The following is a 54393-nucleotide window of genomic DNA, read 5'->3' as shown; positions in this document are numbered from 1 at the left end:
ATTGACGAAGCTTGCGCTTCATTCGTTTTTGTATTCCGTAGAATACGATTTTTGCCTCATCGTTCAGTTTTCAAAGTCCAATATGTCATTTGACGACTTTTAAATCTTACAGTAAAGTAATGTGTGATGTCAATTACTTTTTTGAAGTTTTTTTCGTCTGTGACGTTCGCGTTTGGCGTGTGCCTCAGCGACATGTATTAATATATCAACTCTTGTTTTTTTCGTCAACTGTTTTTCTAAAAAAACTTTAGAAAAAAGATAGACCCGCTTGAACCGGTAAAACACTACCCGTTCGCGGGTCTTTTTCATTACGCCTGTTTTTGCGATTGTCCTTGAGAAGCAGGCTTTTCTTGTAAACGATGCAGCATTAGAATCTGATACGCATTACAGACTAAAAGTGTCGCAAGCGCCGCCCACAACATCCGTTTATCTTGTGTCGCCTGCAACGCAGGTACCCATTCGATCAACGTGATGACTGTCATGAGGAACAATGTCGGAATGAACGCTGTAAAGTTCGTTTCCCGTGCTTTCGTCCGCGCGACTAGGAAAGCAACGAATAATAAGACGACCATCTCACCAATATAAAGACCCGTCTTATCAAACCCATAGGCTAGTCCGCGTAGATAGACACCATCAAATAGTGCAAATGCGATCAAAACGATTTGGACACGATTCCAAAGTTTTGCACCTCGGAATAAGTCGAGTCCGACACGATGTAAGATCAAGTACGAGAAGAACCCCATCAAACTGATGGCTGTCCACGTACTGCTGTAGGAAAGAGCTGTCACATATCCGCTGATCGATTGATTTCGGATATACCCAGGTTCCGCTACCAAGTTAAACACGAAGCCGGCGAGCGTTCCAATCAGGAGCGTCATCCAAAACAGCTTCAAAAATCCTCTAATCTTCATTCTTATCCCTCTACTTTTTCGATGACACGCGTGGCGAGTTCATTATAGTATGTCTCAAATGGATGATCATCGCGATAGATCGATGGGGCGAAGTCCGCATCATTCGCATATGGTTGTCCAAGTGGAATCTTAGCTAGAATATCGGTTTTTAACGCTTCTGACAACCTCTCTCCGCCACCACTACCGAAGACATATTCTTTTTCCCCCGTCACTTTACTTTCAAAGTATGCCATGTTCTCGACGATTCCGAGTAAGCGGTGGTTCGTCTTGATTGCCATTGCCCCTGCCCGTGCTGCGACGAATGCCGCTGTTGCGTGAGGCGTCGTGACGATGACTTCCTGACAGCTCGGGAGCATCGAATGAATATCGAGTGCGACATCCCCTGTACCTGGCGGAAGATCAAGCAACAGGTAATCAAGGTCGCCCCACTCGACGTCCGCGAAGAAGTTGTTGAGCATCTTTCCGAGCATTGGTCCGCGCCAGATGACGGGTGCATTGTCCTCGACAAAGAAGCCCATCGAGATGACCTTGACGCCAAAACGCTCTGGTGGAACGATCCGGTCGTTGACGACGGTCGGACGTGTTTCAATCCCCATCATGTCAGGCACACTGAAACCATAGATATCCGCATCAATCAATCCGACCTTCTTCCCTGCCCGTGCGAGGGCGACTGCTAAGTTAACGGAAACCGTCGATTTTCCGACGCCACCTTTCCCAGAAGCAATCGCGATGAATGTCGTACCGGATTCTGGTTTAAGGATTGATGGTGTCGTCGCTGCTTGAATCCCGTGATCCCCGAGTGCCTCGAAGCGGAGTCCCACCGTCTTGAATCCTTTTTCTTTTAATTCCTTGACGATTTGCTGTTGGAGCACGAGTTGCTCCCCAGAACCGGATTGTGCTAAAGCGATTTTCAAGCTGACATAATCACCTTTAATCCGGACGTCACGGATGCCGTTCGTATCTGCAAGCGGGCGGTCAATCGTCGGATCGACGAGCGTTCCGACTACCTCGCGAATTTCTTGTTCATTCAACATAGTGCCTTCCCCCTGAAAACGTTCGATTTAATCCTTATTAGTATAACAAAAATAAGAGAGCGCTTGCACATTTCGACACCGGAAAGGATGACTTTTCCATGTCCGATGTCGGTTTTCATCGTTTTGCTCGATCATCCGCTCGTTTTAGAACATCCGGTTCCATGTCGTTGGACCCACGACACCATCGACATCGAGTCCTTGACGTGTTTGATAGGCACGGACTTTTTGAGTCGTCTCCATGTCAAAACGCCGGGTCACGGTCGCTTTGACTGCCCGCTGGATGCGTTCAATGTCCCGCGGGTTCATCTTGGCGGCACCTTGATACAGTGGACGTCCCGGATACGGAACGATCGCACGAGCGTAATTCGTCGCTTCTTCAGACGCTCCCAGTAATTCAAAGTGTGGATAATCCTTAAAGCTCGTCCAGTCCCCGCCCCAGGAAAAACCACGTCGCTTCATCGCAGCAACGATTGTTTGAAAGCTTTGATCATTTCGAAACAGTGCCTGTGCCCCGTCACTGGAATATTGGAAGAGGTCGACGGCAATCCCGCGATTATGATTCGATTGTCCTCCGCGTGCATTCGTCACAATCGGTCCCGGAGTCGTCCGTCCCTGTGCATATAACCGATTCTGCTCCGCGATGGAACGGTATCCTTGCGCGACACCGACGTAAATGCCTTGCGTATGCATCTCCCGGATGACCTTACGTGTCCGTCTCGCGACTTCCGGTGAAAGTCCTGAAACATTCAACTTCCGATTCGCTCGCTCGAGTAACCAGCTGATCGATAATGCCATGTCTGCTCACTCCCCTTTGTCTTCTGTTCCCAAAAACAAAATCCGCTATACTTATGGAATGTAGAGCAATCCTAATTAACGTTAAAAGGAGCATCATATGAAAAAACGCATCATTTGGACACTTAGCGTCACCTGTCTCTTACACCTTGGCTTCGTCCTATATCTGACGCTGCAACCAACTCTAGCTACCCAGACGGAGTTGCCGGACAATGCAACCGTCTTGAGTGAGGAAACCTCTTTTACGGGACATGTCGGTCAAACGACGGTACACACCCCTATCGCATTCATACAATCCCTATTTCTGTGGAGCATCCCGCTGACGATTGTCATCCTTTACCTGCTTCTGTCCTTGCTATACCGCTTACGCATAACTAAGTCGACCTAACTTCAACCGCTCTTCTGACACTGTGTCAGGAGAGCGGTTTTTCGATATACACAAAAAAACCTCCCACCACAAGGGTGAGAGGGATTCGAAAAGAATTAACGTTTCGAGAATTGTGGTGCACGACGAGCTGCTTTAAGACCGTATTTTTTACGCTCTTTCATACGAGCGTCACGAGTCAAGAAGCCTTTCGCTTTAAGTGCGCCGCGGAATTCTGGATCCGCTTGAAGAAGAGCACGTGAGATACCGTGACGGATAGCGCCTGCTTGACCAGTGAAGCCGCCGCCTTTGACCGTTACGATTACATCGTACTTGCCTTCTGTTTCTGTGATTACGAGTGGTTCTTTTGCAGTCATGATCAATGTCTCATAACCGAAGTATTCGCTGATATCGCGACCGTTAACTGTGACTTTACCGTCTCCAGCAACGAGGAAAACGCGCGCTGCCGCGTGTTTCCGGCGACCAGTGCCGTAGTAACGTACATCTGCCATCGTGTAGTTCCTCCTAAATTCGTATTAACCGCGAAGTTCGTAAACTTCTGGTTGTTGTGCTTCGTGCTTGTGTGCAGCTCCAGCATAGACGTGGAGTTTGTTGAACATTTGACGACCGAGGCTACCTTTTGGAAGCATCCCTTTGATCGCGAGTTCAAGCATGCGCTCAGGTTTGTTAGCAAGCATATCGCGTGCAACAGTCTGCTTTAAGCCGCCTGGATGACCAGAGTGACGGTAGTAGACTTTTTTGTCGAGTTTGTTACCAGTTAAAACGATTTTCTCAACGTTGATGAGGATAACGTTATCCCCACAGTCAACGTGTGGTGTGAACGTAGGCTTGTGCTTACCACGGAGAAGTGATGAAACTTCGCTCGCAAGGCGACCGAGTGTTTTACCTTCAGCGTCGATAAGGAGCCATTTGCGTTCTACATCAGTAGCTTTCGCCATGAAAGTTGTGCGCATGTAAAATACCTCCTAAGGAATTAAAAGTTCTGTTTTTGATTTTTCATTTATTCACTAGGTGAATCTATCATAATCTTAGGTGTACGGGGCTAAGATTGTGGTTTCATAATAAATGAAATGCCAATAAACATTGTATGTTTTTTAATAGCCAATGTCAATTGCCTTTTTTCACTCCGGATAGAAAACTTCCCATAGATAGAGTCCATGAGGAGGCGCCGTCACGCCTGCGACGTTTCGGTCCTTTGCCAGCAACATGTTTTTAATGTCCTCTGGTGCAAAACGACCGCGTCCGACGTCAAGTAACGTCCCGACCATGATCCGGATTTGATTATAGAGAAACCCACTGCCCTGGAACCGAAAGACGAGTTCGTCACCGACTGTCATCAACTCTGCCTCGTAAATCGTCCGGACCCGGTTATCCGTTTCCGTCTTCGCAACACAGAATGAACTGAAGTCGTGCGTCCCGACGAGATGTGCCATTCCTTGACGGATTCGCTCAAGATCAAGCGGATACGGGACATGAACCGACAGATTTCGACGAAATGCATTTTCTTCGCGGCGGACGAAATAGCGGTATTCCTTCCCTACGACATCGTAACGCGCTTCAAAGGTCGGTTTGACCTCCTCGCAGCTCCGGACACGGATATCCGCAGGTAAAAGCGTATTCAGTGCCTTGACGACGTTCTCCGGAGGAATCGCCAGTTCCGTATCAAAGTGAATGACTTGCCCGTAAGCATGGACTCTTGCATCCGTCCGTCCCGATCCGATGATCTTGACAGGATGTTTGTGCATCCGCGCAAGCGTCGTTTCGATCACTTCTTGAATCGTTAATCCGTTTGGTTGCACCTGATACCCGGCGTAGCCGGTCCCGTCATATTGAATCGTACATTTTAAACGACGCATCAGCCGATCCCCCGCAATCCTACTAAACTGACTGCCAGGAGAACGAGCAAGATCATCAAGCCAGTATCGCGCATCGTCCACTTGGATTCACGTAGACGTGTCCGACCTTCTCCTCCACGATAGCCCCTTGCTTCCATCGCTGTCGCAAGGTCCTCTGCCCGCTTGAAGGCGGAGATGAACAAGGGAATCAACAAGGGAATGATCGCCCGTAACCGTTCCTTGATTGGACCTGCCGCTAAATCAACACCACGTGCTTGCTGTGCCTTCATGATTTTCTCTGTCTCCTCCGCTAAGGTCGGCAGGAATCGAAGCGAAATCGATAACATAAGCGCAATCTCATGCGTCGGGACACGGACGACCTTGAACGGTTTCAATAACAATTCAATCGCATCCGTCAGTTCAATCGGTGACGTCGTCAAGGTGACGAGTGTCGTGATCGAGACGAGATAAAAGAAGCGTAACGAGACGATGATCGCGAGTCGGAGTCCTTCTTCATAAATCCGCAACCAGCCGAGTTCAAAAATCACAGCCCCTTCGCGCGTGAAGAACAGCTGGATGACGAACGTAAAGACGATCAGGAACAGGATCGGCCGCAGCCCTTTTAGAACGTAACGGAGCGGTAAGCGACTGCTCATGAGTGCGAGAAACGTAAAGACAAGTAAAAAAATGTTCGTCGCTGCATTGTTCGCAAGAAAGACGAGCGGAATGAAGCAGAAGGCAAAGATGATCTTGGCAAGTGCTGACGAGCGGTGCAAGTACGACTGACCGGGAATATGTTGTCCAACGATCATTCGCTCACCCCCTTCGTCATCAACCAATCGATCAATTCAGTCTCCGTCCGGATATCCGGACGCTCCACTCCACGCTGATCAGCGACTTGCCAAGCAAGCGATAAGACGTGCGGGAGATCGAGATGGAACTGTTCGAGTAACGTCTCTTCTCGGAATAGGTCAAGCGGTAGTCCGTCAAACGCCACCTGGGCGTCTTCCATGACGATGACACGCTCGGCATACTCAAGCACCTGATCCATGTCATGCGTGATCAGAAGCAACGTCATGCCGGTTTCCGCATGGAGCCGGGCAAACAGACTCAGCATATGCTTACGTCCTTGCGGATCAAGTCCTGCCGTCGGCTCATCGACGATCAACACGTCTGGTTGACTAGCGAGTACGCCGGCAATTGCAACACGCCTCATTTGCCCACCAGACAGGTCAAACGGCGAACGACTCCAAAAGACTTCATCGAGTCCGACAGTCCGTAATGCCTCTTTTGCTAATTGCTCAGCCGTCGCAGCGTCATGACCAAAGTTCATCGGACCGAACATGACATCCTTTAAGACGGTCTCTTCGAACAATTGATATTCCGGATATTGAAAAACAAGCCCGACGCAACGTCTTAACGGCTTGAGGTCCTGTTTTTTCTTCGGTTCGACGATGATGTCATCGACTTGTACCTTCCCCGCTGTCGGCTTGAGCAGCCCATTGATATGCTGTACGAGCGTCGATTTCCCGGATCCGGTGTGCCCTACAAACGCAACAAGCGCCCCTGATGGAATCTCAAGATTCACATCACGCAGCGCGACTCGTTCGAACGGACTATTGAGTTGATACGTATAATTTAATTCCTGGATTAAGATTGGCATAAACGGTTCACCAATTCTCTTTCATCTAGTATCGTCTCCTCAAGTGAGAGACCTTGCGCCCGTAAACGTTCCTGTACCCGAACCACGAATGGGACATCGAGTCCGATGTCTTCTAAGAACGATGCATGACGAAAGACTTCCTGAGGGGATCCTTCTAATACGATTTTCCCGGCATCCATGACGATGACACGACTAGCCCGTAGTACTTCGTCTAATTCGTGTGTAATCGCGATGACTGCCATCGGGTGGGTCGCATGGAGTTCCTGAACGGTCGACATGACCTCTTGTCGTGCTAATGGATCAAGCATCGATGTAGCTTCATCAAGCACGAGAACATCAGGGCGCATCGCAAGCGCCGAAGCGATTGCGACACGCTGCTTCTGTCCGCCGGATAGTTGATGGGGTTCCCGATCAACAAAATCCGTAAGGCCAACGCGCGCTAGACTGTCGTCGATACGACGAACCATTTCCTCGCGTGGCACACCCCAGTTTTCTAGAGCAAATGCCACGTCGTCGCGCACGGTCGTGCCAACGAATTGATTATCTGGATTTTGGAAGACGATGCCGATCGCTCGACGCATCTCCCACAGCTGTTCCGGATTCGCACTTGAAAAGCGCTCAGCTACCGTAACGGTCCCTGTCTCCGGTAACAACAATCCATTAAACAATTTCGTCAGCGTTGATTTTCCAGAGCCGTTGTGACCAACGATGGCGACCCATTCACCTGAACGAATCGTCAGAGAGACCTCGTGTAAGGCTGCTTGTTCCTGTTCCGGATACCGATAGGTGACCTGCTCCAGTTCAATCAGCTTGTCCATGATCTCTCCTCCTTCATCAAATCAATACTTTCATTTTGTAGCAAAAGGGCAGAAGCGGGATACGCACTGCCCTTTTATGGCGAATCATTTAATGAGGATTAAACGAGTTCGATGATGACCATTTCTGCGCCGTCACCACGACGTGGTCCCATTTTCATGATGCGTGTGTAACCACCTTGACGCTCAGCAAAACGTGGAGCCACATCAGCGAATAATTTTTGGATCGCGTCTTGTGCTTTGCCCTCTGCGTTTTGACCAGCAGCTTCACGGCGAACGAACGATGCAACTTGACGACGAGCGTGGAGATCACCGCGTTTACCTAAAGTGATGAGTTTCTCTACGACTGGACGAAGTTCCTTCGCTTTTTGTTCTGTAGTTTGGATACGCTCATTGATGATGAGATCAGTCGCAAGGTCACGCAAAAGTGCCTTACGTTGTGAGCTTGTACGGCCTAATTTCGAGTATGCCATGGATGGATTCCCTCCTTCGTGCAATTAATAGTATTAGTCTTCTTTGCGCAAGCCTAGTCCGAGTTCGTCGAGCTTCGCTTGAACTTCCTCGAGTGATTTACGTCCAAGGTTACGGACTTTCATCATCTCGTCTTCGCTCTTGTTCGCGAGTTCTTGAACCGTGTTGATACCAGCGCGTTTCAAACAGTTGTACGAACGAACTGAAAGATCGAGTTCTTCGATCGTCATTTCGAGTACTTTTTCTTTTTGATCTTCTTCCTTTTCGACCATGATTTCAGCATGGAGCGCTTCGTCCGTAAGACCAACAAAGATGTTTAAGTGTTCTGTCATGATTTTTGCACCGAGTGACACTGCTTCTTCAGGGCGGATTGAACCGTCCGTCCAAACATCAAGCGTCAACTTATCGAAGCTCGCATCCTGACCGACACGTGTTTTTTCGACTTGGTAATTTACACGTTGAATTGGCGTGTAAATCGAGTCAATTGGGATGACACCGATTGGCATATCGTCCCGTTTGTTATCTTCAGCCTGAACATACCCACGACCACGGCGTGCTGTCAGACGCATATGAAGTGATGCACCTTCTGCAAGCGTTGCGATGTGAAGTTCTGGGTTGAGGATTTCGACGTCGCTGTCATGCGTAATGTTCGCAGCAGTGACAACACCAGCGCCTTGAATATCGATCTCAAGCGTTTTCTCTTCTTCCGAGTACACTTTGAGGGCGAGTTTCTTAAGGTTCAAGATGATTTGGGTAACGTCTTCTACAACGCCATCAATCGTCGAGAACTCATGAAGAACGCCATCGATTTGGACTGCAGTGACTGCAGCACCCGGAAGTGAAGACAATAGGATACGACGCAATGAGTTACCAAGCGTTGTACCGAATCCACGCTCAAGCGGCTCAACTACGAATTTACCAAACGTAGCATTCTCGCTTAACTCGATCGTTTCAATCTTCGGTTTTTCGATTTCGATCATCTGAACCCCTCCTTGAATATCGTCATGTTGGCCATCGCGTTCAATCGCCAACCGCCTTGTGTACGTTTCTACTGCCTTGCTTGGTCAAACGATCAACAAAAGTCTACTCGATTCCCCGCTCTGCAGTACAAGACGGGTTACACGCGACGACGTTTTGGAGGGCGGCAACCGTTGTGTGGTACTGGAGTAACGTCACGGATTGCAGTGACTTCGAGACCGATTGCTTGAAGAGCACGGATAGCTGCTTCACGACCTGCACCAGGACCTTTAACGTTAACTTCTACAGTACGCATACCGTTATCCATTGCTGTTTTAGCAGCTGTTTCAGATGCCATTTGTGCAGCGAAAGGAGTCGATTTACGTGAGCCTTTGAAGCCCATGTTACCTGCAGTTGCCCAAGAGATTGCATTCCCTTGCATATCAGTGATCGTAACGATCGTGTTGTTGAATGTTGAACGGATATGCACGATACCAGATTCAATATTCTTTTTGACTTTACGTTTACTACGAACGTTCTGTTTGCGTTTTGCCATCTTAGTTTACCCTCCCTTACTTCTTCTTGTTCGCTACTGTACGGCGTGGGCCTTTACGAGTACGCGAGTTGTTTTTAGTGTTTTGACCACGAACTGGAAGACCACGACGGTGACGAACACCACGGTAGCAACCGATTTCGATCAAACGTTTGATGTTGAGTGAGATTTCACGACGAAGGTCACCCTCAACTTTGATTTTGTCTAAACCATCACGAAGTTGGTTCAATTGTTCCTCAGTCAAGTCACGAGTACGAGTATCTTCAGAGATACCAGTTTCTTTCAAGACTTTTTGAGCAGTCGTTTTACCAACACCATAGATGTAAGTGAGTGAGATGACGATGCGTTTCTCACGTGGAATATCTACACCAGCAATACGTGCCATGTGTGCACCTCCTTGTTTAATTACCCTTGTTTTTGTTTATGCTTAGGGTTTTCGCAAATAACCATTACTTTGCCTTTACGGCGGATAACTTTACATTTTTCACAGATCGGTTTAACCGAAGGTCTTACTTTCATTGTGAATACCTCCTCCTGAAAAAATCGGAGTTTTTATTTGAAACGGTATGTGATCCGTCCGCGAGTCAAGTCGTATGGTGACAACTCAACCGTTACTTTATCTCCTGGCAAGATTCGAATGAAGTGCATCCGAATTTTTCCTGAGACGTGCGCGAGGACCGTGTGGCCGTTTTCTAACTCCACCTTAAACATCGCGTTTGGAAGCGGCTCGATAACCGTACCTTCCACTTCGATTACATCTTGTTTCGCCATCAATTATACCCCTTTCTCTATAAAGTTGATTGGGAGCCCAGACGATTTGTAGCGCTAGGGGCTTTCTACAGGAGCCATTGAGAGATCATCGGTCACAAACACGAGTGGATACTGGCTTATAGAAAGGTGACACCAATAACGCGCACAGCTCACTCTGCATCGACCGTTAAGATCTCGTAGCCGTCGTCTGTGATGGCGATGGTGTGCTCAAAGTGGGCGCACATGCTACCGTCCACCGTCACTACCGTCCAATTGTCGGATAGTGTGCGAACATAGCGTTTCCCGACATTGACCATGGGCTCAATTGCCAGTGTCATGCCGGTTTTCAGGCGCGGCCCTTTCCCCGGTGGTCCATAATGTGGAATTTGCGGATCTTCATGCAAATTTTGTCCCACGCCGTGGCCCACATATTCGCGGACTACAGAAAAATTCGCTGCTTCCACATGTGATTGGATCGCATGCGAAATATCTGTCAGGTGCACGCCAGCTTTGGCGCGCTCCAATCCTTTATACAGAGATTCTTCAGTTACGTCAAGTAACCGCTTCGTCTCTTCAGAGATTGTACCTACCGGATATGTCCAGGCTGAATCTCCGTGATACCCATTATACTCCGCTCCGATGTCAATCGAGATGATGTCACCGTCCTGAAGTACACGTTCTCCCGGAATACCATGGACAAGCTCTTCGTTCACGGAAGCACAGATGCTTCCCGTGAAACCATTATACCCTTTAAACGATGGTGTTGCCCCTTGACTTCGAATATAGCGTTCAGCGATCGCGTCGAGTTGCCCCGTCGTGATACCTGGGCGAATATGAGCCTGCAGCTCCTTATGCGTCCGGGCGACGATTTGTCCTGCTTTACGCATGATGTCGATTTCACGCGGCGCTTTCGTGATGATCATTACTGATCACCAAGGAGTGCCTGAACATCGGAATATACATCGTTGATCGGACGATCACCGTCCAAATTACGAAGATACCCTTTTTCTGCGTAAAAGTCAATCAAAGGTTGCGCTTGAGCGACGTTGACTTCCAAGCGACGACGTACTGTCTCCTCTTGGTCATCTTCACGTTGTACAAGTGCTGATCCGTCGATATCACAGATCCCCTCCACTTTTGGTGGGTTATAGAGAACATGATACGTTGCTCCGCAAGTTGGGCAAATCCGGCGACCTGTCAAACGAGGGACAAGTTTCTCCGGGTCTACACCGATGTGGATGACGTGATCAATTTGTTTGCCCAGATCTTCAAGTAATGCTTCAAGAGCATCCGCTTGTTTCACTGTGCGTGGGAAACCGTCAAGGAGAAAACCGTTGGCACAGTCTTCTTTGGCGAGACGCTCACGTACGATGCCGATTGTAACTTCATCCGGAACGAGTTCCCCTTTATCCATGTATGATTTCGCTTCCTGCCCGAGTGGCGTCGAATCTTTGATCGCCGCGCGGAACATGTCGCCTGTCGAGATGTGGGGAATCGCATAGTCTTCGATGATTTTCGCAGCCTGCGTTCCTTTACCAGCACCCGGCAAACCCATCAATACTAGATTCATGTCGGTAGCCTCCACTTCTATAGCTCTATAGACACAACAGAAAGGAAAGGGATGGTCCCCTTCCTCCCGCCTTATCGGATAAAGCCTTTGTAGTGTCGTTTAACCAATTGACTTTCAATCTGTTTCATCGTCTCTAGTCCTACACCGATGACGATCAGTAAACTCGTTCCGCCGATCTGTACCGAGTTCGGTAAGCCAGCAAACTTAATGAAGAATGTCGGCGTCACCGCGATGACAGCGAGGAAGAGTGAACCGAAGAATGTCACACGGTAAAGAATCTTCGTGATGTACTGCTCCGTTTGCTTACCAGGACGAATACCAGGAATGTATCCGCCTTGTTTTTGAAGGTTCTCTGCCATTTGTTCCGGGTTGACCTGAACGAATGTGTAGAAGTACGAGAACGCGATGATCAGTGCCACGTAGATCGACATACCGATTGGACTCGTATAGTCGAAGATGTCACGGATTTTCGCTGCTGTTTCCGCACTCGCAAAGAAACTCGCAATCGTTGGTGGCGTCACCATGAACGACACCGCGAAGATGACTGGAATAACACCGGCAGCGTTCAATTTGATCGGCAAGTGTGCCGATTGACCGCCAACTGGTGTCCGGTTCACCGTACGCTTCGCGTACTGAATCGGAATCTTACGTGCAGCTTGCTGAACATAAATGACTCCGACGATGACCGCGATGATGATTAAAAGCAAGAGTACGATATAAAGCACGTTAACAAACAAAGCATCCCCTGCATTTTGGAGCTTCGTTTCGTAAATCTGGCGGAATGCATTCGGGAAGCCCGCGACGATCCCAGCGAAGATGATCATTGATATCCCGTTACCAATGCCCTTCTCCGTGATGAGTTCACCGAGGAACATCAAGAATGCCGTTCCTGCTGTCAATACGAGTGCAATCATAACGTATGTCCAGGTGCCGAACTGTTCGTCGACAAGACCTGGATAGATACGGTTAAATCCAAGCGCGATTCCAAACGCTTGGACTAAGCCGAGTACGATCGTTCCATAGCGCGTTACCGTTGCTAACTTCTTACGGCCCGCCTCTCCTTGTTTTGCCCATTCGGCAAACTTTGGAACAACGTCCATCTGTAAGAGTTGGACAACGATCGAGGCCGTGATATACGGCATGATTCCCATCGCAAAGAGTGAGAAATTCTTCAAAGCATTCCCACCGAATGAGTTCAAGAAGCCGAGAACACCGTTCTGGTCAATCTTGAACACTTCCGTGTTTACCATCGGTACCGGGATATGTGCTCCGATCCGGAACACGATGATCAGTGCCAAGGTAAAGAGAATGCGCCGACGAATGTCGGCTACGCGCCACATATTGGAGATCGCTTGAAACATTAGATCACCTCAACCGTACCGCCGGCAGCTTCGATTGCTTGCTTCGCAGCGTCGGAGAACTTATGAGCTTTAACTGTCAGTTTCTTTTCGATCTTACCGTTAGAAAGAATTTTCACGCCGTCTTTCATGCCTTTGACTGCACGAGTCTCGACAAGAAGTTCTGGAGTGACTTCAGTTCCTTCTTCAAAACGGTTGAGTGTGTCAAGGTTAATGACCGCGAACTCTTTACGAGTTGGGTTGTTGAAGCCGCGTTTTGGTAAACGACGGTAAAGTGGGTTTTGTCCACCTTCGAAACCTGGACGAACACCACCGCCTGAACGAGCTTTTTGACCTTTGTGACCACGGCCAGAAGTCTTACCGTTACCAGAAGACATACCGCGACCTACACGGTTGCGTTCTGAACGTGAACCAGCAGCTGGTTTCAATTCATGGAGTTTCATAGTGGGGCACCTCCTCATAAAATTATATCGAACTATTACTCTTGAATTTCTTTTACTGTCACCAAGTGTGACACGTGGTTAATCATCCCACGCATAGCAGCGTTGTCAGGTACGACAACAGTCTGGTGCATCTTACGGAGACCAAGCGTACGAGTAGTAACGCGTTGGTTCTCCGGACGACCGATCATGCTGCGTGTGAGGGTAACTGCGAGTTTCGCCATCTGTTTTCCCTCCCTTTCTTAACCGCGAAGTTCTTCGACGGTTTTACCGCGGAGTTTCGCAACTTCTTCAGCACGTTTGAGTGATGTGAGACCTTCGACAGTCGCACGAACCATGTTGATTGGAGTGCTTGATCCAAGTGATTTTGAAAGAATGTCGTTGATTCCCGCTAATTCGAGAACCGCACGAACTGGACCACCAGCGATGACTCCAGTACCTTCAGAAGCAGGCTTCAAGAAGACGTGACCTGCACCGAATACACCGTTGACTTCGTGTGGAATTGTTGTGTTAACGATTGGGACGTTAACCATGTTTTTCTTAGCATCTTCGATTGCTTTACGGATCGCTTCAGGCACTTCCTGAGCTTTACCCGTACCGAAACCTACGTGACCATTCTTGTCACCAACGACGACGAGGGCAGCAAAACGGAAGCGACGGCCACCTTTTACTACTTTCGCGACGCGGTTTACGGTAACAACGCGTTCTTCGAGTTGATCCATGTTAATTTCTAACTGGCGCATGTAGAGGTTCCCTCCTTTTCTATTAGAATTTGAGACCAGCTTCACGAGCTGCTTCAGCTACAGCTTTGATACGTCCATGATAGAGATATCCTCCACGGTCGAAAACGACTGTTTCGATACCTTTTTCAAGAGCGCGCTCAGCTGCGAGCTTACCAACTGCTGCCGCAGCGTCAGTCGTGTTGCCTTTTTCAAGGTCGAGTGATGATGCAGATGCGAGTGTTGCATGTGTTGCATCGTCAATGACTTGTACGTAAATGTTCTTGTTCGAACGGAATACGTTCATACGTGGACGTGTTGCAGTCCCGATGATTGTACGACGGACACGACCATGACGTTTTTTACGCGTAGCGTTTTTATCTGCCTTTGAGATCATTTATGCCACTCCTTTCCGGTCAATTCGCATTCGCGAATTACTTACCTGTTTTACCTTCTTTACGACGAACGACTTCATCACTGTAACGAATACCTTTACCTTTGTACGGCTCAGGTTGACGGTACGAACGGATCAATGCAGCGACGTGACCAACACGTTCTTTGCTGATTCCGCGAACGATGAGTTGCGTATTCGTAGGAACTTCGACTTCGATGCCTTGTTCCGGAGTGTACTCGATTGGGTGTGAGTAACCGAGGTTGAGTACGATTTTGTTACCTTGCTTTTGTGCACGGTAACCAACACCTTGGATATCGAGTGTCTTAGCGAAACCGTTGCTTACACCTTCGACCATGTTCGCGATAAGCGCACGAGTCGTTCCGTGGATCGTACGGTTTGCTTTCTCGTCGTTCGGACGAGTGACAGTCAATTCATTACCTTCTACGTTAATCGCCATAGCTGGGCTGAACTCGCGTGAGAGTTCCCCTTTAGGACCTTTTACCGTAACCGTGTTGTTTTCAACTGTTACTGTAACGCCTGCTGGGATGACGACTGGCTTTTTACCAATACGTGACATTTAAGACACCTCCGTTCTTTTTATGCGTGTATTACCAGATGTATGCGATCACTTCGCCGCCGACTTTTTGTTGGCGAGCTTCTTTGTCAGTCATTACACCTTTAGATGTTGAAACGATAGCGATTCCGAGACCACCGAGTACTTTCGGGATTTCATCAGCTTTCGCGTAAACGCGAAGACCTGGTTTCGAGATACGTTTGAGTCCAGTGATGACGCGCTCGTTGCTTGCGCCGTATTTAAGGAATACGCGGAGCGTACCTTGTTTGCTGTCCTCGAGATATTCAACATCGCGGATGAAACCTTCACGTTTGAGGATTTCAGCGACTTCACGTTTGATTGTAGAAGCTGGCATTTCCAACTTCTCATGGCGAACCATGTTTGCATTACGAATGCGTGTAAGCATATCTGCAATCGGATCTGTCATAACCATGCGATGTACCTCCTTTCACAACTTTAATGAATTACCAGCTTGCTTTTTTAACACCAGGGATTTGACCTTTATGAGCAAGATCACGGAACTTAATACGGCTGATACCGAATTTACCAATGTAACCGTGTGGACGGCCAGTGATACTACAACGGTTGTGTAAACGAACCGCTGAAGAGTTACGTGGGAGTTTGCTCAAGCCGATGTAGTCGCCTTGTGCTTTCAATTCTGCGCGTTTTTCAGCGTAGCGCTCAACGAGTGCTTGACGTTTTACTTCACGTGCGATCATTGATTTCTTAGCCATGTTGTCGACCTCCCTTATTTTTGGAATGGCATGCCGAGTGCAGTGAGAAGCTCACGTGACTCTTCATCCGTGTTAGCAGTAGTTACGATAACGATGTCCATACCACGGACTTTCGATACGCGATCGTAGTCGATCTCTGGGAAGATCAATTGTTCCTTCACGCCTAGCGTGTAGTTACCACGGCCATCGAAAGATTTTTTCGATACGCCACGGAAGTCACGTACACGTGGAAGTGACACGTTGATCAACTTGTCGAGGAATTCGTACATGCGCTCGCCACGAAGTGTAACCTTCGCACCGATTGGCATACCTTCACGAAGTTTGAAACCAGCGATTGATTTCTTAGCTTTCGTGATGAGTGGCTTCTGACCAGTGAGGAGCTGAAGCTCTTCGACTGCCATGTCAAGTGCCTTAGAGTTCGTAACCGCGTCACCAACACCCATGTTGATTACGATTTTATCGACTTTCGGCGCTTGCATTACAGAACTGTAGTTGAATTTCTCCATCATTACTTTGACGATTTCGTCTTGGTATTTCGCTTTTAAACGGTTCATCAGAAAGTGGACCTCCTTTCTTTAAATCTCTTATTTATCTAAAGCTTCGCCCGATTTTTTAGCGATACGTACTTTCTTGCCGTCAACCACAGTGAAACCAACGCGTGTTGGGTTACCTGTCTTAGGGTCGATGAGCATAACGTTCGATACGTGAATCGGTGCTTCTTTCTCGACAATTCCGCCTTGCGGGTTGAGTTGAGAAGGTTTTGAGTGTTTTTTGATCATGTTGACGCCTTCGACGATCACGCGATCTTTTTTAGGCATAGCTGTAAGGACAACGCCTTGTTTGCCTTTGTCTTTACCAGTCATAACCTGAACTTTATCACCTTTTTTGACATGCATCGTTAGAGCACCTCCTTGTAGGAATTCTTTGGAATTAAAGTACTTCCGGTGCCAACGAGACGATCTTCATGAAGTCTTTTTCACGAAGTTCGCGTGCGACTGGTCCGAAGATACGTGTGCCACGTGGGCTTTTGTCATCCTTGATGATGACTGCTGCGTTTTCGTCAAAACGGATGTACGAACCGTCTTTACGACGAACGCCACGTTTAGTACGAACGACTACTGCGCGTACAACTTCACCTTTTTTGACAACGCCACCTGGTGTTGCTTGTTTTACTGTACAAACAATAACATCACCAATGTTAGCAGTTTTACGACCAGAACCACCGAGGACTTTGATCGTCAAGACTTCACGAGCTCCTGAGTTGTCTGCTACTTTTAAGCGAGATTCTTGTTGAATCATACGATTGTACCTCCCTCCGGATGTTTATTCACCCGAACTAATTAGAGTTTAGATGATTACTGCTTCTTCAATGACTTCTACGAGACGGAAACGTTTGTCCTTAGATAATGGACGTGTTTCTTGAATGCGTACAACATCACCGATTTTAGCTGTGTTGTTTTCATCATGCGCTTTGTACTTCTTAGAGTAGTTTACGCGTTTGCCGTAAAGCTTGTGCTTTACTTTTGTTTCAACTGTAACTACGATCGTTTTGTCCATTTTGTCAGAAACGACGCGTCCAGTTAACACTTTGCGGTTGTTAGTGCGTTCCATTGAGTGTTCCTCCTCTCAGAATCCGAGTGAATTATGCGTTGTTGATGCCGAGTTCGCGTTCACGAAGAACGGTTTTCGCGCGTGCAATCGACTTGCGCACTTCACGGATACGAGCAGGGTTCTCAAGCTGACCAGTCGCGAGTTGGAAACGAAGGTTGAACAACTCTTCTTTCCACGAACCGACTTTACCGTTAAGCTCTTCAGTTGTTTGCTGACGGAGATCAGTTGCTTTCATTCGTATCACCACCATTTTCTTCACGTTTTACGAACTTACATTTTACTGGAAGTTTGTGTGATGCAAGACGGAGAGCTTCGCGTGCGATCTCTTCCGATACTCCTGCGATTTCGAACATTACTTTACCCGGTTTGACGACTGCTACCCAGCCCTCCGGAGCACCTTTACCTGAACCCATTCGGACTTCAAGAGGTTTTTTAGTGTATGGCTTGTGTGGGAAGATCTTGATCCACACTTTACCACCACGTTTCATATAACGAGTCATCGCGATACGCGCTGATTCGATTTGACGGCTAGTGATCCAGCTAGCTTCTTGAGCTTGGATACCGAACTCGCCGAAGTGTACTGTAGTACCACGTTTCGCTTTACCACGCATGTTGCCGCGGTGAACACGACGATATTTTACACGTTTTGGTAACAACATGTTGTGTTGCCTCCTTCCCTAGACGGATGTGGATTATTCTTCGTTTGCTGCTGCTTTTTTCGTAGGAAGCACTTCACCGTGGTGGAGCCATACTTTTACGCCGATTTTGCCGTAAGTTGTATCAGCTTCTGCAGTACCGTAATCGATGTCTGCACGGAGTGTATGAAGTGGGACTGTTCCTTCCGAATACTTCTCAGAACGAGCGATATCAGCGCCACCAAGACGACCAGAAACTTCAGTCTTGATTCCTTTGATACCAGAACGCATTGAGCGTTGGATTGATTGCTTCATAGCACGACGGAACGATACGCGACCTTCAAGTTGGCGAGCGATGTTCTCAGCGACGAGCTTAGCAACTGCATCCGGGTTTTTCACTTCAACGACGTTAACGTGAACGCGTTTGCCTTTTGCAAGGTTAGTGATGTCTTTACGAAGTGTTTCGATTTCAGAACCGCCTTTACCGATAACCATACCAGGCTTAGCAGTGTGAAGTGAGATGTTCAAGCGGTTAGCTGCGCGCTCGATTTCTACTTTAGAGACACTAGCGTCTTTAAGACGTTTTTCGATATATTCACGAACTACGTAGTCTTCATGAAGGAGATCAGCATAGTCTTTATCTGCGAACCAACGTGATTCCCAGTCTTTGATGATACCTACGCGAAGACCAGTTGGGTTAATCTTCTGACCCACGGTAATCCCTCCTTATTTTTCAGATACCACGATGTGAACGTGGCTCGTACGTTTGTTGATGCGGCTTGCGCGACCCATTGCACGTGGGCGGAAACGTTTGAGCGTTGGACCTTCGTTTACGTAAGCCTCAGTGACTACGAGGTTTTCGATGTTCATGTCGAAGTTGTGCTCAGCGTTCGCGATTGCCGATTTCAATACTTTCTCAACGATTGGCGTTGCTGCCTTGTTCGTGTAAGCAAGAATCGAAAGTGCTTCGCCGATTTGCTTCCCGCGGATTAAGTCTACTACGAGACGTGCCTTACGAGGAGCAATGCGAACCATATTAGCCGATGCTTTTGATTGCATAATGAGTACCTCCCCTCAGATTAACGTTTCGTTTTCTTATCGTTTCCAGCATGTCCTTTGTAAGAACGTGTTGGAGCGAATTCACCAAGTTTGTGACCGACCATATCTTCTGTCACGTAAACCGGTACGTGTTTACGACCATCGTAGACAGCGATCGTGTGACCGATGAACTCTGGGAAGATTGTCGAGCGGCGTGACCAAGTTTTGATGACATGTTTGTCACCAGCTTCGTTGGCTTTATCAACCTTAGCGAGCAGATGGTGATCTGCGAATGGACCTTTTTTCAAGCTGCGACCCATAGTTGTACCTCCCTTTGGCATGATTCAGGAACGGTTCCTACGAACCGTCCAGAAATCATGTAATTATTTTTTAGAACGACGGACGATATATTTATCGCTCGCTTTGTTTTTCTTACGAGTTTTGTATCCGAGTGCCGGTTTACCCCAAGGAGTAAGTGGGCCCGAACGACCGATTGGAGCACGTCCTTCACCACCACCGTGTGGGTGATCGACTGGGTTCATGACAGAACCACGAACTGTAGGACGTTTTCCGAGCCAGCGTGAACGACCAGCTTTACCGATATTGACGAGCTCGTGCTCTTCATTACCGACAGCGCCGACTGTTGCACGGCAAGTAGCAAGGATCATACGAGTTTCGCCTGATTGAAGACGAACGATCGCGTATTTACCATCTTTACCGAGAAGCTGAGCAGAAGTACCAGCTGCGCGAACGAGCTGACCACCTTTACCTGGCTTAAGTTCGATGTTGTGGATCAACGTACCGACTGGGATGTTTGAAAGTGGAAGAGCATTACCGACTTTAATGTCAGCTTCTGGTCCAGCCATGACTTGCATGTCTACTTTCAAGCCTTTCGGTGCGAGGATGTAGCGTTTTTCACCATCGATGTAGTGGATCAATGCGATGTTAGCAGAGCGGTTTGGATCGTACTCAATTGTAGCGACACGACCAGCGATGCCATCCTTGTTCCGTTTGAAGTCGATGATACGATATTTACGTTTGTGTCCGCCACCTTGGTGACGTACTGTCAAGCGACCTTGGTTGTTACGTCCGCCCTTTTTCGAAAGCTTTTCAGTTAACGATTTTTCAGGACGTGAAGCCGTAATCTCAGCAAAGTCGAGTGCAGTCATATTACGACGACCGTTAGTGGTCGGTTTAAACTTTTTAATTCCCATCGAGAGTTCCCTCCTTTTCTACAGAGTTCCGATTAACCGAGGTAATCGAGTTCTTTGCTATCTGCAGTAAGCGTGACGACCGCTTTTTTGCGGCGTGCTGTGTAACCAGCGTGACGACCTACGCGTTTTGCTTTTGGTTTTGAGATCAATGTGTTGACTTTGTCAACTTTCACTCCGAAGATCGCTTCGACTGCATCTTTGATTTGAGTCTTAGATGCCTTCACGTCTACTTCGAATGTGTACTTTTTCTCAGCCATTTGGTTTACTGAACGTTCAGTAATGACAGGACGTTTGATAATGTCGTGTGTGTGTGCCATTATGCAAGCACCTCCTCTACTCTCGCAACAGCGTCCTTCGTAATGATGACTTTGTCATGAGCGACAAGATCAAGGACGTTTACACCTGCAGCGTCAACGACTGTGACACCTGGGATGTTGCGTGTTGAAAGAACGACTGACTCGTTGTAATCAGCAGTAACGACGAGAACTTTACGTTCGATTGAAAGAGCAGCGAATACTGCGATCATGTCCTTAGTTTTAGGAGCATCGATTGTCAATCCTTCAAGAACGATGAACTCGTTGTTAGCGACTTTCGAAGAAAGTGCTGAACGAAGTGCGAGACGACGAACCTTTTTAGGAAGTTTGTAAGCGTACGAACGTGGTGTTGGACCGAAGACTGTTCCACCGCCAACCCATTGTGGCGAACGGATCGAACCTTGGCGTGCACGACCAGTACCTTTTTGTTTCCATGGTTTACGGCCGCCACCGCGAACTTCCGAGCGACCTTTTGTATCATGTGTACCTTGGCGACGTGAAGCTTGTTGCATGACGATTGCATCGTATACGACTGCTTCATTTGGCTCGATTCCGAAAACGGCATCTGCGAGCTCGATGTCTCCAACTTGTGTACCTGTTTGGTTAAGCAAAGCTACTTTAGGCATTCGTTATTCCTCCTTTCCTTGCAAACGGATTAGTTGCCTTTAACCGCAGATTTGATGACAACTTGGCTCTTACGTGCGCCTGGGATAGCACCCTTGACGAGGAGTAAGCCGCGTTCTGCATCAACTTTTACGATTTCAAGGTTTTGAACAGTGATTTGCTCTCCACCCATGCGTCCAGGGAGCAATTTCCCTTTGAATACACGGTTAGGAGCAACAGGACCCATTGAACCTGGGCGACGGTGGTAACGCGAACCGTGAGCCATTGGACCACGTGATTGGTTGTGACGCTTGATTGCACCAGCGAAACCTTTACCTTTCGACGTACCTGTTACATCAACCATTTCGCCTGCAGCGAAAGTATCTGCTTTAATCTCTTGACCGATTTCGAAATCTGCTACTGATGTACGGATTTCTTTAATGAAGCGCTTAGGTGTCGCGTTTGCTTTCGCAGCGTGACCTTTTTGCGGTTTGTTTTGACGACCTTCTTTGATATCACCAAAGCCGAGTTGGACTGCTTCGTAACCGTCAACTTCCGTTGTTTTCAATTGAAGAACAACGTTACCTTCGACTGAAACGACAGTAACAGGGACGACTTCGCCTGACTCGTTGAAGATTTGTGTCATACCGAGTTTAGTTCCTAAGATTCCTTTAGCCATGAGATACACCTCCTAATATTGAATGATTTTGATCTTCTGGCTAGTATCAACTATCTATAGAAGAAAAATTAAAGTTTGATTTCGATGTCAACGCCCGATGGAAGTTCGAGACGCATAAGCGCATCAACTGTTTTCGGTGTTGGGTTAACGATGTCGATCAAACGTTTGTGTGTACGCATTTCGAACTGCTCACGAGCATCTTTGTACTTGTGAACGGCACGAAGTACTGTGTAGACCGCTTTCTCCGTTGGGAGTGGGATCGGACCAGATACAGTAGCACCTGAACGTTTTGCTGTGTCGACAATCTTCTCAGCCGATTGATCAAGCACGCGGTGATCGTATGCTTTCAAACGGATCCGAATTTTTTCATTTGCCATGTTATTTCCCTCCTTTTCGCCTATTTCGTAAATAGACATTCTCCGCGGAAATTTCCACACTAGCCATGGCAATGCCGCCTGGTGTGTCATAACCTCCCGCTTCATCGCGTTGTGTTTGTGACCAACATATTCTATCATACTGAATCACCAGCAAGAATGCAAGCACTAATAAAATAGAATATGTATTCAAGTCTCTCACCACTCGCACAAACACTTTCCTCAGTATATAAGATGTCAGACCATGTTGCAAGACTGTTTTCAAAGAAATGAAAAAAGGTCTTCCGCCACGGGAGACGGAAGACCTTTGTCTTAAAAATTACTCAACGATTTCTGTAACTGATCCAGCGCCTACTGTACGGCCACCTTCACGGATTGAGAAACGAGTTTCTTTTTCAAGAGCGATTGGTGCGATGAGTTCAACAGTCATTTCGATGTTGTCCCCAGGCATAACCATTTCAGTACCTTCTGGAAGTTGAACCATACCAGTTACGTCAGTTGTACGGAAGTAGAACTGTGGGCGGTAGTTCGCGAAGAATGGCGTGTGACGGCCACCCTCTTCTTTAGAAAGAACGTAAACTTGCGCTTTGAACTTTTTGTGTGGTGTGATTGTGTTTGGTTTCGCGAGAACTTGTCCACGCTCGATGTCGTCACGTGATACACCACGGAGAAGAGCACCGATGTTGTCGCCAGCTTCAGCATAGTCAAGAAGCTTACGGAACATCTCTACACCAGTACATACTGATTTTTTAGTTTCTTCGTGAAGACCAACGATTTCGATCTCGTCGTTGACTTTAAGAACTCCACGCTCAACGCGGCCAGTAGCAACTGTACCACGACCAGTGATTGAGAAGACATCCTCAACTGGCATCATGAAGTCTTTTTCAGTGTCACGAGTTGGTTCTGGGATGTACTCATCGACAGCTGCCATGAGTTCAAGAATTTTTTCTTCCCATTTAGCTTCGCCGTTAAGCGCGCCAAGAGCAGAACCTTGGATAACTGGGAGGTCATCACCTGGGAAGTCGTACTCAGAAAGAAGCTCACGGATTTCCATTTCGACGAGCTCAAGAAGCTCTTCGTCGTCAACCATGTCAACTTTGTTCATGAATACTACGATGAAAGGAACACCTACTTGACGTGAAAGCAAGATGTGCTCACGTGTTTGTGGCATTGGACCATCTGTTGCAGAAACAACGAGGATCGCGCCGTCCATTTGTGCAGCACCAGTGATCATGTTTTTAACATAGTCAGCGTGACCTGGGCAGTCAACGTGTGCATAGTGGCGTTTGTCTGTTTCGTACTCGATGTGAGCTGTTGCGATTGTGATACCGCGCTCGCGCTCTTCTGGAGCACCATCGATTTGGTCAAACTTAGTTGCAGCTTTACCTTGTGATTTTGCAAGTACAGCTGAGATAGCTGCTGTCAAAGTTGTTTTACCGTGGTCGACGTGGCCGATTGTACCAACGTTAACGTGCGGTTTAGAACGGTCGAATTTTTCCTTACCCATTCTGAATTCCTCCTCTATGTGTCTAATAATTTTTTATAACTAGGAAGGTGAGTCGTAAGATAACGTACACCTTCCTTAGCTTACACTAATCATAAAAGCGTGACAACCTGTGAAGGATTAGCCGTTCGCTTTTTTGATGATTTCTTCCGCAACTGATTTCGGTACTTCTTCGTAGTGATCGAAGTGCATCGAGTACGTTCCGCGACCTTGTGTGCGTGAACGAAGACCAGTAGCGTATCCGAACATTTCAGAAAGTGGAATCATTGAACGGACAACTTGTGCGTTACCGCGTGCTTCCATACCTTCTACGCGACCACGGCGTGATGTAACATCACCCATGATGTCTCCCATGTATTCGTCTGGGATGACGATTTCAACTTTCATCATTGGCTCAAGGATAACAGCGCCGCTCTTATCTTTAAGTTGTTTGACTGCCATTGAAGCCGCAACTTTAAATGCCATCTCGTTTGAGTCGACATCGTGGTACGATCCGAAGACGAGTGAAGCTTTTACGTCAACGACCGGGTAACCAGCAAGGATACCGTTTTGAAGTGCTTCTTCGATTCCGTTCTCAACCGCTGGGATGTATTCACGTGGAACAACACCACCGACGATTTTGTTGTTGAACTCGAAGCCAGCGCCTTCTTCGTTCGGCTCGAATTCTACGACGACGTGACCATACTGACCACGACCACCAGATTGACGAGCGAACTTCGAATCGATCTTCGCCGCTTGGCGGATCGTTTCACGGTAAGCTACTTGTGGAGCACCAACGTTTGCTTCGACTTTGAACTCGCGACGCATACGGTCAACGATGATGTCGAGGTGAAGCTCACCCATACCTGAGATGATCGTTTGACCAGTCTCTGGGTTTGTTTCAGTGCGGAACGTTGGATCCTCTTCAGCAAGCTTAGCGAGGGCTTGACCCATTTTATCTTGGTCAGCTTTCGTTTTTGGTTCGATAGCGACCGAGATAACTGGTTCTGGGAATGTCATTGATTCGAGAACGACGTTGTCTTTCTCTGCACAAAGCGTATCTCCAGTAGTCGTATCTTTCAAACCTACAGCTGCAGCGATGTCACCCGCGTATACCATCGGGATCTCTTCACGGCTGTTTGCGTGCATTTGAAGGATACGTCCAAGACGCTCACGTTTGCCTTTTGTTGAGTTTTTAACGTACGATCCTGCCGAAGCTGTACCAGAGTACACACGGAAGAACGTCAATTTACCGACGTAAGGGTCAGTCATGACTTTGAATGCGAGTGCAGAGAATGGTGCGTCGTCCGAAGACTCACGTACGATTTCTTCATCCGTATCCATGTCGATACCTGAGATCGCTTTTACGTCGATTGGTGATGGGAGGTAATCGAGAACTGCGTCAAGCATAAGCTGAACACCTTTGTTCTTGAATGCCGAACCTACGAGTACAGGATAGAAGTCAACTGTCAGAGTTGCTTTACGGATAGCCGCTTTCAACTCGTCGATTGTGATTTCTTCACCCTCGAGGTATTTCATCATCAATTCTTCTTCGTAATCTGCAACTGCTTCGATCAATGAACCGCGGAGTTCTTCAGCTTGATCAGCGAGATCAGCTGGGAAACCGTCAGTTACTTCGATGTCAGTTCCGAGATCGTTACCGTACATGTATGTTTTCTGTTCGACGAGGTCGATGATTCCTTTGAATTCATCTTCCGCACCGATTGGAAGTTGGATCGCATGTGCGTTCGCTTGAAGGCGTTCGCGGAGCGTTCCGACCGAGTACAAGAAGTCTGCACCGATTTTATCCATTTTGTTGACGAAAACGATACGTGGTACGCCGTAAGTTGTTGCTTGGCGCCATACTGTCTCAGTTTGTGGTTCAACACCAGACTGAGCGTCAAGTACTGCTACCGCACCATCAAGTACGCGAAGTGAACGTTCAACCTCAACAGTGAAGTCTACGTGTCCAGGTGTATCGATGATGTTTACGCGGTTACCTTTCCATTGAGCAGTTGTTGCTGCCGATGTAATCGTGATCCCACGCTCTTGCTCTTGCTCCATCCAGTCCATTTGTGAAGCACCTTCGTGCGTTTCACCAATCTTGTGGATACGACCCGTGTAGTACAGGATACGCTCAGTCGTTGTTGTTTTACCAGCATCGATGTGAGCCATGATCCCGATGTTACGAGTGTTCTTAAGGGAGAATTCTCTTGCCATCTTTAAACATTCTCCTTTCGCATTTTAATTTAGTGGTCGTGTGTTGCCACACGTCATGACTATACCCGAAAGCCACCCCATAATTCCATTAAAAATGGCATGCATGAGGTGGTGATTTTCGGAATTACCAGCGGTAGTGAGCAAACGCTTTGTTCGCTTCCGCCATTTTGTGCATATCTTCGCGCTTCTTAACAGAAGCACCAGTGTTGTTTGCAGCGTCCATGATTTCGTTAGCAAGGCGCGCATCCATAGTTTTTTCGTTACGGAGACGTGAGTAGTTCACGAGGTAACGAAGTGCGAGTGTCGTACGACGCTCTGGGCGAACTTCGACAGGAACTTGATAGTTCGCTCCACCTACACGGCGTGCTTTAACTTCAAGAACTGGCATGATATTGTTCATCGCTTCTTCAAAGACTTCCATTGCATCGCGACCTGAACGTTCAGCGATAGTTTCGAAAGCTTTGTATAAGATTTGTTGAGCAGTACCTTTTTTACCATCTAACATAAGACGGTTGATAAGGCGGGTAACGAGTTTAGAGTTGTAGATCGGATCAGCCATTACATCACGACGTTCTGCTTGACCTTTACGTGGCATTCCGAGTCCCTCCTTTCATATAGTGAGGTGATATCTTAAGATATCTAGATTATTTTTTAACTTTAGGACGTTTTGTACCGTATTTCGAACGGCTTTGCATACGACCGTCAACACCAGCTGTATCAAGCGCACCACGAACGATGTGGTAACGTACCCCTGGTAAGTCTTTTACACGGCCGCCGCGGATAAGAACAACACTGTGCTCTTGAAGGTTGTGGCCGATACCTGGGATGTAAGCTGTTACTTCCATTGTGTTCGTCAAACGTACACGTGCGTATTTACGAAGAGCCGAGTTCGGTTTCTTCGGAGTCATTGTACCTACACGAGTACAAACACCACGTTTTTGTGGTGAGCTGATGTCAGTACGAGCTTTAATGAAGCTGTTGTACCCTTTGTTCAGCGCTGGCGAATCTGATTTCACAACTTTTGATTGACGTCCTTTACGGACTAATTGGTTGATAGTAGGCATCTTTGAGATCCTCCCTTCCTGAATTCATGACAAATTTCAAAACCACCGAGCCGGGTGGTTCATCGAAAGTCATAATGAAACGTTTTGCGTGGCTCAGGCATTCCATCGCCACACAAAACGCATTATCAAACTTTCTTAATGGCAACAGCAGTTGCTGCGACATCGATTCCACAAGCTTTTCCAAGCTCCTGCTTGGAAGGAACATTCACGACTGGAACGTTTGCTTGTTTCGCCGCTTCGAGCAATGCTTGTTTTACGTGTTCATCTGCGTCATCCGCAATGATCACTTCCGACGCCTTGCCAGATCGCAATGCTTTGAGCGTTTGCTTTTGACCGACAAACTTCAAATCTGCGCCGACTACTTTTTTGTAAGACATGAAGATATCCTCCAAAATAACACAGCCGGTTGGCAACACTATATCATAGTAGCACCGCCATACCGGCGTGTCAAGGCGTTTTATTCTACCGGAGAATCGGCTTCTACAGGTACTTCGCCAGCTACTTCGAGATCGATCTGACGGTAACGTGACATCCCAGTACCAGCTGGAACCAACTTACCGATGATGACGTTCTCTTTCAAGCCGCGAAGGTAGTCGCTCTTCCCTTTAATCGCTGCATCCGTAAGGACACGAGTCGTTTCTTGGAACGACGCAGCCGATAGGAATGAATCTGTTTCAAGTGACGCTTTCGTGATCCCGAGAAGAACTGGTTTCGCCGAAGCGAGAGCTTTCCCGTTACGAAGCGCTTCTTTACAAGCTTCCTTGAACGTGCTGATATCGACGAGCGAACCTGGTAAGAGTGACGTCTCACCAGACTCGATGACGCGTACGCGGCGGATCATCTGACGAACCATGACCTCGACGTGTTTGTCACCGATCTCAACCCCTTGCATCCGGTATACTTTTTGAACTTCTTGGAGCAAGTAGTTCTGGACGCCGGATACACCTTTGACGTTCAAGAGTTCTTTCGGATCGATCGAACCTTCCGTGAAGACTTGACCGGCTTTGACCTCGTCTCTGAGCTGAACACGTAGACGCGAACCGAATGGGATCGTGTATGTGCGTGTTTCGCTGAGTCCTTGGACCGTCAATTCACGTTTGTCACGCGATTCCGTGAAGTCGATGACTTGACCATCGATTTCCGAAATGACCGCTTGACCTTTCGGGTTACGCGCTTCGAACAACTCTTGGATACGCGGAAGACCTTGCGTGATATCATCCCCGGCAACCCCACCTGTGTGGAAGGTACGCATCGTAAGCTGCGTTCCTGGCTCACCGATTGATTGTGCCGCGATGATCCCGACAGCTTCGCCGACTTCGACGTCGTTGCCTGTTGCCAAGTTGCGTCCGTAACATTTCTTACAGACACCATGGCTTGTGTTACATGTGAAGGCAGTACGGATCTCAACGTTATCAACACCAGCGTCCGTAATTGCACGGGCGAGGTCTTCATCGATGAGTTCGTTCGTTGAAACGAGGACTTCTCCTGTTTCTGGGTGAACGACGTTTTCGAATGCAGTACGGCCGACGAGGCGGTCGTAGAGGCTTTCGATTTCTTCCGTTCCTTCACGGAGTGCTGTGACGCGGATACCACGATCCGTTCCACAATCATCTTCACGGATGATGACGTCTTGAGCAACGTCAACGAGACGACGAGTCAGGTAACCTGAGTCAGCCGTTTTCAAGGCTGTATCGGCAAGACCTTTACGTGCACCGTGTGTTGAGATGAAGTATTCCTGTACCGTTAGACCCTCACGGAACGATGATTTGATCGGGAGCTCGATGATCCGTCCACTTGGAGCGGCCATGAGTCCACGCATACCAGCGAGCTGCGTGAAGTTCGACGCGTTACCACGGGCACCGGAGTCACTCATCATGAAGATCGGGTTCAGACGGTTGAGGGATTTCATCAGACGAGACTGAATTTCATCCTTCGCATCATTCCACGATTTAACGACGCGCTCATAGCGCTCGTCTTCTGTGATGAGACCACGACGGTACGATTTCATGACGCGGTCGACATTGTCCTGCGCCTCAACAAGAATCTCTTGTTTATCCGGAAGAACGATGATGTCCGCGATCCCTACCGTGATACCGGCACGAGTCGAGTGTTTGAATCCGAGGTTTTTCATGCGGTCGAGCATGCGGCTTGTTTCTGTCGTCTCAAACCGTTTGAAGACTTCCGCGATGACATTTCCAAGGAATCCTTTTTTGAACGGATCGATGATCGGACGATTCTTCAGTTCCGCTTCGACATCTGTTCCTTTTTCAAGGAAGTACTTGTCTGGCGTCGCTTCTTGAAGGTTCGTCATCGTTGGTTCGTTCAAGTAAGGGAACGTCGTTGGGAGGATCTCGTTAAAGATCAACTTACCGACTGTCGTAATCAATAATTTCTCGTTTTGCGCTTCTGTGAATGTCGGGTTCTTCAGAACGCCGGCCGGAATCGCAACACGTGTATGGAAGTGCACATAACCGTTTTGGTAAGCGATGAGCGCCTCATTCACTGTCGAGAAGATTTTCCCTTCGCCGACTGCGTTTTCGCGTTCGAGCGTCAGGTAGTAGTTACCGAGGACCATATCCTGCGATGGTGTAACGACAGGTTTACCGTCTTTCGGGTTCAAGATGTTTTGAGCAGCGAGCATGAGAAGACGTGCTTCTGCTTGTGCTTCTGCCGAGAGTGGTACGTGGACCGCCATTTGGTCACCATCGAAGTCGGCGTTGTATGCCGTACAAACGAGTGGGTGAAGACGAATCGCGCGACCTTCGACGAGTGTTGGTTCAAACGCCTGGATACCGAGACGGTGAAGTGTCGGTGCACGGTTCAAGAGAACCGGATGCTCACGGATGACTTCTTCGAGGACATCCCAGATTTCAGGTTGAACGCGCTCGATTTTCCGTTTCGCACTCTTAATGTTCGGTGCGATGCCACGAGAGACAAGCTCTTTCATGACGAACGGTTTGAAGAGTTCAAGTGCCATCTCTTTTGGAAGACCACACTGATACATCTTCAGGTTTGGACCAACGACGATAACCGAACGACCAGAATAGTCGACACGTTTACCGAGCAAGTTTTGACGGAAACGCCCTTGTTTCCCTTTCAACATATGCGAAAGTGATTTAAGCGGACGGTTACCTGGTCCAGTGACAGGACGACCACGACGACCGTTATCGATCAAGGCATCGACTGCCTCTTGAAGCATCCGTTTTTCATTCTGAACGATGATATTCGGAGCGCCAAGGTCAAGAAGACGCTTGAGACGGTTGTTACGGTTGATGACGCGGCGGTACAAATCGTTCAAGTCAGACGTCGCGAAACGTCCGCCATCGAGTTGAACCATCGGACGAAGTTCCGGTGGGATGACCGGAAGGACTTCGAGGACCATCCATTCTGGGTTGTTGCCTGAGTTACGGAAGGCATCGAGAACTTCAAGGCGTTTGATCGCACGTGTACGACGTTGCCCTTGAATCATACGAAGCTCTTCACGTAAAGCAGCGACTTCTTTATCGAGATCAACGTCACGGAGCAATTTACGAACTGCTTCCGCACCCATTTCAGCTGTGAATGAACGACCGAACTTTTCACGATAAGCACGGTATTCCTTCTCTGAAAGGAGTTGTTTTTTCTCAAGTGTCGATTCGCCTGGATCTGTGACGACGTACGACGCGAAGTAGATGACTTCTTCTAACGCACGCGGTGACATGTCGAGGACGAGTCCCATACGGCTAGGAATTCCTTTGAAGTACCAGATGTGCGAAACCGGTGCTGCGAGCTCGATGTGACCCATGCGCTCACGACGGACTTTCGACTTCGTGACTTCAACGCCACAGCGGTCACAAATGATGCCTTTATAGCGGATCCGTTTGTATTTACCACAGTAACATTCCCAGTCTTTCGTTGGACCAAAGATACGTTCACAGAATAAACCGTCTTTCTCTGGTTTAAGTGTACGATAGTTGATCGTTTCCGGCTTTTTCACTTCCCCGAAAGACCATGAACGGATCTTTTCGGGGGAAGCGAGGCCGATTTGCATATATTCAAATCTATTAACATCTACCAAGGGGTGGACCTCCCTTTCGCTTATTCCTCTTCAGTAACAACTGGTGCGACAGGCGCTTGAACTTCTTCGAGTGCTGGAGTCGCGTTCGGGATGTTGTCCTCGTCTTCGTCACGCATTTCGATCTCTTCATCATCAGCAGACATCATCTTGACGTCCATACCGAGGGATTGAAGCTCTTTAATGAGGACTCGGAACGATTCCGGTACGCCCGGTTGTGGTACATTCTCACCTTTGACGATTGCTTCATACGCTTTGACACGACCGATCGTATCATCCGACTTGATTGTCAGGATCTCTTGGAGCGTGTAGGCTGCGCCGTATGCTTCAAGTGCCCATACTTCCATCTCACCGAAACGCTGACCACCGAACTGGGCTTTACCACCGAGCGGTTGTTGTGTAACGAGTGAGTATGGTCCTGTCGAACGTGCGTGAAGTTTATCATCGACCATGTGAGCAAGTTTAATCATATACATGACACCGACAGAGATGCGGTTATCGAACGCTTCACCCGAACGACCGTCATAAAGGACAGTCTTCGCGTCGCGATCCATACCAGCTTCTTCAATCGTTGCCCAAACATCTTCCTCACGCGCACCATCGAATACCGGTGATGCGACTTTGATGCCAAGTTGACGTGCCGCCATCCCGAGGTGAAGCTCGAGCAACTGCCCGATGTTCATCCGTGATGGAACCCCAAGTGGGTTCAACATGATGTCAATTGGCGTACCGTCTGGCATATACGGCATGTCTTCTTCTGGAAGGATCCGTGAGATAACACCTTTGTTACCGTGACGACCCGCCATTTTGTCACCCTCGTGAATCTTACGCTTCTGAACGATGTAAGCACGGATCAACTGGTTGACACCAGGTGAAAGCTCGTCCCCATTATCGCGGTCGAAGATTTTGACGTCGAGGATGATTCCATCACCACCGTGTGGTACACGGAGAGATGTATCACGGACTTCACGTGCTTTTTCACCGAAGATCGCATGAAGAAGACGTTCTTCCGCTGTCAATTCCGTCACACCCTTCGGCGTAACTTTACCGACGAGGATATCGCCGTCCTTGACTTCCGCACCGACGCGGATGATTCCGCGGTCGTCGAGGTTTTTCAAGGCATCATCACCGACGTTCGGAATATCACGTGTGATTTCTTCCGGTCCGAGTTTCGTATCACGCGACTCACATTCGTATTCTTCGATGTGGATCGATGTGTAGACGTCGTCTTTAACAAGACGCTCACTCATGATGACAGCATCCTCATAGTTGTAACCGTCCCATGTCATGAAACCGACGAGTACGTTGCGACCAAGCGCAAGTTCCCCACCGTCCATTGATGGACCATCTGCAAGGATCTCGCCTTTATCGACAGGGTCGCCTGCTTTGATGATTGGTTTTTGGTTATAACACGTTCCTTGGTTGGAACGGATGAATTTTTGAATCTTGTAACGGTCGAGTTCACCTTCCACGATGTTGCCATCGACTTCCGTCGTACGACGGACAAGGATTTCCCGCGCCGTGACACGCTCAGCGATCCCTGCGTGCTTCGCAACAACAGCGGCTCCTGAGTCTTTCGCAGACACGTACTCCATACCTGTACCGACAATCGGAGATTCCGGGTTCAGAAGTGGGACGGCCTGACGTTGCATGTTCGCTCCCATGAGGGCACGGTTCGAGTCATCGTTCTCAAGGAACGGGATACAAGCCGTTGCGGCAGATACGACTTGCTTCGGCGAAACGTCCATATAATCGACACGTGACGGTTCGACAGACAAGTTTTGTCCACGGAAACGTGAAAGGACGTGTGAATCTTTAAACGTCTTCTCTTCCGTCAACAACATGTTTGCCTGTGCGACGACGTAGAGATCCTCTTCGTCAGCAGTCATGTAGTGGATGTCATCCGTGACGACGCCCGTTTCCGGATCGACACGACGATATGGTGCTTCGATGAAGCCGTACTCATTGACCTTCGCGTACGAAGATAACGAGTTGATCAAACCGATGTTTGGTCCCTCTGGCGTTTCGATCGGACACATACGGGAATAGTGCGAGTAGTGTACGTCACGAACTTCGAAACCAGCGCGCTCACGTGTCAAACCACCCGGTCCGAGTGCTGAAAGACGACGTTTGTGCGTCAATTCCGCAAGCGGGTTCGTTTGGTCCATGAACTGAGACAACTGCGAGCTACCGAAGAACTCTTTAATGGATGCGATAACTGGACGAATGTTGATCAATGCCTGTGGCGTGATCGCATTCTGATCCTGAATCGACATCCGTTCCTTAACGACACGTTCCATCCGTGAGAGACCGATCCGGAATTGGTTCTGGAGCAGCTCACCGACTGAACGGAGACGACGGTTACCGAGGTGGTCGATATCGTCTGTCGTACCGACTTCATGCAACAAGTTGAAGAAGTAGTTGATCGCAGCAATCATGTCAGCAGGCGTGATGTGCTTGATGTCACGATCGATGTTACCGTTACCGATGATATTGATGATGCGTTCACCTTCAGCATCGTCCGGTGCGAACACCTTGATTGACTGTAAGTTGAAAGCCTCACCCTGCGTCACGCCGCCTGTTGGCGTCGCTTCGATGTAACCAACGGATCCTTCAAGGAATGGAAGGACTTTATCGAGCATACGACGATCAAGGACCGTTCCTGCTTCCGCGATGACTTCACCTGTCTCAGGGTCAACGAGCGTTTCCGCAAGTTTCTGACCGAAAAGACGGTTCTTCAGATGAAGCTTTTTATTGATTTTATAACGACCAACGTTTGCCAAATCATAACGTTTCGGGTCAAAGAAGCGCGACACGAGTAACGCTTTTGCGTTTTCGACTGTCGGCGGCTCTCCCGGACGTAGACGCTCGTAAATCTCGATGAGGGCTTTTTCCGTTGATTCCGTATTATCTTTTTCAAGTGAATTCCGGAGGTACTCATCATCACCGAGAAGATCGATGATTTCCTGATCCGTACCGAAACCAAGAGCACGTAAAAGAACCGTTACTGGAATCTTACGCGTGCGATCAATGCGGACATAAACGATGTCTTTCGCGTCTGTCTCGAGCTCGAGCCATGCACCGCGGTTCGGGATGACTGTCGCGGAGAATCCACGCTTACCGTTCTTATCTAACTTATGGTTGTAATAAACACTTGGCGAACGAACAAGCTGCGAAACGATTACGCGCTCCGCTCCATTGATGATGAATGTTCCCGACTCCGTCATAAGCGGGAAGTCACCCATGAAGACTTCTTGTTCTTTCAATTCACCCGTCTCTTTATTTTGAAGACGGACTTTAACGCGTAGTGGTGCCGAATAGGTCACGTCGCGCTCTTTCGATTCATCGATCGAATACTTCGGCTCTCCGAGCGAGTAGTCGATGAATTCTAATACGAGATTCCCTGTGAAGTCGGAAATCGGCGAAATGTCATGAAACATCTCACGAAGACCTTCCCGCAGGAACCACTCATACGAATTCGTTTGAATCTCGATTAAGTTTGGAAGTTCCAATACTTCGCTGATACGTGCATAGCTTCTTCTCTGACGGTGACGACCGTACTGAACAAGTTGACCAGTCAACTGATTCACCTCTCAGACCCACTTCTTCTTATAGAGAAGGACGGGTGTAATATCGAACATTGAAGCCATTTTTTGATTGATAAGCGCAAAAAAGCGACGTCTTGTCTACTCAATCATCTGTAGTCGAGAACGCCAGCTGCTTTCAAACATCTTATCCAAAAATCACTCCAATGGCATTTTATAATACTATCATAGACACAACATGCGGTCAACGACAAATCCTCCGATTTGTCAAGACCGAATTGATTTAAATATCGAATACCCTTTGTCGCGGGTAACTGTCTCACACATACCGAATACGTCTTCCATCAACTTCTTCGCTGATGGTCCACCTTGTTTCTTTTGAATGACGACCCACAGTTCACCGCCGACGACAAGGTGATCATAGGCTTCCCGGAGAATCCGGTGCACGACCGCTTTCCCAGCCCGAATCGGTGGATTCGTCACGATCGCTGCGAATGTCGATTCGCCTACCCCATCATACCCGTCACTGACACCGGTCGTCACGGAAACACCATTCGCGCGCGCATTGTCTGCCGCTAGTTCGAGCGCCCGTTCATTGACATCGATCAAATGCGCCGGACGTCCTGTCGACTTCGAGAGCGCAATCCCCATCGGTCCATATCCGCAGCCGACATCTAAAATGTCTCCCGCGACAGCCGGTTCCGTGAATGCCTCGATCAACAGACGTGAACCGAAATCGATTCCGTTCTTTGAAAAGACACCATGGTCCGATGTAAAGCGGAGCGTTTGACCACGGAGAACATATTCCCATGTCTTCGGATCCCGCTTCGATGAAGGGTCATTCGTGTAGTAATGATCCGCCATGTTTCCTTCCCCTCTCATGTAAAAGATGAAAACAAAAGAAGCTCGCAATGCGAGCTTCTTTTGTTTCTACGGAAGAAGAAAATTACTTAACTTCTACAGTAGCGCCAGCTTCTTCAAGCTTAGCTTTCATTGCTTCAGCGTCTTCTTTCGAAACGCCTTCTTTAACTGGTGCTGGAGTTCCGTCTACGAGAGCTTTCGCTTCTTTAAGACCGAGGCCTGTCAATTCGCGAACTGCTTTGATGACGTTGATTTTACCAGATCCAGCGTTAGTGAGGATAACGTCGAATTCAGTTTGCTCTTCAGCTGCTGCGCCTGCGCCAGCACCTGCAACTGCTACTGGAGCTGCTGCTGATACGCCGAATTCTTCTTCGATTGTTTTTACGAGTTCGTTAAGTTCAAGAACAGTCATGCCCTTGAGGTCTTCGATAAATTGCTCTTTGTTGAAAGCCATTATGGTTTTCCTCCTTTGATTTAGCCCACGTTGGGGTGTGAAAATTGTGTTGGTTGCCTATCCCGCTAAGCAGAAATTAAGCAGATTGTTCTTCTTTTTGCTCTGCGATTGCGTTCGTTGCCACCGCGAGTCCACGGATTGGCGCTTGAAGCACGCTGAGGAGCATCGAAAGGAGACCTTCGCGTGATGGAAGTTCCGCAAGGGCTTTGACATCTTCTACTGAAGTGACTTTGCCTTCGATGATACCACCTTTAAGTTCGAGAGCCTTGTGCGTTTTAGCGAAGTCGTTCAAGATCTTAGCTGGCGCGATGACGTCTTCATTGCTGAAGGCGATCGCACTAGGACCTGTGAAGACTTCATCAAGACCTTCGAGGTTGCTTTGAACTGCCGCGCGGCGGAGGAGACCGTTTTTGTAAACTTTGAATTCAACGCCCGCTTCGCGGAGTTGTTTACGAAGTTCAGTGACTTCTTCTACTGTGAGACCACGGTAGTCGACGACAACTGTTCCTGCGCTCGCTTGGAGTTTCTCAGCGATCTCAGATACGAGATCCGCTTTGACAGCGATAACTTTTTCGTTTGCCATTTCTGTTGCACCTCCTGGTAGATGAAATGTACCGGTGCGAGGGGCTGCTCGATTTCAAATAAAAAGCCTCCGTCTGCAGAGCAGAGGAGGCGTAATCGTCAAAAAGGATACCTGAACAAACAGGCTCTCTGAGCAAGAACACCTCGGAAGGATTTATGCCCATGTGAGCACCTTCTGTCTACGGTATGTCGAAATATATCAACGTTTTATACTGTAACAGCGTTCTTAGAACGTTGTCAAGGTCGTTTTAGACGAAATTATTTCGCGAAGTCAGCTGAAGATACTTTTACACCAGGACCCATTGTAGAAGCGATCGCGATGTTTTTAAGGTATACACCTTTAGCAGTAGCAGGCTTAACTTTTACGAGAGTTTCGATAACTGTGTTGATGTTTTCAACGAGTTTCTCGTTATCGAATGATTTTTTACCGACAGGAACGTGGATGTTACCTGATTTGTCGACACGGTACTCAACTTTACCAGCTTTGATATCGTTGATTGCTTTTGTGACGTCAAATGTAACTGTACCTGTTTTCGGGTTTGGCATGAGGCCTTTTGGTCCGAGAACACGACCAAGTTTACCAACTTCACCCATCATGTCTGGTGTCGCAACGATAACATCGAAGTCGAACCATCCTTGTTGGATTTTGTTGATGTACTCAGCATCACCAGCGTAATCTGCTCCAGCAGCTTCCGCTTCTTTTAATTTTTCACCTTTCGCGAAGACGAGAACTTTTTGTGTTTTACCAGTACCGTGTGGCAATACGACTGCTCCACGGATTTGTTGGTCTGCTTTCTTCGGATCTACTCCGAGACGAACAGCCAATTCGATAGTTTCATCGAATTTCGCAGTTGCAGATTGTTTAGTTAAATCTACAGCTTGTGCGAGTTCGTATGAAACCGTACGATCGATAAGCTTAGCAGCTTCTTTGTACTTCTTACCCATTTTAGGTTCCTCCTTTGTGGTTGTGCGGAAAATCCTCCCACATAATGAAAGGGTAGCAGGCTTCAAGAAACTATCCGCCTGCGACCCTCATCGTTGTTCATGGTAATCAAAAAGACATTAGTCTTCGATTACGATACCCATAGAACGTGCAGTACCTTCAACCATCAACATTGCTGTTTCAACAGATGATGCGTTAAGGTCTGGCATTTTTGTTTCAGCGATTTCACGAACTTTGTCACGTTTGACTGTCGCTACTTTCTTACGGTTCGGTTCACCTGAACCACTCTCGATTCCAGCTGCTTTCTTCAAGAGAACTGCTGCTGGAGGAGTTTTAGTGATGAATGTGAATGAACGATCTTCAAAAACCGTGATGACTACAGGAATAATCAAGCCGGCTTGGTCTTGTGTACGAGCGTTGAACTCTTTACAGAAGCCCATGATGTTCACACCTGCTTGACCGAGTGCTGGTCCAACTGGTGGAGCTGGGTTTGCTTTGCCCGCAGGAATTTGAAGTTTTACGAGTTTCATAACCTTCTTCGCCACGAGACACACCTCCTTAATTCTTTAATGTGGTTTAATTGGACGTTGCGCGTCCTCCCACTCATTCTATTCGACGAGTTATTTATCGAAATAAGCACAACATCAAACACGAAAAATTGTATCATTAAAACAAAACATTCGCAATAGGAAACTTAGTCGATTTTGCTGACCTGAGCGAAATCGAGTTCGACCTTCGTTTCGCGACCGAACATATCAACAGAAACTTTCATTTTCTCAGCGTCTGTATCCAGCTCTTCGATCGTACCTTCGAGATTCTCGAAAGCCCCTTCTTTGATGCGGACGATTTGTCCGAGTGAGAAGTCGTAACGGCTCTTCAGATCGACGAGTCCCATTGATCCAAGGATGTTTTCTGCTTCTTCCGGAAGGAGTGGTGTCGGTTTTGAACCGCCGCCGACTGATCCGAGGAAGCCCGTGACGTTCGGCGTATTCCGGACGACATACCAAGAATCATCCGTCATGACCATCTCAACGAGGACATACCCCGGGAAGATCTTGACTTCACGTTCCTTGATTTTCGTTTCTCCCTTTTTGTTCGTTACTTCTTCTTGTACCGTTTCAATCGGAACGAGTACTCGGAAGATTTTTTCGTCCATGTTCATGGATTCAATCCGACGTTCAAGGTTTGCCTTGACGTTGTTTTCAAATCCGGAGTACGTTTGGACGACAAACCATTGTTTCTCCATGGTAGGCCACCTCTTCTTTTTACTTAATCAACCAGCTCATCAATGCGCTAAGCCCTGAATCGACGCCGAAGATGAAGACACCCATGAAGACCACCATACCGATGACCGTCAATGTGTATTTCGTCAGCTCTTTCCGTTTTGGCCAGCTCGTCTTTTTCAATTCATTCCATACGTCACGCAAAAATTTCATCGTACTTTCCCTCCAGGATGTAATAAATCGGGACAGATGAAGCCTTATTTCGCTTCTTTATGAATCGTATGCGCGTTACAACGACGGCAGAATTTCTTCAATTCCAAGCGGACAGTGACATCCTCTTTTTTCATCGTCGTATAGTCGCGGGCACCGCAATTATCACAAGCAAGGCCTACTTTCTTCGCCATCTCAAAGTCCTCCTTCTTTGCCACTCTTCTCTTCCGTTGAGGTACTTTCCTTCCGAAAAAGAGCGTAAAAAAAACGCCTATGAGCGGCGTCTCGCTAGTAAGGCGCTAGTTATACAGTAGCATAGGAAGGCATAACGGTCAATCTACCTCTCTGTTAGACCGTCATCTTTCGTGCTTCCAGATATCGCTCGAGCTTGCGCTTAACACGTTGCAGGGCATTGTCGATCGATTTGACATGACGATCGAGATCATCCGAAATTTCCTGATACGTCCGACCGTCCAGGTACAAGGCGAGCACCTTCCGTTCGAGGTCGCTTAATATCTCATCCATCTTCGATTCGATATCTGCATACTCTTCCCGGTTGACGATCAGGATTTGTGGATCAGACGGGGCCGTCGACGTAATGATATCGAGCAGAGTCCGTTCTGATTCATCGTCATAAATTGGTTTATCGAGCGAGATGTACGAGTTCAACGGGATATGTTTCTGGCGTGTCGCCGTCTTGATCGCAGTGATCATCTGTCGCGTGATGCATAATTCGGCAAATCCTTTAAACGAGGCGAGCTTATCCGTCCGGTAATCCCGTACTGCCTTATAGAGACCAATCATTCCTTCTTGAATGATGTCCTCCCGGTCCGCCCCGATCAAAAAGTAAGAGCGGGCTTTGGCGCGCACGAAATTACGATACCGCTCGATCAGAAATTCGAGCGCATCGCTATTGTCGAACTCTTTCGCTTGTTCTACAAGCGCTTCATCGGTCATGCACTCAAACTGGTCGAACGAAACCAAACTCATCCTGTATCCCTCCAAGCATCATTGACGAATTGTTCAATTGTTTTTAATTATACAATAATTACCTGTCGTACGACAATGAAAATTGGCATGACCTCTTTTGTTGTATCTAAAATGTATCTTTCTACACAAAAACACCGTTCTTCCAAATTAGGAAAAACGGTGGTCCGCTCATGCGAATGGTTCATATCATGTATCTGAATTCTTTCGTCGACGAATCGCTTCGAGACGAGCGATGACGTCTTCCGGTAAATCAATCTTCGAGCGTGGTTGTGACGTCGTTTTCGCGGACGTCGTCTGTTGTTGGATGACCACAACGGCAGCTTTCCACTCCCGCCTGAGTTCCTGAGCCGAAATCCGGAGCGCACCAAGCGTGAAGATGACCCACTGTTCCGTGTAATCGTTCGTCGCAACGGTTAGTTTGACCCGGATGTCTTGCAACCAATCAGCAGCGGTTTTCTCGATCCATTCATCCGCCGTCTCATTTTCCCGTGTATAGACGATGTCGATCCCGCTTTTTTGCATCCGGGATTCACGTCCCGGTTGCAGATACGCATCAAAGACGATCGTGACGCTGAGACCTGTGACAGCTTGGTACTCCGCCATCGCATGGATCAACCGTTCCCGTGCCAATTCGAAATCCTGTTCCCGCAATGTCCGGAACTCCGGCCATGCGCCAATGATATTGTAGCCATCTACGATGAGGCGGTCGTACTTCATCGTGCGTACGGCTTTCTAGTCCGGTAGACTTCATAGAGTAATAACGACGCTGCCACCGATGCGTTGAGCGATGTGACATGTCCTGCCATCGGGAGATGAACGAGGAAATCGCACTTTTCGCGAACGAGACGGCTCATTCCTTTTCCTTCACTTCCAATGACGATTCCAAGTGGCATCGTCCCATCAAGTGTCCGGTAGTCATCACTTTCACGTGCATCCGTACCGACGAACCAAATGCCTTGTTTTTTCAAGTCCTCCATCGTCCGGGCGAGATTCGTCACGCGCACGACCGGGATATGTTCGATTGCACCCGTTGATGCCTTCGCGACGACTTGCGTCAGTCCCACTGACCGACGCTTCGGAATGATGATCCCGTGTGCGCCGACCGCATCTGCTGTCCGCAGAATCGATCCCAGATTGTGAGGATCTTCGAGCTCGTCGAGCACGATCAACAGAGGCGTTTCATCCTTTTGACGCGCGAGCTCGAAGATATCTTCCATCTCGGCGTATTCATAGGCAGCAACTGCCGCAACGACCCCTTGGTGGTTTTCCGTTCCGGCTAGACCCGTTAACCGCGAACGGGGTACGAGCTGGATTTGAATCCCCGCTTCCTGCGCCATCGCGTGAATGACCGCAAGCGGTCCTTTTTGTTGCCCTTCCTGCAAGAACAACTTGTTCATCTCGCGTCCGCTCCGCAATGCTTCAAGAACCGGATTACGACCCGACAAGAAATCCTGCCCCTCTTCGAGTGGTTCGATCGCGACGGGCTGCTCCTTGACCGGAGCGGCTTTTCGTTTCTCCTGTGCCGGACGTTGTGCCTTTGTCTTTGGCTTCGATCCAACAGCCTTAGGACTCGTCTGTTTTTTCGGCTTCGAGTAATTCGAACGCTTGTCCGATGAGTTCTTCAAGACGATCGCCTCCTTCTGAAAGATAGATATAACCGAGTAATGCTTCAAATGCTGTCGCGTAACGATACGTATGGACGTCGGTGCTCTTCGGGACAGAGCCGGATTTTGCGTTCTTCCCGCGTCGCACGACCGCCGCTTCCTCTTCCGTCAACACATCCGTATTCAACCAGTGTGTCACGACCGTCGCCTGCGCTTGGGCTCGGACGTACCGGACAGCTGCTTTATGCAACTCGCCCGGTTTCACGTATCCCTGCTCAAGCAATCGTTCACGGACACGGATCTCATAGACGACGTCGCCCATGTACGCTAACGCGAGTGCATTCAATTGTTTGTAGTTCTTCATCCGCGCTTCCACCGCATCCCTTGTGCTGTATCTTCAAGCAGAATTCCTTGATCACGCAGTTGGTCACGGATCGCATCTGCTCGGGCAAAGTCACGATTTTGACGTGCTGTGTTCCGCTCTTCGATCAACTGTTCGACTTCCTCGTCGAGTAAGCCTTTATCGACCGTCAATGTGACGCCGAGGACACCTGATAATTCCGAGAACAGCGCAAGGAACTGTTCTAGGACTTGTTTCGATACGTGTGCTTCTCCGAGGTACAAGTTTGCTTCTTTCGAAAGATCAAACAGATCCGTCACCGCGTTCGCTGTATTAAAATCATCATCCATCGATGTGATGAAGTGATCCTTGATCGCCGCTAAACGATTCAACCACTTCTCGTCACCTGTTCCGAGATCGGCCGTCATACTAAGGCGATGTTCGATGTTTGCGACCGATTCACGAATCCGGGCGAGACCGTTCGCTGCTTGGTCGATCAATTCCCGGCTGTAGTTGATTGGATGACGATACTGAACCGACAACATGAAGAAACGTAAGACCATCGGATCGACCGCTTGGATCGCTTCATGAACCGTCAGGAAGTTCCCGAGCGACTTCGACATCTTCTCGTTTTCGATATTCAAGAAGCCGTTATGCATCCAGTAGTTCGCGAACTTCTGTGAGTTGCACGCTTCCGACTGGGCGATCTCATTCTCATGGTGCGGGAACTTCAAGTCTTGTCCACCGGCGTGGATGTCGATCGTCTCCCCGAGATATTTCTTCGCCATCGCCGAGCACTCGATGTGCCAGCCTGGTCGTCCTTCGCCCCACGGACTCGTCCATGCCGGCTCACCTGGTTTTGCTGCTTTCCAGAGAACGAAATCAAGTGGATCTTCTTTTTTCTCTCCGACTTCGATGCGGGCACCTGCACGTAATTCGTCGATCGACTGCTGGCTCAACTGTCCGTAATCATCGAAGCTTCGCGTCCGGAAGTAGACGTCACCGCTTGAAGCATAGGCATTTCCTTTTTCAACGAGCACTTCGATGAAGGCGATGATATCATCCATCGTTTCCGTGACGAGTGGATGAATATCTGCTTTTTGGACATTCAAGGCGCCCGTATCCGCGTGATACGCTTCAATGAAACGTTTCGTCAACGCATGATAGTCTTCTCCGAGTTCGTTCGCTGTCCGGATGATTTTATCATCGACATCGGTGAAGTTCGAGACGTACTTGACTTCATATCCGCGGTACGTGAAGTAACGACGGACGGTATCGAAAACGATCGCCGGACGCGCATTCCCGATATGAATGTAGTTATACACGGTCGGGCCGCAGACATACATCTTGACCTTTCCTTCTTCTAATGGCTTAAATGGTTCCTTTTTTCCGGTCATGCTGTTGTACAGTTGAATCATGACGTCGCCCTCCTTTGATCCGTTCGATTTCTTGTTTTAATACTTCGAGTTCCATCTCAATCCGTTCCTGGCATTCACTGACCGGATCTGGCAAGCGATGATCAAGCGGCGCTTCGACCTTCATGCCATCCTGCACCACGACCCGTCCTGGAATACCGACGACGGTCGCATTCGGAGGAACCGGTTTTAAGACGACGGAACTGGCACCGATTTTTGAATACGCCCCGACGGTGATGTCACCAAGGACGCGGGCGCCGGCAGATACAAGCACGCCGTCTTCAATCGTCGGATGACGCTTTCCGGTTTCTTTTCCCGTTCCACCAAGTGTCACACCTTGAAAGAGCGTGACATCATTTCCGATGATCGCTGTCTCACCGATGACGACCCCCATCCCGTGATCGATAAAGAACCGGCGTCCGATCGTCGCGCCGGGATGGATTTCGATGCCGGTCAAAAAGCGGCTGAACTGCGAAATCAATCGACCGAGTAAATGAAACTTCGCTTTCCACAGTCGATGGGCAATACGATGCATCCAAATCGCATGCAGGCCAGGGTATGTCAAAATGACCTCTAACGTGCTGCGGGCAGCTGGATCCTGATTAAATACATTGCGGATATCTTCTCGTATCCGTGTCATATTACGTTCTCCTCTCCATAAGAAAAAGCGCCTCCATGCATTGCTGCACAGAGACGCTAACGAAGCGCGGTCCCACTCTGTTTGGACGATTGACTCGTCCCTCTCGACGCCCGTTAACGCCGGAGATACGTCTGCGCCTACTCTCACGGATTTCGGGCAGCACTCAGAGGGGCATTTCACGATTCGCTTCTTCAAGCCCTCGCACCATTCGAGCTTGTCTCTGGAGAAGAAGACGCATCGTTACTTTCCTCGTCTACGCTTTCGTTATTCTGCTTCAAGCCGTGCAAGCACACGGTCTTTTCCTAATAATTGAATCGTGTTCGGGAGTTCTGGACCATGTGTCTGTCCCGTCGTCGCGACACGAATTGGCATGAATAGGTTTTTTCCTTTTTGACCAGTTGCTTTTTGCGTCGCTTTGATCGATGCTTTGATCGCTTCTGGTGTCCACTCGTCTAAAGCACGTAACTGGTTCGCGAATTCTGTTAAAACAGTCGGAACCGTCTCACCGCTTAAGACCGTGTTTGCCTCTTCATCATACACCACTTCGTCCTCAAAGAACATCTCTGAAAGCTTGACGATTTCAGCACCATGTGTCATCTGCTCGCGGTAGAGCGCAACGAGATCACGTGCCCAAGCGAGCTCTTCCTCTGAAGGTGATGCTTCGACGCGACCCGCTTCTTGTAGGAACGGAAGACTCGCTTCGAACACTTCTTCGAACGATTGGTGTTTCATGTACTGGCTGTTGATCCAAGCCAATTTGTTTTGGTCAAAGACAGCCGGACTCTTCGAGAGGCGGTCCGCGTCAAAGATGTCGATGAACTCTTCTTTCGTGAAGATTTCTTGTTCGCCGACCGGTGACCATCCGAGAAGCGTGATGAAGTTGAGCAACGCTTCCGGAAGATAACCAAGCTCTTTGTACTGCTCGATGTACTGGATGATCGAGTGATCACGTTTCGAGAGTTTCTTGTGTGATTCGTTGACGATCAATGTCATGTGACCGAACGTCGGGTATTCCCAACCGAACGCGTCATAGATCATCATCTGTTTCGGTGTGTTCGAAATATGATCATCCCCACGAAGAACGTGACTGATCGCCATCAGGTGATCATCGATGACGACGGCAAAGTTATACGTCGGAATGCCGTCTTTTTTGACGATGACCCAGTCGCCGAAGTCTTTTGACTCGAACGAGACGTCGTCTTTGACGAGATCATTCCATGTGTACGTCACATCTTCCGGTACACGAATCCGAATCGACGGCGTGCGTCCCTCTGCGCGGAACGCTTCTTCTTGTTCTGCTGTCAGGTTACGGTGCGCTCCTGAATAACGTGGTGCTTCCCCGCGTGCGATTTGGGCTTCGCGTTCTGCTTCAAGCTCTTCCGATGTCATGTAGCAACGGTAAGCGAGTCCTTTTTCAAGCAGCTCGTCCGTATACTTCTGGTAGATATCAAGACGCTCCATTTGTGAATAAGGACCGTATTCGCCACCGCGACCTGGACCTTCGTCCCAATCGACACCGAGCCATTCGAGGTTCTTCATTTGACTCTCGACACCGCCTGCGATGTTCCGCTTTTGGTCCGTATCCTCGATCCGTAATACCATCTTGCCGCCTAAATGGCGCGCAAACAGATAGTTGAATAATGCAGTCCGGGCATTCCCGATATGCAAGTGTCCTGTTGGACTTGGGGCATAACGTACTCGTACTTCTGCCATTGCCAATCACTCCTTCGACTAAAATTCGCTTATCTAGTATACCTTATTCTTCGATTCGTTTCAGTAGAATCACTGCCTGACAAGCGATTCCCTCTTCCCGTCCCGTAAAACCTAACCATTCTGTCGTCGTTGCCTTGACATTGATCTGTTCCATGTCGGCTTCGAGTAATTCCGCGATCCGCGCCCGTATCGTATCGATATACGGACGAAGCTTCGGTGCCTGGGCGATGACTGTCGCATCTAAGTTGCCAAGCTCGTAGCCTTGTTGTTTAACGAGCGCGTAGACATGCTGCAGTAATTTTGCGGAATCGGCATCCTTGAATTCCGGATCCGTATCCGGAAAGTGTTTTCCGATATCCCCTGCTGCGATCGCACCGAGTGCGGCGTCGGCAATCGTATGTAACAAGACATCCGCATCCGAATGACCGAGCAATCCTTTCGTATGTGGAATCTCGATGCCGCCTAAAATCAATTTCCGGTCCTCTGCAAAGGCATGTACATCAAAACCTTGTCCAATTCGAATCATCGTCATTTCCCTCGTTTCAGTAGAATTGCTTCACCGAACCACAAATCGTCCGGTGTCGTCATCTTGATATTTTCGTAGTGACCGGTAACGATCGTCACCTTTCCTCCGTCCCATTCTATCAAACTTGCATCATCGGTTCCTAGGTATTTCGTTGCCGCCTTTTCATGAACCGTACGAATCGTCGCAAGATCAAACGCCTGCGGTGTCTGCGCTGCCATCAATTGCTCACGCGGAACCGTTTCACTGATCTGGTTCGCCTCGACCCGTTTGACGGTATCCTTAATCGGAACGGCAAGAATCGCGGCGCGATCGATGCGAGCCGCCCCGACGACCGCATGAATCGCTTCCTGCGAAATGAACGGTCGGGCGCCATCATGAATTAGGACGATCCCTTCCCCTTCAAGTGCCTCAAGACCACGAAGTACACTTTCCTGGCGCTCCGCTCCGCCAGCGACAAGTTTGACTGACGTCGTATAAGACGCTGTCACCTGTTCGAACCATTCTTGCTCCAGTGGATTGATCGCAAGAACGATTTCCGTACAAGTCGGATCCGCCTCAAAAACGTCCAGTGTCCAGGCGATGATTGGACGGTTTCTCAGTTCAAGCATCAATTTATTACGATCTGCCCCCATCCGCTTACCGGCACCGGCAGCAGGGATGACGACACGATACGGCGTTGTAGACATCTCATTCCCTCTTTCCTTCTTACTGATCATCGGACCTCATTCCTTCACACCGAAAACGGACCCGATCATGAGATCGAATCCGTTACGGACGTTACCCGAATTGCCTCTCGACGTTTAGGCATAGTGTCTCATTTTTCTTGTGGTTTCGCAAAAATCATTCGCCCGGCTGACGTCTGCAAGACACTCGTGACGACAACACCAATCGTTTTCGAAATCAAGTGTTTACCGCCTTCGACGACGACCATCGTTCCATCTTCGAGATAGGCAATCCCTTGTTTTTGTTCTTTTCCTTCCTTGATGACAAGGACGGTCATCTCTTCACCCGGAATGACGACTTGTTTGACGGCATTCGCTAAATCATTGATGTTGAGGACAGGTACGTGGCGTACTTCGCAGACTTTATTTAAGTTATAGTCGTTCGTGACAACGATGCCTTTAACGAGTTCCGCGAGTTTGATCAGTTTGATGTCAACTTCCGGTACATCCTCGAAGTCGCCATCATAAATTTCGACCTCAACACCCGGAATCTCTTGTAGTTCTTTTAAGACATCGAGTCCACGACGGCCGCGGTTTCGCTTCAGCGTATCGGAAGAGTCCGCGATGTACTGCAACTCTCCGATGACGAATTGCGGCACGATTAACTTTCCTTCGACGAAACCGGTTTTCGTGATGTCCGTGATCCGCCCGTCGATGATGACACTTGTATCAAGAACCTTACTGTTTGATTTAGTCGCCATGACAGGCTCCGGTGTCACTTTTTTCTCACTTTGATTATTCCGTAAGAAGATTTTCGTCAGTTCGTGACGTTTACCATAACCGACCGTAAAGCCGAGATATCCGAATAAGACCGTCACGATGATTGTCAGGACGTTACTTAAGACAGGAATTCCTACTAGATCAATCAATGTACTGACAAGAAATGCGAGGACTAGACCGATCAGGAGACCGAACGTTCCAAAAAAGAGATCTGCTACTGGGGCTTTGACGAGTCGTTCTTCTAAAAATCGGAGAAGTCGAATTACCGAATCCGTAATGAATAATCCAATTAATAAGAATATGAGTGCACCAATCGTTCCAGTTACGTATTCGCTCATCAACCACGCGGGGAAAGTCGTACTTGTCGCTGTTTCAATCAATTGGAAGAACTGAGGAAGCAACAAGATCCCGAGGGCAAGTCCGAGTAATGCAAAAAATACCCGTATGACGATTTTCAATCTTCTCACCTCCTTTGCTTATTTTAAGTTCATTGTAACATGTACTGAATTGAACTACCTACGCCGGAAGGAGGGGAAACTGTTTACATATCCATTACAGTCCCCCCATTCTTTGCGTCATTCTAGCTTAAAACGGGATGGTTTCACGCAATGCTTCATCCACACTCTCGACACCAACGACTGTAATCCCGTCCGGATACGTCCAGCCACCTAGGTTGTTTTTCGGAATGATGGCCCGTGTGAAACCGAGTTTAGCTGCTTCTGCTACGCGTTGTTCAATCCGCGACACACGGCGAACTTCGCCTGTCAATCCAACCTCCCCGATTACGACATCGGTTGGACGCGTTGGCTTATCCCGGAAACTCGAGGCAATCGCGACACAGACCGCTAAATCAATCGCCGGTTCATCGAGCTTTACTCCCCCTGCTGCCTTCAAGTAGGCGTCCTGCGTCTGCAGGAGAAGACCGGAGCGTTTCTCAAGAACGGCCATCAATAAGGCGACCTTATTTTGATCAATTCCAGTCGCCATCCGTCTCGGATTCCCGAATGATGTCGGTGAAATCAATGCCTGCAGTTCAACGAGAACCGTCCGGGTCCCTTCCATCGAAGCGACGATCGTCGAACCGGATACACCGGATGTCCGCTCCTCGAGGAAAATTTCGGATGGATTCAGTACTTCCTCGAGTCCCGACTCCCGCATCTCGAAAATCCCGATCTCATTCGTCGAACCAAACCGGTTCTTGACGGCACGGAGAATCCGGAACGTATGGTGACGTTCACCTTCAAAATACAAGACGGCGTCGACCATGTGCTCAAGTAAACGCGGTCCGGCAATCGAACCTTGTTTTGTGACATGACCGACGATGAAGATCGCGATACCACGACTCTTCGCAATTTTCATCAACATCGCTGTACATTCACGGACTTGTGTGACGCTACCGGGTGCTGACTGGATTTCGTCAATGTAGACGGTTTGAATCGAGTCGATGATTAAAAAACGCGGCTGTTCTTCATCGACGACACGTTCAATCATGTTCATGTCCGTCTCACTCAGGACGAATAGATCTTGAGTCGGTAACCCGAGGCGTTCTGCGCGCAGTTTTGTTTGCTTGAGCGACTCCTCCCCTGAGATGTAGAGCACTTTTTCGCCGCGTTGGGCAAGACGGGCACTTGTCTGCAGTAAGATCGTTGATTTCCCGATCCCCGGGTCTCCGCCGACGAGCACCATTGAACCAGGAACGATACCGCCACCAAGGACGCGGTCGAATTCACCACTTCCGGTAAAGACGCGACTCTCTTCTTGCGAGACGATGTTCGCGAGGCGTTCAGGTTTTAATTGTTTTGTCGTCGTATGGACGAATGCCGCACCACGTCGTCCTTTTTTCTCTTCAACGACTTCTTCGACCATCGTGTTCCATTCGCCACACCCGGAACAACGTCCCATCCATTTCGGTGATTCGGTTCCGCAGCTTTGGCAGACGAACTTCGTTTTTAACTTAGCCAATCGATTCATCCTTTCTTTTCAAAAAAAGGACCAGCTTCGCTCAGAAAGTGCGAAAGCTGGCCCTGTGCTCAGTGCTTATTCCGTTGCAGCAGAACTAACATGATTCCGGCGAACGATGAATTCGTTCTCTTCGACATCAAGCGCAACACGCTCTCCTTTTTGGATATCGCCTGCGAGTAATGCTTCTGACAACCGGTCTTCCGCTTCCCGTTGAAGGGCACGACGGATTGGACGGGCACCGTACTCTGGATCGTATCCGATATCGGCGATCTTCGAGAGGGCAGCTGGTGTCAATTCGAAGTGAATGTCCTGTTCAGCTAAACGTTTTTCAAGGGTCTTCGCCATCAACTTCACGATCTCTTCGATGTGTTGTTTCTCGAGTGAGTGGAAGACGATTGTTTCATCGATCCGGTTCAAGAACTCTGGACGGAACGCCCGTTTGAGTTCTTCCATGACTTTATCTTTCATGTCCTTGTATTCACGATCCGTATCTTCGGAAACCGCGAATCCGACATATTTATTGCGTTTAAGGGCACTTGCACCGACGTTCGATGTCATGACGATGATCGTATTACGGAAATCAACCGTCCGACCTTTCGAGTCCGTTAAGCGTCCATCATCAAGTACTTGCAAGAGGATGTTGAAGACTTCCGGGTGTGCCTTCTCGATTTCATCAAGTAAGATGACCGAGTACGGTTTCCGGCGAACTTTTTCCGTCAATTGACCGCCTTCTTCGTAACCGACATATCCTGGAGGTGAACCGACGAGACGGCTCGTAGCATGTTTCTCCATGTACTCTGACATATCGATCCGGATGATCGCATCCTCATCTCCGAACATCGCTTCGGCAACCGCACGTGCAAGTTCTGTTTTACCAACCCCAGTAGGACCGAGGAAGATGAACGAACCAATCGGACGTTTTGGATCTTTCAGTCCAGCACGTGCGCGACGGATCGCTTTTGAAATCGATTTAACGGCTTCATTTTGACCGATGACACGATCGTGAAGGATTTCTTCGAGGCGAAGGAGACGATCCGTCTCTTCTTCCGCGATCTTCGTGACCGGTACACCTGTCCAGTTGGCAACGACTTGTGCGATGTCATCTTTTGTGACTTCCAGTTTTTCATTGCCTTGTTTATTCTGCCATTCCTCTTTCAAACGCTCAAGCTCATCGCGTAGTTTTTGTTCCGTATCGCGGAGGCTTGCTGCTTTTTCGAACTCTTGGCTTTGGACAGCTTCGTCCTTGTCCTTACGGATGCCTTCAAGTTTTGCTTCGACTTCTTTTAAGTTCGGTGGTGCTGTATACGAGCGTAAACGCACTTTTGATGCCGCTTCATCGATCAAATCGATCGCTTTATCCGGAAGGAATCGGTCTGAGATGTAACGGTCAGAAAGCGTGACGGCTTCTTGAATCGCTTCGTCTGTGATCGTCACACGGTGGTGTGCTTCATAACGATCGCGGAGACCGAAGAGGATTTGTGTTGCTTCATCTGTCGTTGGCTCAGCGACTTGGATCGGTTGGAAACGACGTTCGAGTGCCGCATCTTTTTCGATGTACTTCCGGTACTCATCAAGTGTCGTAGCTCCGATACACTGCAATTCGCCTCGCGCGAGTGATGGTTTAAGGATATTCGATGCATCGATCGCACCTTCTGCCCCACCTGCACCAATCAATGTATGCAACTCATCGATGAAGAGAATGATGTTACCGGCTTGACGAATCTCATCCATGACCTTTTTCAAGCGATCCTCGAATTCACCGCGGTATTTCGTACCGGCGACGAGTGTGCCCATGTCGAGTACCATGACGCGTTTATTACGTAACGTCTCCGGTACTTCGTTGTTGATGATTTGTTGAGCGAGCCCTTCGACGACAGCCGTTTTACCGACCCCTGGTTCCCCGATCAAGACCGGGTTGTTCTTCGTCCGGCGGCTCAAGACTTCGATGACGCGTTGAATCTCTTTTGAACGACCAATGACTGGGTCAAGACGTGTTTCACGTGCTTGTTGCGTCAAATCACGGGCAAGACCATCAAGTGTTGGTGTTGCGACACCTGAGCCTGCTTGTGATGCGTTTGCTGTCGTTTCGCTGTTCCCGAGCAACTGGAGTACTTGCTGACGGGCTTTTGAAAGACTGATGCCTAAGTTATTCAAGACACGAGCAGCAACACCTTCCCCTTCTCGAATCAATCCGAGTAAGAGGTGTTCTGTCCCGACGTAAGAATGACCGAGTTTACGTGCCTCATCCATTGATAGCTCGATGACTTTTTTCGCACGTGGTGTATAGTGAATCGTCGTTGCACCATCTTGTCCTCGACCGATCAATGCTTCGACTTCCATCTGAATTTTATCTGAACTGAGACCGAGTGCTGTTAAGGCTTTCGCAGCAATTCCGTCTCCTTCACGTACAAGTCCGAGTAAAATGTGTTCTGTTCCGATATTATGGTGCCCCAACCGTACTGCCTCTTCTTGAGCAAGTGCCAATACACGTTGTGCACGTTCTGTGAATCGTCCAAACATCATTATGCAAAACCTCCTTGTGTGTGATCCCTGTTTGTCTGTTCGGTTAACATCGTCCGGATCCGTTTTGCCCGTTCGATGTCCCGTTCTCTAGATGTTAATTGTTTCCCGAAATGCTTTTGTAGAAAACCTGTTTGTAACGAAACGAGCAGTTGATGAAAAAGATTTGGAGGAAGATTGACCTCTAGTCCCAGACTATCTGCTAAGCGGACATCCGATAACCGTTCCGTCGCTTCTCGCGCTGTAATCAATCGAGCTGAGGTCAGGATACCGTAGGAACGATAGAGTCTGTCCTCTAGTTCTTCTTGATACATCTCCAATAATCCTTTTCGTGCTGCCTGTTCTGCTTCAATTAATGCTTCGACCGCAAATTGATAATCCGTGATCAGCATATCCTCACTTGCCCCAAGCGTCCGTTGATTTGAAAGCTGGAACATGCGACCAGATGCATCACTTCCCTCGCCGTAACGCCCGCGAATCGCGAATCCGAGCTGTCGTAAGTGTTTGATATACCCTTGAATCTGATTCGTCAGAACGAGTCCGGGTAAGTGCAACATCACGGAAGCACGAAGACCCGTTCCGACGTTACTCGGACATGTCGTTAAATAACCAAGCGTATCATCAAAAGCAATCTTAAATCGTTCACTAATCAACCGATCGACTTGTTTGGCGATGCGAAATGCTTCTTCAAGCTGTAGTCCCGGTAATAACGTCTGAATCCGGAAATGATCTTCTTCGTTTACCATCACACTGATCTGTTCATCTTCACTAATGAAAAGTCCCGTTCGTGGATGACTCGCTAACGCCGGGCTGATCAGATGCTTTTCTACTAAAGCGGTTCGCGTCAGGACATCCGCCTGATCGACACGACCAAACCGGAAGCCTTTCATCCCGTTGAGTTGGCGTTCCGTCTCTTCAATGAGTGCATTGGCTTGTGCTTCTGACAACATCGTTGAGAACGGATAACGTGTCGTATTCCGTGCTAACCGGATCCGTGTCGAAACGACGATGTCGTCAAAGGGAGAAGATTGATTCATCGATTCGCTTAAAGGGTGTTGGAGCAACTCTTCAAACATGACGCAAATCCTCCTCGACACTTTCAATCTGTTGTTTTATGATTTCTGCTTCTTCATAGTCTTCTGCTAAGATTTTACGGTTGAGTTGTTCTTTCAGTCGACTGAGCTGCTGATTCAATCGTTTTTCAACGGATTCCTCATCAGGTCGTGAGCCATAATGTTGTGTATGACCGTGTTGGAACTGACGAACCATCCCGTCGACTTCGTCTTTAAAAAATGAATAACAAGTCGGGCAACCGACTTTACGAAGATGAAGCAATTGTTGACGGGTCATACCGCAAGACGGACACGCCGTCCCTTGATATTCACGTGCTAACTCCCGCACACAAACCGAGCATAAGAACTTCTCATCGGTTTCCGATTCTTGTGGCAGTTTGACACGGACGATTGCTTCTCGTTCGCCACATCGTTGACAACGCATCATGCATTCCTCCAATGTCCGACGACTAGAGTCGCTTCATGGTTTGAAGAAGCGTCCGCATCAAGTGGGCACGCATCCGGTGTTGATCTTCGACCGCCATCGGCAAACTCTCTTTTTGCAACAGCGATTGAATTAAAATAGCTTCCCGCCGCGTCAGTAATTGTTCGTTCATCAAACGAATCAAATAATCTTCTGCAGCTTGTTCCGTCAAATGATCACCAATCCATGAACTGACTTCATCTAATAGATCGTGACTATCGAGCACAACGATTTTTTGGATCCGAATGTATCCACCGCCACCCCGTTTACTTTCAACGAAATAACCCTTTTCGACCGTAAAACGAGTATTGATGACATAGTTGATTTGTGACGGCACACAGTCAAAACGTTGTGCAATTTCTTGACGTTTGATTTCAATCGTCTTTTCGTCGTGTAAAATTTGCTTTAAATAGGCTTCGATGATATCTGTGATGTTTTGCATTGGCACCACCTCTCTGACCATCTTTGACTATTGTTTGATTTAATAGTAATCATCTAAAAAAAGAAATGCAACTGATAAGACTTTTTAGAAAACACAAAAAGACCGACCTGCAATCTGCAGATCGGTCAAGTGCCTGGCAACGTCCTATCCTCACAGGGGGAAGCCCCCAACTACTTTCGGCGTTCAAGTGCTTAACTTCCG

General features: G+C 48.4%; 69 protein-coding genes and 2 other annotated features. All 69 genes read right to left on the bottom strand.

Annotation, left to right across the window (positions count from 1 at the left end; all coding sequences use genetic code 11):
- Positions 1-308: 308 nt before the first annotated feature.
- The 69 genes from ACRPK8_RS13810 to ACRPK8_RS13470 all read right to left on the bottom strand — a co-directional run bounded on the left by ACRPK8_RS13810 (position 309) and on the right by ACRPK8_RS13470 (position 54192).
- Positions 309-911 (bottom strand): KinB-signaling pathway activation protein, encoded by a 603-nt coding sequence (locus ACRPK8_RS13810; protein WP_432238672.1) that lies wholly within the window; start codon positions 909-911, stop codon positions 309-311.
- A 2-nt stretch (positions 912-913) separates the two neighbouring features.
- Positions 914-1945 (bottom strand): Mrp/NBP35 family ATP-binding protein, encoded by a 1032-nt coding sequence (locus tag ACRPK8_RS13805; protein ID WP_035413182.1) that lies wholly within the window; start codon positions 1943-1945, stop codon positions 914-916.
- 144 nt (positions 1946-2089) lie between these two features.
- Positions 2090-2740: a M15 family metallopeptidase gene (locus ACRPK8_RS13800; RefSeq protein WP_432238671.1), complete on the bottom strand. Its 651-nt coding sequence runs from the start codon at positions 2738-2740 to the stop codon at positions 2090-2092.
- Positions 2741-3220: 480 nt separating this feature from the next.
- A complete protein-coding gene (rpsI, locus tag ACRPK8_RS13795) occupies positions 3221-3613 on the bottom strand; it encodes a 30S ribosomal protein S9 (protein ID WP_023466655.1) in 393 nt (130 codons plus the stop codon).
- Positions 3614-3637: 24 nt separating this feature from the next.
- Positions 3638-4075 carry a 50S ribosomal protein L13 gene (gene rplM / locus ACRPK8_RS13790; RefSeq protein ID WP_023466654.1) on the bottom strand — a complete coding sequence of 146 codons (438 nt, stop codon included), beginning with the start codon at positions 4073-4075 and terminating at the stop codon, positions 3638-3640.
- Between the two features lie 168 nt (positions 4076-4243).
- Complete coding sequence (truA, locus tag ACRPK8_RS13785; RefSeq protein WP_432238670.1) at positions 4244-4978, bottom strand: tRNA pseudouridine(38-40) synthase TruA; 735 nt, start codon at positions 4976-4978, stop codon at positions 4244-4246.
- Positions 4978-5769 carry an energy-coupling factor transporter transmembrane component T family protein gene (locus tag ACRPK8_RS13780; protein WP_432238669.1) on the bottom strand — a complete coding sequence of 264 codons (792 nt, stop codon included), beginning with the start codon at positions 5767-5769 and terminating at the stop codon, positions 4978-4980. Before ACRPK8_RS13780 ends, truA begins: the two co-directional genes overlap by 1 nt.
- Positions 5766-6620 carry an energy-coupling factor transporter ATPase gene (locus tag ACRPK8_RS13775; protein WP_432238668.1) on the bottom strand — a complete coding sequence of 285 codons (855 nt, stop codon included), beginning with the start codon at positions 6618-6620 and terminating at the stop codon, positions 5766-5768. The genes ACRPK8_RS13780 and ACRPK8_RS13775 overlap by 4 nt, the downstream gene beginning before the upstream one ends.
- On the bottom strand, positions 6608-7438 hold the full coding sequence (locus tag ACRPK8_RS13770) for an energy-coupling factor ABC transporter ATP-binding protein (protein WP_029343095.1): 831 nt from the start codon (positions 7436-7438) through the stop codon (positions 6608-6610). The genes ACRPK8_RS13775 and ACRPK8_RS13770 overlap by 13 nt, the downstream gene beginning before the upstream one ends.
- A 98-nt stretch (positions 7439-7536) precedes the next feature.
- Entirely contained in the window at positions 7537-7908 is a 372-nt protein-coding gene (gene rplQ, locus ACRPK8_RS13765; RefSeq protein WP_023466649.1) for a 50S ribosomal protein L17, read from the bottom strand.
- A 33-nt stretch (positions 7909-7941) separates the two neighbouring features.
- Positions 7942-8886, bottom strand: a complete 945-nt coding sequence (locus ACRPK8_RS13760) for a DNA-directed RNA polymerase subunit alpha (RefSeq protein WP_023466648.1) — start codon at positions 8884-8886, stop codon at positions 7942-7944.
- 137 nt (positions 8887-9023) lie between these two features.
- The gene (rpsK, locus tag ACRPK8_RS13755) at positions 9024-9419 is read right to left on the bottom strand and encodes a 30S ribosomal protein S11 (RefSeq protein WP_023466647.1); all 396 of its coding nucleotides are present in this window, start codon (positions 9417-9419) and stop codon (positions 9024-9026) included.
- A gap of 16 nt (positions 9420-9435) precedes the next feature.
- Positions 9436-9801, bottom strand: a complete 366-nt coding sequence (gene rpsM, locus ACRPK8_RS13750; RefSeq protein ID WP_023466646.1) for a 30S ribosomal protein S13 — start codon at positions 9799-9801, stop codon at positions 9436-9438.
- A gap of 20 nt (positions 9802-9821) precedes the next feature.
- A complete protein-coding gene (gene rpmJ, locus ACRPK8_RS13745; protein ID WP_003156543.1) occupies positions 9822-9935 on the bottom strand; it encodes a 50S ribosomal protein L36 in 114 nt (37 codons plus the stop codon).
- A gap of 33 nt (positions 9936-9968) precedes the next feature.
- Complete coding sequence (infA, locus tag ACRPK8_RS13740; protein ID WP_012369032.1) at positions 9969-10187, bottom strand: translation initiation factor IF-1; 219 nt, start codon at positions 10185-10187, stop codon at positions 9969-9971.
- Between the two features lie 149 nt (positions 10188-10336).
- Positions 10337-11089, bottom strand: coding sequence for a type I methionyl aminopeptidase (map, locus tag ACRPK8_RS13735; RefSeq protein WP_432238667.1), 753 nt, complete (start codon positions 11087-11089; stop codon positions 10337-10339).
- A complete protein-coding gene (locus ACRPK8_RS13730; protein ID WP_023466643.1) occupies positions 11089-11736 on the bottom strand; it encodes an adenylate kinase in 648 nt (215 codons plus the stop codon). The genes map and ACRPK8_RS13730 overlap by 1 nt, the downstream gene beginning before the upstream one ends.
- A gap of 71 nt (positions 11737-11807) precedes the next feature.
- Complete coding sequence (gene secY, locus ACRPK8_RS13725; protein ID WP_432238666.1) at positions 11808-13097, bottom strand: preprotein translocase subunit SecY; 1290 nt, start codon at positions 13095-13097, stop codon at positions 11808-11810.
- Positions 13097-13537 carry a 50S ribosomal protein L15 gene (rplO, locus tag ACRPK8_RS13720; RefSeq protein ID WP_035399353.1) on the bottom strand — a complete coding sequence of 147 codons (441 nt, stop codon included), beginning with the start codon at positions 13535-13537 and terminating at the stop codon, positions 13097-13099. The genes secY and rplO overlap by 1 nt, the downstream gene beginning before the upstream one ends.
- Before the next feature lie 35 nt (positions 13538-13572).
- On the bottom strand, positions 13573-13758 hold the full coding sequence (rpmD, locus tag ACRPK8_RS13715) for a 50S ribosomal protein L30 (protein ID WP_023466640.1): 186 nt from the start codon (positions 13756-13758) through the stop codon (positions 13573-13575).
- A gap of 18 nt (positions 13759-13776) precedes the next feature.
- Positions 13777-14277, bottom strand: a complete 501-nt coding sequence (gene rpsE, locus ACRPK8_RS13710; protein ID WP_023466639.1) for a 30S ribosomal protein S5 — start codon at positions 14275-14277, stop codon at positions 13777-13779.
- Positions 14278-14299: 22 nt separating this feature from the next.
- On the bottom strand, positions 14300-14650 hold the full coding sequence (rplR, locus tag ACRPK8_RS13705; protein ID WP_023466638.1) for a 50S ribosomal protein L18: 351 nt from the start codon (positions 14648-14650) through the stop codon (positions 14300-14302).
- Positions 14651-14687: 37 nt separating this feature from the next.
- Positions 14688-15224: a 50S ribosomal protein L6 gene (gene rplF / locus ACRPK8_RS13700; RefSeq protein WP_058705173.1), complete on the bottom strand. Its 537-nt coding sequence runs from the start codon at positions 15222-15224 to the stop codon at positions 14688-14690.
- Positions 15225-15255: 31 nt separating this feature from the next.
- Positions 15256-15654: a 30S ribosomal protein S8 gene (rpsH, locus tag ACRPK8_RS13695; RefSeq protein WP_012369023.1), complete on the bottom strand. Its 399-nt coding sequence runs from the start codon at positions 15652-15654 to the stop codon at positions 15256-15258.
- A 31-nt stretch (positions 15655-15685) separates the two neighbouring features.
- Entirely contained in the window at positions 15686-15955 is a 270-nt protein-coding gene (gene rpsN / locus ACRPK8_RS13690; RefSeq protein WP_023466636.1) for a 30S ribosomal protein S14, read from the bottom strand.
- Positions 15956-15969: 14 nt separating this feature from the next.
- A complete protein-coding gene (gene rplE, locus ACRPK8_RS13685) occupies positions 15970-16509 on the bottom strand; it encodes a 50S ribosomal protein L5 (RefSeq protein WP_023466635.1) in 540 nt (179 codons plus the stop codon).
- A gap of 30 nt (positions 16510-16539) precedes the next feature.
- The gene (gene rplX, locus ACRPK8_RS13680; protein ID WP_012369020.1) at positions 16540-16851 is read right to left on the bottom strand and encodes a 50S ribosomal protein L24; all 312 of its coding nucleotides are present in this window, start codon (positions 16849-16851) and stop codon (positions 16540-16542) included.
- 34 nt (positions 16852-16885) lie between these two features.
- Positions 16886-17254 (bottom strand): 50S ribosomal protein L14, encoded by a 369-nt coding sequence (gene rplN / locus ACRPK8_RS13675; RefSeq protein ID WP_012369019.1) that lies wholly within the window; start codon positions 17252-17254, stop codon positions 16886-16888.
- A gap of 48 nt (positions 17255-17302) precedes the next feature.
- Positions 17303-17566, bottom strand: a complete 264-nt coding sequence (gene rpsQ, locus ACRPK8_RS13670; protein ID WP_023466634.1) for a 30S ribosomal protein S17 — start codon at positions 17564-17566, stop codon at positions 17303-17305.
- A gap of 31 nt (positions 17567-17597) precedes the next feature.
- Positions 17598-17801 (bottom strand): 50S ribosomal protein L29, encoded by a 204-nt coding sequence (rpmC, locus tag ACRPK8_RS13665; protein WP_012369017.1) that lies wholly within the window; start codon positions 17799-17801, stop codon positions 17598-17600.
- Positions 17788-18225, bottom strand: a complete 438-nt coding sequence (rplP, locus tag ACRPK8_RS13660; protein WP_012369016.1) for a 50S ribosomal protein L16 — start codon at positions 18223-18225, stop codon at positions 17788-17790. The genes rpmC and rplP overlap by 14 nt, the downstream gene beginning before the upstream one ends.
- Positions 18226-18258: 33 nt before the next feature.
- A complete protein-coding gene (gene rpsC, locus ACRPK8_RS13655) occupies positions 18259-18915 on the bottom strand; it encodes a 30S ribosomal protein S3 (RefSeq protein WP_023466633.1) in 657 nt (218 codons plus the stop codon).
- A gap of 12 nt (positions 18916-18927) precedes the next feature.
- The gene (rplV, locus tag ACRPK8_RS13650) at positions 18928-19260 is read right to left on the bottom strand and encodes a 50S ribosomal protein L22 (RefSeq protein WP_012369014.1); all 333 of its coding nucleotides are present in this window, start codon (positions 19258-19260) and stop codon (positions 18928-18930) included.
- 20 nt (positions 19261-19280) lie between these two features.
- Positions 19281-19559, bottom strand: a complete 279-nt coding sequence (gene rpsS, locus ACRPK8_RS13645) for a 30S ribosomal protein S19 (RefSeq protein ID WP_012369013.1) — start codon at positions 19557-19559, stop codon at positions 19281-19283.
- A gap of 63 nt (positions 19560-19622) precedes the next feature.
- The gene (rplB, locus tag ACRPK8_RS13640) at positions 19623-20453 is read right to left on the bottom strand and encodes a 50S ribosomal protein L2 (RefSeq protein WP_023466632.1); all 831 of its coding nucleotides are present in this window, start codon (positions 20451-20453) and stop codon (positions 19623-19625) included.
- A gap of 32 nt (positions 20454-20485) precedes the next feature.
- A complete protein-coding gene (gene rplW, locus ACRPK8_RS13635) occupies positions 20486-20770 on the bottom strand; it encodes a 50S ribosomal protein L23 (RefSeq protein WP_023466631.1) in 285 nt (94 codons plus the stop codon).
- Entirely contained in the window at positions 20770-21393 is a 624-nt protein-coding gene (gene rplD, locus ACRPK8_RS13630) for a 50S ribosomal protein L4 (protein WP_023466630.1), read from the bottom strand. Before rplD ends, rplW begins: the two co-directional genes overlap by 1 nt.
- 29 nt (positions 21394-21422) lie before the next feature.
- On the bottom strand, positions 21423-22049 hold the full coding sequence (gene rplC / locus ACRPK8_RS13625) for a 50S ribosomal protein L3 (protein WP_058705174.1): 627 nt from the start codon (positions 22047-22049) through the stop codon (positions 21423-21425).
- Between the two features lie 68 nt (positions 22050-22117).
- Positions 22118-22426, bottom strand: coding sequence for a 30S ribosomal protein S10 (gene rpsJ / locus ACRPK8_RS13620; RefSeq protein WP_029343090.1), 309 nt, complete (start codon positions 22424-22426; stop codon positions 22118-22120).
- Between the two features lie 316 nt (positions 22427-22742).
- On the bottom strand, positions 22743-23930 hold the full coding sequence (gene tuf / locus ACRPK8_RS13615; RefSeq protein ID WP_368916118.1) for an elongation factor Tu: 1188 nt from the start codon (positions 23928-23930) through the stop codon (positions 22743-22745).
- Between the two features lie 117 nt (positions 23931-24047).
- Positions 24048-26126, bottom strand: a complete 2079-nt coding sequence (fusA, locus tag ACRPK8_RS13610; RefSeq protein WP_195866121.1) for an elongation factor G — start codon at positions 26124-26126, stop codon at positions 24048-24050.
- A 124-nt stretch (positions 26127-26250) separates the two neighbouring features.
- The gene (rpsG, locus tag ACRPK8_RS13605) at positions 26251-26721 is read right to left on the bottom strand and encodes a 30S ribosomal protein S7 (protein WP_023466623.1); all 471 of its coding nucleotides are present in this window, start codon (positions 26719-26721) and stop codon (positions 26251-26253) included.
- A gap of 49 nt (positions 26722-26770) precedes the next feature.
- Positions 26771-27190 (bottom strand): 30S ribosomal protein S12, encoded by a 420-nt coding sequence (gene rpsL / locus ACRPK8_RS13600; RefSeq protein WP_432238665.1) that lies wholly within the window; start codon positions 27188-27190, stop codon positions 26771-26773.
- 125 nt (positions 27191-27315) lie between these two features.
- Positions 27316-27567 (bottom strand): ribosomal L7Ae/L30e/S12e/Gadd45 family protein, encoded by a 252-nt coding sequence (locus ACRPK8_RS13595; RefSeq protein ID WP_056064895.1) that lies wholly within the window; start codon positions 27565-27567, stop codon positions 27316-27318.
- A gap of 80 nt (positions 27568-27647) precedes the next feature.
- Positions 27648-31247 carry a DNA-directed RNA polymerase subunit beta' gene (rpoC, locus tag ACRPK8_RS13590; protein ID WP_432238664.1) on the bottom strand — a complete coding sequence of 1200 codons (3600 nt, stop codon included), beginning with the start codon at positions 31245-31247 and terminating at the stop codon, positions 27648-27650.
- 20 nt (positions 31248-31267) lie between these two features.
- Positions 31268-34825: a DNA-directed RNA polymerase subunit beta gene (gene rpoB, locus ACRPK8_RS13585; protein WP_432238674.1), complete on the bottom strand. Its 3558-nt coding sequence runs from the start codon at positions 34823-34825 to the stop codon at positions 31268-31270.
- Positions 34826-35056: 231 nt separating this feature from the next.
- On the bottom strand, positions 35057-35653 hold the full coding sequence (locus tag ACRPK8_RS13580) for a class I SAM-dependent methyltransferase (RefSeq protein ID WP_432238663.1): 597 nt from the start codon (positions 35651-35653) through the stop codon (positions 35057-35059).
- 82 nt (positions 35654-35735) lie between these two features.
- Positions 35736-36104 carry a 50S ribosomal protein L7/L12 gene (gene rplL, locus ACRPK8_RS13575; protein WP_023466613.1) on the bottom strand — a complete coding sequence of 123 codons (369 nt, stop codon included), beginning with the start codon at positions 36102-36104 and terminating at the stop codon, positions 35736-35738.
- A 76-nt stretch (positions 36105-36180) separates the two neighbouring features.
- The gene (gene rplJ / locus ACRPK8_RS13570) at positions 36181-36687 is read right to left on the bottom strand and encodes a 50S ribosomal protein L10 (RefSeq protein ID WP_023466611.1); all 507 of its coding nucleotides are present in this window, start codon (positions 36685-36687) and stop codon (positions 36181-36183) included.
- 50 nt (positions 36688-36737) lie between these two features.
- Positions 36738-36889: a sequence feature (ribosomal protein L10 leader region), on the bottom strand.
- A 55-nt stretch (positions 36890-36944) separates the two neighbouring features.
- The gene (rplA, locus tag ACRPK8_RS13565; protein WP_432238662.1) at positions 36945-37631 is read right to left on the bottom strand and encodes a 50S ribosomal protein L1; all 687 of its coding nucleotides are present in this window, start codon (positions 37629-37631) and stop codon (positions 36945-36947) included.
- A gap of 117 nt (positions 37632-37748) precedes the next feature.
- Positions 37749-38174, bottom strand: coding sequence for a 50S ribosomal protein L11 (gene rplK / locus ACRPK8_RS13560; RefSeq protein WP_023466609.1), 426 nt, complete (start codon positions 38172-38174; stop codon positions 37749-37751).
- 149 nt (positions 38175-38323) lie between these two features.
- Positions 38324-38875 (bottom strand): transcription termination/antitermination protein NusG, encoded by a 552-nt coding sequence (gene nusG / locus ACRPK8_RS13555; RefSeq protein ID WP_432238661.1) that lies wholly within the window; start codon positions 38873-38875, stop codon positions 38324-38326.
- Between the two features lie 19 nt (positions 38876-38894).
- A complete protein-coding gene (gene secE / locus ACRPK8_RS13550; RefSeq protein WP_432238660.1) occupies positions 38895-39065 on the bottom strand; it encodes a preprotein translocase subunit SecE in 171 nt (56 codons plus the stop codon).
- 44 nt (positions 39066-39109) lie between these two features.
- On the bottom strand, positions 39110-39256 hold the full coding sequence (rpmG, locus tag ACRPK8_RS13545; RefSeq protein ID WP_023466603.1) for a 50S ribosomal protein L33: 147 nt from the start codon (positions 39254-39256) through the stop codon (positions 39110-39112).
- A gap of 154 nt (positions 39257-39410) precedes the next feature.
- Positions 39411-40052, bottom strand: coding sequence for an RNA polymerase sporulation sigma factor SigH (gene sigH, locus ACRPK8_RS13540; RefSeq protein WP_432238659.1), 642 nt, complete (start codon positions 40050-40052; stop codon positions 39411-39413).
- 186 nt (positions 40053-40238) lie between these two features.
- Complete coding sequence (locus ACRPK8_RS13535; protein ID WP_432238658.1) at positions 40239-40769, bottom strand: NYN domain-containing protein; 531 nt, start codon at positions 40767-40769, stop codon at positions 40239-40241.
- Positions 40766-41449, bottom strand: a complete 684-nt coding sequence (gene rlmB / locus ACRPK8_RS13530; RefSeq protein ID WP_432238673.1) for a 23S rRNA (guanosine(2251)-2'-O)-methyltransferase RlmB — start codon at positions 41447-41449, stop codon at positions 40766-40768. The genes ACRPK8_RS13535 and rlmB overlap by 4 nt, the downstream gene beginning before the upstream one ends.
- A gap of 166 nt (positions 41450-41615) precedes the next feature.
- Entirely contained in the window at positions 41616-42020 is a 405-nt protein-coding gene (locus ACRPK8_RS13525; RefSeq protein WP_047390584.1) for a Mini-ribonuclease 3, read from the bottom strand.
- Positions 42017-43414 (bottom strand): cysteine--tRNA ligase, encoded by a 1398-nt coding sequence (cysS, locus tag ACRPK8_RS13520; RefSeq protein ID WP_432238657.1) that lies wholly within the window; start codon positions 43412-43414, stop codon positions 42017-42019. The genes ACRPK8_RS13525 and cysS overlap by 4 nt, the downstream gene beginning before the upstream one ends.
- On the bottom strand, positions 43368-44051 hold the full coding sequence (cysE, locus tag ACRPK8_RS13515) for a serine O-acetyltransferase (RefSeq protein ID WP_432238656.1): 684 nt from the start codon (positions 44049-44051) through the stop codon (positions 43368-43370). Before cysE ends, cysS begins: the two co-directional genes overlap by 47 nt.
- Before the next feature lie 46 nt (positions 44052-44097).
- Positions 44098-44316: a binding site (T-box leader), on the bottom strand.
- Positions 44316-45764, bottom strand: a complete 1449-nt coding sequence (gltX, locus tag ACRPK8_RS13510; RefSeq protein ID WP_432238655.1) for a glutamate--tRNA ligase — start codon at positions 45762-45764, stop codon at positions 44316-44318. It overlaps the preceding feature by 1 nt.
- 43 nt (positions 45765-45807) lie before the next feature.
- On the bottom strand, positions 45808-46290 hold the full coding sequence (gene ispF / locus ACRPK8_RS13505) for a 2-C-methyl-D-erythritol 2,4-cyclodiphosphate synthase (RefSeq protein WP_432238654.1): 483 nt from the start codon (positions 46288-46290) through the stop codon (positions 45808-45810).
- Between the two features lie 2 nt (positions 46291-46292).
- The gene (gene ispD, locus ACRPK8_RS13500) at positions 46293-46976 is read right to left on the bottom strand and encodes a 2-C-methyl-D-erythritol 4-phosphate cytidylyltransferase (protein ID WP_432238653.1); all 684 of its coding nucleotides are present in this window, start codon (positions 46974-46976) and stop codon (positions 46293-46295) included.
- Positions 46977-47104: 128 nt separating this feature from the next.
- A complete protein-coding gene (locus ACRPK8_RS13495; RefSeq protein WP_432238652.1) occupies positions 47105-48190 on the bottom strand; it encodes a PIN/TRAM domain-containing protein in 1086 nt (361 codons plus the stop codon).
- Positions 48191-48317: 127 nt separating this feature from the next.
- Positions 48318-49694 carry a DNA repair protein RadA gene (gene radA, locus ACRPK8_RS13490; protein ID WP_029343076.1) on the bottom strand — a complete coding sequence of 459 codons (1377 nt, stop codon included), beginning with the start codon at positions 49692-49694 and terminating at the stop codon, positions 48318-48320.
- Positions 49695-49769: 75 nt separating this feature from the next.
- Positions 49770-52217, bottom strand: a complete 2448-nt coding sequence (gene clpC / locus ACRPK8_RS13485; protein ID WP_432238651.1) for an ATP-dependent protease ATP-binding subunit ClpC — start codon at positions 52215-52217, stop codon at positions 49770-49772.
- Positions 52217-53290: an ATP--guanido phosphotransferase gene (locus tag ACRPK8_RS13480; RefSeq protein WP_023466586.1), complete on the bottom strand. Its 1074-nt coding sequence runs from the start codon at positions 53288-53290 to the stop codon at positions 52217-52219. Before ACRPK8_RS13480 ends, clpC begins: the two co-directional genes overlap by 1 nt.
- Complete coding sequence (locus tag ACRPK8_RS13475) at positions 53283-53711, bottom strand: hypothetical protein (RefSeq protein ID WP_029343073.1); 429 nt, start codon at positions 53709-53711, stop codon at positions 53283-53285. Before ACRPK8_RS13475 ends, ACRPK8_RS13480 begins: the two co-directional genes overlap by 8 nt.
- Before the next feature lie 25 nt (positions 53712-53736).
- The gene (locus ACRPK8_RS13470) at positions 53737-54192 is read right to left on the bottom strand and encodes a CtsR family transcriptional regulator (protein ID WP_023466578.1); all 456 of its coding nucleotides are present in this window, start codon (positions 54190-54192) and stop codon (positions 53737-53739) included.
- Between the last annotated feature and the right edge of the window lie 201 nt (positions 54193-54393).

The organism is Exiguobacterium sp. TDN 0502 (assembly GCF_050846835.1).
Taxonomy (GTDB): Bacteria; Bacillota; Bacilli; order Exiguobacteriales; family Exiguobacteriaceae; genus Exiguobacterium_A.
Note: the sequence above shows the minus strand (reverse complement) of the source record. Positions and strands in the feature narration are given on the sequence as shown.

Coding starts and splice junctions, on each gene's coding strand:
- rplV (WP_012369014.1), bottom strand. CDS start 19,260: ATGCAATCAAAAGCATCGGCTAATATGGTTCGCATTGCTCCTCGTAAG.
- rplO (WP_035399353.1), bottom strand. CDS start 13,537: ATGAAACTCCATGAATTGAAACCAGCTGCTGGTTCACGTTCAGAACGC.
- fusA (WP_195866121.1), bottom strand. CDS start 26,126: ATGGCAAGAGAATTCTCCCTTAAGAACACTCGTAACATCGGGATCATG.
- gltX (WP_432238655.1), bottom strand. CDS start 45,764: ATGGCAGAAGTACGAGTACGTTATGCCCCAAGTCCAACAGGACACTTG.
- rplL (WP_023466613.1), bottom strand. CDS start 36,104: ATGGCTTTCAACAAAGAGCAATTTATCGAAGACCTCAAGGGCATGACT.
- rpmJ (WP_003156543.1), bottom strand. CDS start 9,935: ATGAAAGTAAGACCTTCGGTTAAACCGATCTGTGAAAAATGTAAAGTT.
- rplN (WP_012369019.1), bottom strand. CDS start 17,254: ATGATTCAACAAGAATCTCGCTTAAAAGTAGCAGACAACTCAGGAGCT.
- rplQ (WP_023466649.1), bottom strand. CDS start 7,908: ATGGCATACTCGAAATTAGGCCGTACAAGCTCACAACGTAAGGCACTT.
- rpsK (WP_023466647.1), bottom strand. CDS start 9,419: ATGGCAAAACGCAAACAGAACGTTCGTAGTAAACGTAAAGTCAAAAAG.
- map (WP_432238667.1), bottom strand. CDS start 11,089: ATGATCATCACGAAAGCGCCGCGTGAAATCGACATCATGCGTAAAGCA.
- rplR (WP_023466638.1), bottom strand. CDS start 14,650: ATGATCTCAAAGGCAGATAAAAACGCTACGCGTAAAAAACGTCATGGT.
- rpsM (WP_023466646.1), bottom strand. CDS start 9,801: ATGGCACGTATTGCTGGTGTAGATATTCCACGTGAGAAACGCATCGTC.
- rpsG (WP_023466623.1), bottom strand. CDS start 26,721: ATGCCACGTAAAGGTCAAGCAGAACGTCGTGATGTAATGGCTGATCCG.
- rpsH (WP_012369023.1), bottom strand. CDS start 15,654: ATGGTTATGACAGATCCGATTGCAGATATGCTTACACGCATTCGTAAT.
- secY (WP_432238666.1), bottom strand. CDS start 13,097: ATGTTTCAAGCGATCTCCAATATGTGGCGCGTAGCCGACATTCGTCGG.
- nusG (WP_432238661.1), bottom strand. CDS start 38,875: ATGGAGAAACAATGGTTTGTCGTCCAAACGTACTCCGGATTTGAAAAC.
- rplW (WP_023466631.1), bottom strand. CDS start 20,770: ATGGCACACACACACGACATTATCAAACGTCCTGTCATTACTGAACGT.
- rplF (WP_058705173.1), bottom strand. CDS start 15,224: ATGTCACGTATTGGTAAAAAGCCAGTCGTCATCCCAGCAGGCGTTACA.
- ACRPK8_RS13730 (WP_023466643.1), bottom strand. CDS start 11,736: ATGAATCTAGTATTGATGGGTTTGCCGGGTGCTGGTAAAGGAACGCAG.
- ACRPK8_RS13580 (WP_432238663.1), bottom strand. CDS start 35,653: ATGGCGGATCATTACTACACGAATGACCCTTCATCGAAGCGGGATCCG.
- rpsN (WP_023466636.1), bottom strand. CDS start 15,955: ATGGCTAAGAAATCAATGATCGCACGTGAAGTAAAACGTCAAGCACTC.
- cysE (WP_432238656.1), bottom strand. CDS start 44,051: ATGACACGGATACGAGAAGATATCCGCAATGTATTTAATCAGGATCCA.
- rpsS (WP_012369013.1), bottom strand. CDS start 19,559: ATGGGTCGCAGCTTGAAAAAAGGTCCATTCGCAGATCACCATCTGCTC.
- rpsE (WP_023466639.1), bottom strand. CDS start 14,277: ATGCGCCAGTTAGAAATTAACATGGATCAACTCGAAGAACGCGTTGTT.
- ACRPK8_RS13470 (WP_023466578.1), bottom strand. CDS start 54,192: ATGCAAAACATCACAGATATCATCGAAGCCTATTTAAAGCAAATTTTA.
- rplC (WP_058705174.1), bottom strand. CDS start 22,049: ATGGCTAAAGGAATCTTAGGAACTAAACTCGGTATGACACAAATCTTC.
- ACRPK8_RS13760 (WP_023466648.1), bottom strand. CDS start 8,886: ATGATCGAAATCGAAAAACCGAAGATTGAAACGATCGAGTTAAGCGAG.
- rpsQ (WP_023466634.1), bottom strand. CDS start 17,566: ATGGAACGCACTAACAACCGCAAAGTGTTAACTGGACGCGTCGTTTCT.
- rplB (WP_023466632.1), bottom strand. CDS start 20,453: ATGGGAATTAAAAAGTTTAAACCGACCACTAACGGTCGTCGTAATATG.
- rpmC (WP_012369017.1), bottom strand. CDS start 17,801: ATGAAAGCAACTGATCTCCGTCAGCAAACAACTGAAGAGCTTAACGGT.
- clpC (WP_432238651.1), bottom strand. CDS start 52,217: ATGATGTTTGGACGATTCACAGAACGTGCACAACGTGTATTGGCACTT.
- rplA (WP_432238662.1), bottom strand. CDS start 37,631: ATGGGTAAGAAGTACAAAGAAGCTGCTAAGCTTATCGATCGTACGGTT.
- ACRPK8_RS13525 (WP_047390584.1), bottom strand. CDS start 42,020: ATGAAGAACTACAAACAATTGAATGCACTCGCGTTAGCGTACATGGGC.
- ACRPK8_RS13595 (WP_056064895.1), bottom strand. CDS start 27,567: ATGTCTTACAAAAAAGTAGTCGGCGCAGATTTGAAGTTTGTCGGTCAA.
- ACRPK8_RS13535 (WP_432238658.1), bottom strand. CDS start 40,769: ATGAAGTACGACCGCCTCATCGTAGATGGCTACAATATCATTGGCGCA.
- ispD (WP_432238653.1), bottom strand. CDS start 46,976: ATGTCTACAACGCCGTATCGTGTCGTCATCCCTGCTGCCGGTGCCGGT.
- rlmB (WP_432238673.1), bottom strand. CDS start 41,449: ATGAACAAGTTGTTCTTGCAGGAAGGGCAACAAAAAGGACCGCTTGCG.
- sigH (WP_432238659.1), bottom strand. CDS start 40,052: ATGAGTTTGGTTTCGTTCGACCAGTTTGAGTGCATGACCGATGAAGCG.
- rpmD (WP_023466640.1), bottom strand. CDS start 13,758: ATGGCGAAACTCGCAGTTACCCTCACACGCAGCATGATCGGTCGTCCG.
- ispF (WP_432238654.1), bottom strand. CDS start 46,290: ATGATTCGAATTGGACAAGGTTTTGATGTACATGCCTTTGCAGAGGAC.
- rplX (WP_012369020.1), bottom strand. CDS start 16,851: ATGCATGTCAAAAAAGGTGATAAAGTTCAGGTTATGACTGGTAAAGAC.
- ACRPK8_RS13475 (WP_029343073.1), bottom strand. CDS start 53,711: ATGCGTTGTCAACGATGTGGCGAACGAGAAGCAATCGTCCGTGTCAAA.
- secE (WP_432238660.1), bottom strand. CDS start 39,065: ATGAAATTTTTGCGTGACGTATGGAATGAATTGAAAAAGACGAGCTGG.
- infA (WP_012369032.1), bottom strand. CDS start 10,187: ATGGCGAAACAAGATGTAATCGAAGTGGAAGGTACGGTTATCGAGCCG.
- rpsJ (WP_029343090.1), bottom strand. CDS start 22,426: ATGGCAAATGAAAAAATTCGGATCCGTTTGAAAGCATACGATCACCGC.
- rplD (WP_023466630.1), bottom strand. CDS start 21,393: ATGCCTAAAGTAGCTTTGCTTAACCAAACAGGTACACAAGTTGGAGAC.
- ACRPK8_RS13480 (WP_023466586.1), bottom strand. CDS start 53,290: ATGTTTGAAGAGTTGCTCCAACACCCTTTAAGCGAATCGATGAATCAA.
- rplP (WP_012369016.1), bottom strand. CDS start 18,225: ATGTTGTTACCAAAACGTGTAAAATATCGTCGTGTTCACCGCGGCAAC.
- truA (WP_432238670.1), bottom strand. CDS start 4,978: ATGCGTCGTTTAAAATGTACGATTCAATATGACGGGACCGGCTACGCC.
- rpsL (WP_432238665.1), bottom strand. CDS start 27,190: ATGCCTACTATCAACCAATTAGTCCGTAAAGGACGTCAATCAAAAGTT.
- rplJ (WP_023466611.1), bottom strand. CDS start 36,687: ATGGCAAACGAAAAAGTTATCGCTGTCAAAGCGGATCTCGTATCTGAG.
- rpmG (WP_023466603.1), bottom strand. CDS start 39,256: ATGGCGAAGAAAGTAGGCCTTGCTTGTGATAATTGCGGTGCCCGCGAC.
- rpsI (WP_023466655.1), bottom strand. CDS start 3,613: ATGGCAGATGTACGTTACTACGGCACTGGTCGCCGGAAACACGCGGCA.
- cysS (WP_432238657.1), bottom strand. CDS start 43,414: ATGATTCAACTGTACAACAGCATGACCGGAAAAAAGGAACCATTTAAG.
- ACRPK8_RS13775 (WP_432238668.1), bottom strand. CDS start 6,620: ATGCCAATCTTAATCCAGGAATTAAATTATACGTATCAACTCAATAGT.
- ACRPK8_RS13780 (WP_432238669.1), bottom strand. CDS start 5,769: ATGATCGTTGGACAACATATTCCCGGTCAGTCGTACTTGCACCGCTCG.
- ACRPK8_RS13800 (WP_432238671.1), bottom strand. CDS start 2,740: ATGGCATTATCGATCAGCTGGTTACTCGAGCGAGCGAATCGGAAGTTG.
- tuf (WP_368916118.1), bottom strand. CDS start 23,930: ATGGGTAAGGAAAAATTCGACCGTTCTAAACCGCACGTTAACGTTGGT.
- ACRPK8_RS13805 (WP_035413182.1), bottom strand. CDS start 1,945: ATGTTGAATGAACAAGAAATTCGCGAGGTAGTCGGAACGCTCGTCGAT.
- rplM (WP_023466654.1), bottom strand. CDS start 4,075: ATGCGCACAACTTTCATGGCGAAAGCTACTGATGTAGAACGCAAATGG.
- ACRPK8_RS13810 (WP_432238672.1), bottom strand. CDS start 911: ATGAAGATTAGAGGATTTTTGAAGCTGTTTTGGATGACGCTCCTGATT.
- ACRPK8_RS13770 (WP_029343095.1), bottom strand. CDS start 7,438: ATGGACAAGCTGATTGAACTGGAGCAGGTCACCTATCGGTATCCGGAA.
- rplE (WP_023466635.1), bottom strand. CDS start 16,509: ATGAACCGTTTAAAAGCGAAATACCAAGACGAAATCGTCAAAGTAATG.